Consider the following 54,157-nt stretch of genomic DNA (forward strand, 5'->3'; position numbering starts at 1 on the left):
GAGGCTTTGTCTACTTCGAGGCTTCGAGCCTGGCCGCCAACGGCATCCGGCGGACGTGGAGCCTGCGCTCTGGCTTGCGCTACGAGTGGTACTGATGGCAAACCCGCGACACCGGCTGGCCGTCTGGTCGCGTGGCCAGAGAGCCTTGGCTTCACTGCTGTTCGCAACCGGCCTGGTTTTCACGTCTGGCCTCTCGATGGCTGCAGAGGGCGACGGAAAAAACTTCGCGTGGGGCACGCAGGTGACGCGAGACAACGTCGCCTTCGAATTCCAGGAAGCCAAGTACGCCAATCTGGTCGTGGACAGCAGCAGCAACAACAACGATTCACCGAAGCAATACAAAGGCAACTTTGTCCTGCTCCAGGTGAACGTCACGAACACCGCAGACCAGCCACTGTTCGTGCGGTTTCAACCCGTGTTCAGGTTGATCGACGCTTCGGGTGCACTCTATGAGCCGCATGAAATGCTGACGAAGCTGGTCAATCCGGTGCAAGACGGCCAACCGGTCTTTGGCGCGCCGCTCGCAGCGGGCCAGACCATGCAGCGGCGTGTGCTCTTTTCCGTGCCGAAACAGCTCTATCGAGCCGTCGTCATCGTTCCACGCAGCGCCGACAAGGCCGACGACGGTGTCGTGACGTACTCAGGGCCGTACTTCTTCTACGACCTGGCGCCCCTTCGATCTTCACCAATGGCAAAGAACGCCAAGACGACGCCGAAGGTCCCCTGAAGGATGCGCTGGCGGATTCATTGGCCGGTGTCGCATGCCCATTTGGGCGCCTGCTCAGAAGCTAGGCGCATCCTTTTCCGGCGGCTTGGCGCCGAGTACCCTTTGCTGCTCCGCGAATATCTCGCCGATGTAGCTCAGGAGGCCGTCTCCCCCGATCTTCGGCGCCGGGGCGCGCGCATCCTTGGGTGCGGCCTTGGCTTGGTCGACCTGGGTCCCATCATCCGCAAGTTCAAGCTGCGGTCCGCTCTGCTGGCACGCAGCGGCAGCGAGGCCGAGGCCTGTGAGTGCCGCTGCGTGAAATATTCTGGTGAAGTCCATGTCGACTCCTCGGTGGATGGGTGGACGCGTCATCGGAATCGATGATGCGGCGCTGCTGTTGCTGTCGTTGTGGCGCCTTGGAAGCGCTGCCTTTGCGCGAGCCGGCCAGCACGGTCCGCGCCACGCCATCCCGGTTTCTACCGTGCGGTAGAAATCCAGATTCGACCTTCGTAAAGGTCTCGGGTCACAGGAAGAAGCCGCCCGTGCGCGGGAACTTATCGGTGCAACCGAAGCACAGCGTACTCCTGCCATTCGGCGCCCACAATGGAACTAAAGGCATAGAGAGACTGAAATTTCAGGCGGCCTGCGTTGTAAAACACAAGTTGAAATTCGTCGTTAACGGCGGTGACATCTCAATCAAACGGCAGATCGAAAATCTATCCCGTAATGATCGGCCGCAGCGTATCGATCTCTTCGATCATGAAGTCGAAGAACGCCGAAACGCGCGGCGTATGCCGCAAGTCGGCGCGGGTAAGAAGCCGCCAGATTCGCGCCAGTTCGGGCACGGGACCGAGCACACGCACCAGCTCGGGTTCCGCATCGGCAATGGCGGTAGGCAGCGGCGCAATGCCGACGCCGGCTTTCACCGAATAGAGCAAGCCGAGCACGCTGTTGTTGCGCGCGACCACCCTGCCGTGGGGAGCCACGTCGCGCAACCATAGAGCCGCACGATGGTTGGCCATCGTTTCGTCGAACCCGACCAGATCGTGCTGCCCGAGCGCCTCGATCCGATCGGGCTGGCCGCAGCGTTCGATGTACTTGCGGCTCGCATATACCGCCCACAGCGAATCACCGATCTTGCGCCCGACCAGGTCGTTGTCCTCGGTATCGCCAGAGCGCAGGGCGACGTCGGCTTCGCCCTTCATCAGGTCGAGGTACTTGTCGCTCATCACGAACTCGACGCGCAGCCCGGGGTACCGCGCGTGAAAACGGTCGAGCAGCGTGGTCTGCATGATGCGGTAGACCAGCGGCTCGGGGCAGGTCACGCGGATGACGCCGACTGCTTCGAGCCGGTCCGATTCGAGTTGCCGTTCGAGGGCGGCCACGGCCTGCGCGACGCTCTCGGCATGGGGCAGCAGCGCCTCGCCGAATTCCGTCAGCCGGTAGCCGGTGGGATGGCGCCGCACGAGCGGGCGGCCGAGACGGCGCTCGAGTTCGGCGAGCCGGCGCTGCACGGTGGACTGGTTCACCTGCAAAGCCCGGCCGGCCGCCATCGTGCTGTGGTGATGGGCCACCGCCAGAAAGTACTTGAGGTCGTTCCAGTCGAACATGGCGCGAGCTATGCGTTTGTGCGGCCCCATTCTGCATTCCTGCGGCTTACGGTGGGGCATGTCGGCGCCTATGCTGGATCTAGCCAGGGGAGTGCCAGCCAGCCGATGCCGCCCGACCAGGCGAATGAAAGGATCGATGATGACGAACCCGTTGATCGCACCCGAAGTGGACGTACAGGCGTTCAAGACAGCCATCCGTGCGGAGTGGGACCGCGCAGCCCCGGGGTGGAACGGCCATGCTGCGCAGATCCGGGAGTGGCTGCGCCGTGCCACCGGGGCCATGCTCGACATGGCCGGCGTGACGGCGGGGGCGCGCGTTCTCGACGTTGCCGCCGGCGCGGGCGACCAGACCCTCGACGTAGCGCAACGCGTCGGCCCCGATGGCTTCGTGCTCGCGACCGATCTGTCGCCCGTGATCCTGGCGCTGGCGCAGGAGAACGCCCGGCGCGCCGGCTACGCCAACGTGCAGACCGAAGTATCCGACGGTGAAAAGCTCCCGGTCGAGTCGGCCAGCTTCGACGCCGTGGTGTGCAGGCTCGGCTTGATGTTCTTTCCGAATCCGCTGGAAGGTCTGCGCGAGATGCTCCGTGCGCTCAGGCCCGGAGGCGGTGCCTGCACGCTGGTGTTCGGACGGCCCGAGCGCAATCCGTGCGTGACCATCCTGATGTCGACGGCCATGAAGCACGCAGGGCTTGCGCCGCGCGACCCGTTCCAGCCCGGCGCCCTGCTGAGCCTGGGCCGCCCGGGGCTGATCGACGGGCTGTTCAAGGAGGCCGGTTTTGCCGAGGTGGCCACCACGACGATCGATGCGCCGTTCAAGCTGCCCTCGGCGCGCCACTACCTTGATTTCGTCCGGGAGTCGGCAAGCCCGGTTCGGCAGATCCTGAGCCGTTTGGACGCCGCCGCAGCTGCCGCCGCGTGGGCCGAGATGGAGGAGCGCCTCGCCGCCTTCAACACCGCGTCCGGCTGGGAAGGCCCGAACGAACTCTTGCTGACGGCGGGTCGCCGATCGCCGCTTCAGCAGCCTTCGACCGCCACCAGGTAGTCGACTGCCGCCGGCTGCCGCAGGGCCAGCAGCGGTGCGTACTCGGGCGAGGCGAACCAGTCGCGGATGTGCTGCATCGAAGGAAACTCGATCATCACCAGGCGGCTGGGCTTCCAGTCGCCCTCGAGCACTTCGAGTGTGCCGCCGCGCACGATGAAGCGCCCGCCGAATTTCTGGATGACGGGCAAGACCTGCGCCTTGTATTTGTCATAGGTCTCGTGGTCGTGGATCTCGGTCTGCGCAATCAGGTAGGCGGTCATGGCGGGCTCCTTCTTTTGCCGGCCATCATGCGGATGGCCCGGCGCGCGAAGCAATACCCTGCCGGCGCTCTCAAGCCTCCAGTGCTTCCAGCGGCCCGAAGAACTCGTAGCGCAGCTGCTGCTTCGGTACGCCGAGCGCAAGGCCGTTGGCGTACACCGCCTTCATGAAAGGCTTGGGGCCGAGAAAGTAGAGATCGACGTCGCGGTCCTCGGGCAGTTGCTGCGCCAGCAACTCGCGAGTGACAAAACCCGTGGCGTGCGGCCGGTCGGCATCGCGCGGCGTGTCGTACACATAGACCGGCTTCACGTTGGCATGCTTGGCCGCCAGCGCATCGACGCGCGCGCGGAACGCATGAGCGCCTCCATGGCGTGCCGCGTGGATGAAATGCACCGGCCGGCCGGTGTGCGCCATCGACTCGAGCATGCTCATGGCCGGCGTGATGCCCACGCCGCCCGTCACCAGCACGAGCGGACGCGCGCTTTCGCCCGCAGGCTGCAGCACGAAGTCGCCGCAGGGCGCCTGCACCTTCAGCAGCGCGCCGACAGTGGCAGCCTGATGCAGCCAGTTCGATGCCCTGCCGCCCTCTTCCTTCTTGACGCTGATGCGATACCAGGGCTTGCCCGGCGCATCGGACAGCGAGTAGTTGCGCCGCAAGGGTTCACCGTCGATGTTCAGCACCAGCGTGAGGTACTGCCCCGGCGAGAACGCCAGCAGCGGGCCGCCGTCGGTCGGCTCCAGGTAGAACGAGGTGATGACTTCGCTCTCGTCCTCGCGCCGGGCGACGCGAAACTCGCGCTCGCCGCGCCAGCCACCGGTTTGCGCGGCGTTGGCACGGTAGACCTCTTCTTCGGCGGCAATCAGGAGTGCCGCGAGCGATTGGTAGGCCTCGCCCCATGCCGCGATGATCTCGTCGGTCGCGGCGTCGCCGAGCACGTCCTTGATGGCACGCAGCAGGCAGGCGCCGACGACCGGGTAGTGCTCGGGCAGCACGCCCAGCGCGGCGTGCTTCTGGATGATGCGCGGCAGCGCGCCGGCAATTTCATCGAGGCGGTCGATGTACGTGGCATAGGCCAGCACCGCGCCTGCGAGTGCACGCGCCTGGCTGCCGGCGGCCTGGTGCGCCTCGTTGAAGAACGCCTTCACCTCCGGATGGCTCTCGAACATGATCCGGTAGAAATGGCTGGTGATGGCCTCTCCGTGCGCCTGGAGCGCGGGCACGGTGGCTTTGACGATGGCGATGGTCTGCGGGTTCATGGTGGGACTCGATTCGGAAGTGAACGACGTTGATGCCTCTCACGATCCGTGCCACGGGGACGACACCCGCCAAGTGCCCGTGGATACTGGGGATTCTTCTTTCGTGGTCAAATTCGCAACAGGATTCATGTTGTATTTATGACCACCAACAGTGTCAGTCAGACCACCGATGCGGTTGCCGACCCAGTCGCCTCCGCGAGCGAAGGCAGCCGCTACCGCTCGCTTCTGGCTGCGGCGCGCGGCCTGGTGCAATGCGATGCCGCCGCGCTGCTGCGGCTGGACGGCGATGTCCTGCGGCCGGTGGCCGCGGACGGCCTGAGCGACGAGACCCTGGGCCGGCAGTTTCCGATCGCGTCGCACCCGCGCTTTGCGCGCCTGCTCGAAAGCGGCCGCGGCCTGCGCTTCGCCCACGACTGCGGGCTGCCCGATCCGTACGACGGCCTCGTGGCCGGCCAGCCGGGAATCCTGCCCGTGCACGACTGCATGGGCGCGCCGCTGCGCCTGCGCGGCGCCGTCTGGGGCCTGCTGACGCTGGACGCGCTCGAGCCCGGCGCATTCGAGACCGTGAGCCCGGAGCAGCTCGATGCGCTGGTCGCGCTGTTCGAGACCGGCATCGAGGCCGCCGACACCATCAAGGACATGGAAGCGCGCGCCATGCGCGAGCAGGCCGTCGTCCAGGCCCTGCGGTCGGGCCACGGATCCACGCGCGAGCTGCTGGGCAGCAGCGCCGCGATGAAGCAGCTGTGCAGCGAGATCGACACGGTCGCGGTGTCCGATCTCACAGTGTTGCTGCTCGGCGAGACCGGCGTGGGCAAGGACCTGGTGGCGCAGCGCCTGCATGCGCATTCGCGCCGCCGCGAGCAGCCGCTGGTGCAGGTGAACTGCGCGGCGCTGCCCGAGACGCTGGCCGACAGCGAGCTCTTCGGCCACAAGCGCGGCGCGTTCACCGGCGCGATGCAGGACCGCAGCGGCAAGTTCGAAATTGCCGACGGCGGCACGCTCTTTCTCGACGAGGTCGGCGAGCTGCCGCTGACGGTGCAGGCCAAGCTGCTGCGCGTGCTGCAAAGCGGCGAGGTGCAGCGGCCCGGCAGCGACCGGACGCTGAAGGTCGACGTGCGCGTGATCGCGGCCACCAACCGCGACCTGCCCGCGGCGATTGCGCAGGGCCGCTTTCGCGCCGACCTCTATCACCGGCTCTCGGTCTATCCGCTGGTGGTGCCGCCGCTGCGCGAACGCGGGCGCGACGTGGTGACGCTGGCCGGCGGCTTCCTCGAAGAAAACCAGCATCGCCTGGGCGCGCGCAATCTGCGCTTGTCACCGGCCTCGAAGGCGGCTCTTCTTGCGCACGGCTGGCCCGGCAACGTGCGCGAACTCGAGCACGTGATCAGCCGCGCATCGCTTCGGGCCTTCACGGAACAGCGCCGCGGCGCACGCTGGACGGCGATCGAGCCGCATCACCTGGCGCTCGACGCTGCGGCCGCCGGCAGTTCCCAGGGACTGCCCGCGCCGCCCCTGCCCTCCCCTGCGTCTGCGGCGGTGTCATCTGGCCCTCTCGCGGGCGTTGTTGCCGCGGGCGGCACGCTGCGCGAAGCCACGGAAGCCTTCCAGCGGGCGTGGCTTGCGGACGCATTGGCGCGGCACCATGGGCACGTGGCCAACGCCGCGCGCGAGGCCGGCATCGACCGCAGCAACTTTCACCGGATGCTGCGCAAGCTAGGCATGCGGCCGTCCGCGTCAGACGCCTGAACGCGCACCGCGCTTCGTCGCCGGCGTCGGCGCTGGCGCCGGTGCCGGTGCCGGGCGAAGCGACTCGAAGGCCTCTGCCAGCGACAGCACGCGGCCGCAGTTCACCGCCTGGTAGCCCGGCAGCCGGTTCACCGCCTCCTGATAGGCATCGCTGCGCAGGATGGCCAGCATCCGCTGCACGATGGGTGCAGTGAGCGAGCGCTCGTCGCACAGCAGGAAGTAGCGCTCCACCTGGTTGGAGATGAAGTCCAGCTTGAACTGGCGCGCCGGCGTCTCCACGCCATAGCCCGCATCGGCCATGCCGCTGGCCACGAAGGCCGCCACGGCCGCATGCGTGAACTCGCATTGCTCGTAGCCCTTGATCGACTCGGGCGCGATGCCCTGCTCGCGCAATTGCAGGTCGAACAGGTAGCGCGTGCCCGAGCCCGCCTGCCGGTTGATGAAGCGGACACCGGGACGCGCCAGGTCGGCCAGCGTGTAGATCTTCTTCGGGTTGCCCGGCGCCACCATCAAGCCCTGATGGCGCGTGGCCATGCCGATGACTTTCTGCGTGTCGGGGTTGAGCCAGGCGCCGTAGTGGGCGATGGCTTCGGCCTCGAACGCCCCCAGCGGCACGTGAAAGCCCGCCACGTCGCAACTGCCGTGGTGCAGCGAGGCCACGGCTTCTTCGCTGCCGCAGTAGCGCAGATCGCCCGGCACCTGCGCCGCGGCCAGGAAGCCGTGCAGCGCCTCGATGGCGAAGCCGTGGCTCGCGTAGATGCGCAGCAGCGTGGGCGCGGTGGGAATCAGCTTCTCGATCTCGGCGCCCAGCTCGGAAGCCAGCGAATCGAGCAGCGGCGACAGGCGCGCGGTGATGCGGCGGTCGGCCCACACCAGCTTTTCGCCCAATGGGGTCAGGCTGGAACCCTTGCCGCGCTGCATGGCCACCAGCGGCTGGCCGAACATGGTTTCGCCCTGGCGGATGAGCTCCCAGGCATGGCGGTAGGACACGCCGCTTGCGGTGCAGGCGCTCGACAGGCTGCCGTGCTCCAGCACCTTCACCAGCAGTTCGATCACCCGCGGCGCCAGCGCCGCGCCGTCGGGCTGGCGAATGGTCCATTGCGGCTTGATGTGCACTTCATGCATGAGTTTCGGCTTTTGAAAGCATATTTATTGGGTTGTGCGCTTCATATTGTGGCGTCTTCAGTCGCTCCATACACTCACGCAACCACGAATATCGCAACTCCGAGTTTAGGAGATTGAAGGCATATGCAAAACCTGGGCATCGCGACCACCATCGCCGCCGCGCACAAGGATGTTCCCGGCGGGCTGCTGCCCGCGCTGCACGTCATCCAGGATGCGCTGGGGCACATCCCGCCCGAGGCCGTGCCCCTCATTGCCGAGCAGTTCAACCTGTCGCGCGCCGAGGTGCATGGCGTGGTCAGCTATTACCACCACTTCCGTTCCGCGCCGGCCGGCCGCGTGCTGGTGCAGGTCTGCCGGGCCGAAGCTTGCAAGTCCATGGGAGCGGATGCGCTGCTGGCACATGCGGCGGATCGGTTGGGCTGCGGCGTGCACGGCACTTCGGCGGACGGGCAGTGTTCGCTGGAACCGGTGTTCTGCCTCGGGCTGTGCGCATCGTCGCCGGCCATCGCGGTGAACGACGAGGTGCATGCGCGCATCACGCCGGCGCTGTTCGACGCCATCGTCGAAGAAGCAAGGAGCGCCTCATGACCGTCACCCTCCATGTTCCGCGCGACTCCGCGGCGCTGGCCGTCGGCGCCGAGCGGGTCGCCCAACGGATCGCGGCGGAAGCCCGTGCGCGCCATGCGGACGTGCGCATCGTGCGCAACGGCTCGCGCGGCCTGTTCTGGCTGGAGACGCTGGTCGAAGTGGCAACGCCGGCGGGCCGCGTGGCCTACGGGCCGGTCTCGCCGGCCGATGTCGCCGGCCTGTTCGATGCCGGTTTTCTTTCCGGCGGCGCCCATGCGCTGAACCTGGGCCTGACCGAAGAGATTCCCTACTTGAAGAAGCAGGAGCGCCTGACCTTCGCCCGCATGGGCGTGACCGATCCGGTCTCGGTGGCCGACTACGAGGCGCATGAAGGCTTTGCGGGACTGCGCCGCGCGCTCACGCTTGCGCCCGCGCAAATCGTGCAGCAGGTGCTCGACTCCGGGCTGCGCGGCCGCGGCGGCGCCGCCTTCCCGGCCGGGATCAAGTGGAAGACCGTGCTGGCCGCAGAGGCGCCGCAAAAATACATCGTCTGCAATGCGGACGAAGGCGACTCGGGCACCTTCTCGGACCGCATGACGATGGAAGGCGATCCGCTGATGCTGGTCGAAGGCATGGTCATCGCCGGCCTTGCGACCGGCGCGACCGAAGGCTACATCTACGTGCGCTCGGAATACCCGCATTCCATCGCCACGCTGAACGAGGCCATCCGCAATACGGAACAAGCGGGCTTTCTCGGCGAAGACATCCTGGGGTCGGGCCACTGCTTTCGCCTCATCGTGCGCAAGGCGGCCGGCGCGTACGTGTGCGGCGAGGAGACCGCGCTGCTCGAAAGCCTGGAAGGCCGCCGCGGCATCGTGCGCGCCAAGCCGCCGCTGCCGGCGCTGCAGGGGCTGTTCGGCCAGCCGACCGTGATCAACAACGTGATCACGCTGGCTTCGGTGCCCCTCATCCTGGCGCGCGGCGCGGACTTCTACAAGCACTACGGCATGGGCCGCTCGCGCGGCACGCTGCCGTTTCAGCTGGCGGGCAACATCCGGCATGGCGGCCTGGTCGAAAAGGCATTCGGCCTGACCCTGCGCGAACTGCTCTACGACTTCGGCGGTGGCAGCGCGAGCGGCCGGCCGATCAAGGCGGTGCAGGTGGGCGGCCCGCTGGGCGCCTACGTGCCCGAATCGCAATGGGATCTGCCGCTCGACTACGAGGCCTATGCGGCCGTGGGCGCGGTGGTCGGGCACGGCGGCATCGTGGTGCACGACGACACGGCCGACATGTCGCAGTTGGCCCGGTACGCGATGGAGTTCTGCGCGATCGAGTCCTGCGGCAAGTGCACGCCCTGCCGCATCGGCTCCACGCGCGGCGTGGAAGTGATCGACAGGATCACCAGCAACCAGAACCGGCCGCAGCAGGTCATTCTCCTGCGCGACCTGTGCGACACCATGCTGCACGGCTCGCTCTGCGCCATGGGCGGCATGACGCCCTACCCCGTGCTCTCGGCCATCAATCACTACCCGGAGGACTTCGGCATCGAAGCCCCCGACCGCGCTGCGGCATGAATCGACGAGCATTCCAGGAGACACCCCCATGCTGAACCCATCGCAAGAGATCGACTACGGCACGCCCCGGCGCGAATCCATCGAGGAAGTCACGCTAGAGATCGACGGCACGCCGGTGACGGTGGCCAAGGGCACCTCGCTGATGCGCGCGGCCGTCGATGCCGGCGTGCAGGTGCCCAAGCTGTGCGCGACCGACAGCCTCGAACCCTTCGGCTCCTGCCGGCTCTGCCTGGTGGAGATCGACGGGCGCAAGGGCTACCCGGCGTCGTGCACCACGCCGGCCGAGGCCGGCATGAAGGTGCGCACGCAAAGCCCGAGGCTGCAGGAGCTGCGCAAGGGCGTGATGGAGCTCTACATCTCCGACCATCCGCTCGACTGCCTCACCTGCGCCGCCAACGGCGACTGCGAGCTGCAGGACATGGCCGGCGTCACGGGTCTGCGCAACGTGCGCTACGGCTATGACGGCGCCAATCACCTGAAGAGCGCCAAGGACGAGTCCAACCCCTACTTCACCTACGACCCGTCCAAGTGCATCGTCTGCAACCGCTGCGTGCGCGCCTGCGAAGAGACGCAAGGCACCTTCGCGCTCACCATCAGCGGACGCGGCTTCGAATCGCGCGTGTCGCCGGGCCAGGACCAGCCCTTCATGGAATCCGAGTGCGTGAGCTGCGGCGCCTGCGTGCAGGCCTGCCCCACCGCCACGCTGCAGGAGAAGTCGGTGATCTGGCTGGGCCAGCCCGAGCACAGCGCCATCACCACCTGCGCGTACTGCGGCGTGGGCTGCGGCTTCAAGGCCGAGATGAAGGGCAACGAAGTGGTGCGCATGGTGCCCTGGAAGGACGGCAAGGCCAATGAAGGCCATTCGTGCGTGAAGGGCCGCTTCGCCTGGGGCTACGCCACCCACAAGGACCGGGTGCTAAAGCCCATGATCCGCAGCAAGATCACCGACCCGTGGCAGGAGGTGAGCTGGGACGAAGCCGTCAATTACGCCGCCAGCGAGTTCCGCCGCATCCAGGCCAAGTACGGCACCGATTCCATCGGCGGGCTGGTGTCCTCGCGCTGCAGCAACGAAGAGGGCTACCTGGTGCAGAAGCTGGTGCGCGCGGCCTTCGGCAACAACAACGTCGACACCTGCGCGCGCGTGTGCCACTCGCCCACCGGCTACGGGCTGAAGCAGACCATGGGCGAGTCGGCCGGCACGCAGACCTTCAAGTCGGTCGAGAAGTCCGACGTGATCATGGTGATCGGCGCCAACCCGTCGGACGGCCACCCGGTGTTCGCCTCGCGCATGAAGCGGCGCCTGCGTGCCGGTGCGCGGCTGATCGTGATCGACCCGCGCACCATCGACCTGGTGAAGTCGCCGCACGTCAAGGCCGACCATCACCTCAAGCTCAAGCCCGGCACCAACGTGGCGGTGATCAGCGCGATGGCGCATGTGATCGTGACCGAAGGCCTGGTCGACGAAGCCTTCGTGGCCGAGCGCTGCGAGGCCAAGTCGTTCAACGAGTGGCGCGAATTCGTCGCGCGCCCGGCCAATTCGCCCGAGGCGATGGAAGCGGTGACCGGCGTGCCGGCCGCCGACCTGCGCGCCGCCGCGCGGCTGTTCGCACTGGGCCACGACGGCAAGCGGAACGCCGCCATCTACTACGGCCTGGGCGTCACGGAGCACAGCCAGGGCTCGACCATGGTGATGGGCATCGCCAACCTGGCCATGGCCACCGGCAACGTGGGCCGCGAAGGCGTGGGCGTGAATCCGCTGCGCGGCCAGAACAACGTGCAGGGTTCCTGCGACATGGGATCGTTCCCGCACGAGCTGCCGGGCTATCGCCATGTGTCGGACAGCACCGCGCGCGGCAGTTTCGAATCCGCCTGGGGCGTGGAGCTGCGGCCCGAACCGGGCCTGCGCATTCCCAACATGTTCGATGCCGCCATCACCGGCAGCTTCAAGGGCCTGTATTGCGAAGGCGAGGACGTGGTCCAGTCGGACCCGAACACGCAGCACGTGGCCGAGGCCATGATGGCGATGGAATGCATCGTGGTGCAGGACCTGTTCCTGAACGAAACCGCCAAGTACGCCCACGTGTTCCTGCCGGGCGCGTCGTTCCTGGAGAAGGACGGCACCTTCACCAACGCCGAGCGCCGCATCTCGCGCGTCACCAAGGTCATGCCGCCCAAGGCCGGCTATGCCGACTGGGAAGTGACGCAGCTGCTCTCCAACGCGCTGGGCTACCCCATGAACTACGCGAGCGCCGAAGAGATCATGAACGAGATCGCCGCACTCACGCCGACCTTCACGGGCGTGAGCTACGCCAAGCTGGCAAGGCTGGGCAGCGTGCAATGGCCGTGCAACGAGGCCGCGCCAGAGGGCACGCCGACCATGCACATCGGCGAGTTCGTGCGCGGCAAGGGCAAGTTCATCATCACGCAGTACGTGCCGACCGACGAGAAGGTCACGCGCATGTACCCGCTGATCCTGACCACCGGGCGCATCCTCTCGCAGTACAACGTGGGCGCGCAGACCCGCCGTACCGAGAACAACCAGTGGCACAGCGAGGACCGGCTGGAAATCCATCCGAACGACGCCGAGGACCGCGGCATCGCCGAGGGCGACTGGGTCGGCATCAAGAGCCGGGCCGGCGAAACCGTGCTGCGGGCCACCATCACCGAGCGCGTGCAGCCGGGCGTGGTGTACACCACCTTCCACTTCCCCGAATCGGGCGCCAACGTGATCACCACCGACAACTCCGACTGGGCCACCAACTGCCCCGAGTTCAAGGTGACCGCGGTGCAGGTGATGCCGGTGATGCAGCCTTCCGAATGGCAGCAGGAGTACAGCCGGTTCAATGCCCTGCAGGAAGAGCTGCTGAACAAGCGGCTCGAACAGGCGGCAGAAACGGCGGCAGCCAAATGAACCTGGCCGACATACCGCTGCGGCCAGGAGGTGCGGAGCTCTTGCCCGTGCGCGGCGTGCGCGCACGCCAGGCTTTCGACAACCGCGACTGGGTGGCCGTGGAGGTGCCGGTCGCGCTGGAGTTCAACGGCATCGCGCACGCCGTGATGCTTGCAACGCCGACCGACCTGGCGGACTTTGCGCTGGGCTTCGCGCTCAGCGAGGGCATCCTGCTCGGGCGCGGCGAGCTCTACGGCATCGAGGAGGAGTTTGCGCCCGAAGGCATCACGCTCAAGCTCGACGTGGCGGGCGCGGCTTTCGCGCGGCTGAAAGAGCGCCGCCGCTCGATGGCCGGACGCACCGGCTGCGGGTTGTGCGGCACCGAGAGCCTGGCGCATGTGGCGCGTGCGCTGCCTCCCCTGCCGCACGGCCCGGCGCTTTCGAAAAATGCCGTCGCCCGCGGCATGCGGGAGCTTGCATCGCTGCAGGTGCTGCAGAAGGTCACCGGCGCCGTGCACGCGGCGGCCTGGTGCACCGCAAATGGCGAAGCCCTGCTGGTGCGCGAGGACGTCGGGCGGCACAACGCGCTCGACAAGCTCGTGGGCGCGCTCGCAAAAAGCACGGTGGACGCCGCCGCGGGCTTCATCGCCGTAACCAGCCGCGCGAGTTTCGAGATGGTGCAGAAGACCGTCGCGGCCGGCGTGCCGCTGCTGGCGGCGGTGTCGGCCTCGACCTCGCTGGCCACGGCGGTCGCGCAAGACGCCGGCCTGACGCTGGCGGGCTTCGTGCGCGGCGACGACCTGGTCATCTACACCCACCCGTGGCGGCTGAACGGCCTGCCCGCCAACGCCTGAGGTTTTTCTGCAATGCACGTCGACCAGTTGATTCGCATGGTGAACCAGATGGGCAGCTTCTTCGAGGCCATGCCCGACCGCAGCGAAGCCCTGCACGACCTGGCGCAGCATCTCAAGCGCTTCTGGGAACCGCGCATGCGCAGGGAGCTGCTCGCGCACCTGGACGCCGACGGATCCGGGGAACTGAACCCGGTCTCGGCCGAGGCGATCCGGGTTCACCGGGCGCTGCTCGAATAACGCGAAGGCTGCGTGAAGCGCCGCGCCGGGTAACCTCGCGGCATGGATTCCCTGATTGCCGCTTCCGCGCGTGCGCTCGCCGCCGGCGACGCACTCGGCGCCCTCAAGCGGGTCGCCCTGCGCGAAGACCCGCCCGCACTGGCCCTGCGCGGCATCGCGATGGCCCAGCTGGGCGAGCATCCGCGCGCGCGCGAACTGCTGCGGCGTGCCAGCCGCGGCTTCGGGGCCCACGAAGAACTGGCGCGTGCACGCTGCGTCGTGGCCGAGGCCGAGGTGGCCATGGCCATGCGCGATTTCGGCGGCTCGCCGCGCGCGCTGGCGGCGGCAGCGGCCACGCTCGATGCGCACGCCGACCGCGCCAACGCGATGCAGGCGCGGCTCATCGCGGCGCGCCGGCTGCTGCTGCTCGGCCGACTGGAAGCGGCCGCGGCTGCACTGGCGCCGCTGGATGCACGCGACCTGCCTCCTTCGCTGGCCGCGGTGGCCGAGCTGACCGCGGCGGAGCTGGCGCTGCGCTCGCTGCACATCGGTCCGGCACGCGCCGCGCTCGCCCGTGCGCACGAGGCGGCCGGCCGCGCGCGCGTGCCGGCGCTGCTGGCCGAGGTGGCGGAGACGCAGGCCGCGCTCGACCGCCCCGCCGCCCGGCGCCTCTTTCCCGGTGGCGAGCAGCCGCTGCGCCTGGGCGAAGTCGCGGCGCTGCTGGCCTCCGACGCGCTGGTGGTCGACGCCTGCCGCCGCGGCGTGGGCAGCGGCCAAGCCTGGCGGCCGCTGGCGCGCCGGCCGGTGCTCTTCGCACTGGCACGCGCATTGGCCGAGGCGTGGCCCGGCGACGTCGACCGCGAAGCCTTGATCGCTTACGCGTTCAACACCCGCCGCCCCGACGAGACGCATCGCGCGCGCCTGCGGGTCGAGATCGGCCGGCTGCGCGCGCTGGTCGCGGCGCAGGCCGGCATCGAGGCCACCGCGCGCGGCTTTGCGCTCAAGCCGCGCGATGCACGCGACGTGGTCGTGCTGGCGCCGCCCATCGACGGCGAGCAGGCCTCACTGGTGGCGCTGCTGTCCGATGGCGCGGCCTGGTCGACCTCGGCGCTGGCGCTGGCACTGGGCGCCAGCCAGCGCACGGTCCAGCGCGCGCTCGCCGAACTGGAGGCCGAAGGCCGGGTGCGCTCGATCGGCCGGGCGCGGGCGCAGCGCTGGCTGGCGCCGCCGCTCGCGGGATTCACGACGATCTTGTTACTCCCCGCCGCGCTGCCGATTGAATAGAGTTGTCTCCACGGCACCGATCCCGGCGCCCGCCCACACAAGGAGCAACTGATGAACAGCACCACAGCCAGCAAGAAAGACAAGTCCCAGGTCGTGCCGCATGCGGCCGAGATCGTGCGCGAATACGGGCCCTTTGGCGGTGACGGCAGCGTGGCCGGCGTGACCCACGACGGCCAGCGCGTCTGGGCGGCTGCGGGGACGAAGCTGGTCGCCTTCGATCCCGCGAGCGGCGAGACCACGCGCACCCTCGATTGCGTCTGCGATGCAGGCACCGCCTTCGACGGCACCTACCTCTACCAGATTGCCGAGGCGCGCATCGACAAGATCGATCCGGCCAGCGGCAAGGTGCTGTCATCGATCCCTGCGCCCGGCCACGGCGGCGACTCGGGGCTGACCTGGGCCGAGGGCAGCCTGTGGGTCGGGCAACACCGCGATCGCAAGATCCACCAGATCGATCCGGTCAGCGGCGCTGTGTTGCGCACCATCGAATCGAACCGCTTCGTCACCGGCGTGACCTGGGTCGACGGCGAGCTGTGGCACGGCACCTGGGAGAACGACGAGAGCGAACTGCGCCGCATCGACCCCGCCGACGGCGCCGTGCTCGAGCGCCTGGAGATGCCGCGCGGCGCGGGCGTGAGCGGGCTCGAGTCCGATGGCGCCGACCTCTTCTATTGCGGTGGTGGCGGCAGCGGCAAGGTCCGCGCCGTGCGTCGCCCGAGAACCGCCAAGGCCTGAAAGGCGAAGGAGAAACGCATGAACACCGCCATCGCCGAAACCAGCACCGCCAACCATCCCGTCGTGTCGAAGGACCGATGGCTCGCCCAGCGCAAGGCGCTGCTGGCCCGCGAAAAGGAACTGACCCACTTGCGCGACCAGATCGCCCGCGAGCGCCGCGCGCTGCCGTGGAGCCGCGTCGACAAGAACTACGTCTTCGACACACCCGAGGGCCCGCGTGCGCTGGCCGACCTGTTCGAAGGCCGCCGGCAGTTGCTGGTGCAGCACTTCATGCTCGGCCCCGATTGGGAGCAGGGCTGCCCGAGCTGCTCCTACATGTCCGATCACCTCGACGGGATGAAGGTGCACCTGGAGAACCGCGACGTCACGCTGCTGGTGGTTTCGCGCGCGCCGCTGGCCGAGATCGAGCGCTTTCGCCGCCGCATGGGCTGGCAGTTCAAGTGGGTGTCGTCGCACGGCAGCGACTTCAACTACGACTTCAACGTCAGCTTCAAGCCGCAGGAGTGGGCCGAAGGCAAGGGCGAGGTCTACTACAACTACAGCGTGCGGCCGTTTCCGGCGCAAGAGGCTCCCGGCATCAGCGTGTTCTACAGGAACGATGCGGGCGAGGTCTTCCACACCTACTCGACCTACGAGCGCGGCGTGGAAGCCATGATGGGCACCTACAACCTGCTCGATCTCACGCCCAAGGGAAGGGATGAGCCCAACCCGGTCCATGCGATGGACTGGGTGCGGCACCACGACCGCTACGAGCCGGCGCCCATGGCGAAGCCGGCGGCCGCGGCGGGTTCGTGCTGCCACGCGCCGGACTGAACGCCGAGCGCGCTGAACCTGCGAGAACGTCATGGCAAATCTCTGGCCGTGGCTGGCGGTGGCGGGCGTCGGTGCCCTTCACGGGCTGAACCCCGCCACCGGCTGGATGTGGGCCGCGGCCTGGGGCGTGCGCTCACGCGACCGCACGCAAGCCTTGCGGGCCCTGGTGCCGATCGTCATCGGGCACGCTGCCTCGGTGGCGCTCGTGGCCGCGGCGGTGGCCTTCGGCGTGTCGATGGACCGCGTGGTGCTGCAGATTTCGGCGGGCGTGCTGATCGTCGTCTTTGCGGTGCTTCACTTGTCGAGCCGCACACCGAGCGCGGCGCGCGCGCCGGCCGGGCATGCGGGTATGGCGCTCTGGTCCTTCATGGTGTCCACTGCGCACGGCGCCGGCCTGATGCTGGTGCCGGCGTTGATCCCGCTGTGCATGGGCGATGCCTCGGCCCGCGAGACCGGCGCATCGGGCTCGCTGATGCTGGCGTTTGCGGCGGTCGGCGTTCACACCGTGGCCATGCTGGCCGTGACCGGCGCCATCGCGCTCGGTGCCTGCCGCGGCTTCGATGCCGGCGCGCGCTGGCTATCGAGGCTCAGGCGGAAGCTGCCAGCTGCGGCAGCGCATCGCTTTTGAAACGCTGCAACGGCTGGCGACTCGCCATCGCGAGCGCCGCCGTCAGCTGCAGCTGAGACGGGCGAGCGCCTTGCCCGCGCCAGCCACCGCAGGCAGCTTCTGCTTCACGCAGGCCGGGTCGTGCGCCGTGTACGCGTAGGGGATGGCAACCGGAAAGGTGCCAGTCGTGATCCAGTCGGTCGCGTCGCGCGACGGAGAGGACGAACTGGCCACCCAGGTGATCCCGAAGGTGCTGAAGTCGGCCGGTGTCTTGATGTTGTTGTTGCGCAGTTCCCAGAAGCCGATCGCCGAGCTGTCGCGCGAGGTCACGGGATTCTTCGCGTTCTCGAAGTAGTTGCCTTCGATCAGCGAAAAGCCGCCCATGCGGATGTTGGCACCCGAGGTGATCACGCCGCTGTACAGGTTGTTGTACAGGTGCGTGTAGCCGCCGCGCTGCAGCGGCAGGCGTGAGCCGACGTTCTCGTAGACGTTGTGATGGAAGGTGATGAAGCGATCGCTGGAATCACTGTCGCTCGAGCCGATGAGGCCGACCTTGTGGTGATCGTGGATGTGGTTGTAGGAATAGGTGATGTGGTGCGCGCCGGCCTTGTTGTCGAGCAGTCCGTCGAACTCCAGGTCGCCAGCGCCCGAGCATTCCTTCAGGCTGCTGAACAGTGTGTTGTGGTCGATCCAGATGTGGCCCGGGAACTTGCCGCTCTGCCCCTCGATGCCGATCGCATCGATCGAACCCGGCAGCAGGCCGATCGTCATGTTGCGGATGATGATGTTGGTGGCATCGGCCTTGATGGCCAGCCCGAAGTTGGCCGACGAGTTGTCCGCGCCCTCGATGGTGATGTTGCTTTTGTCCTCGATATCGACGATGGCGCCGGCCGGCAACTTCCACTGCGTGCAGGCATCGGTGATGCTGGCGAAATCGAACGTTCCGTTGTAGCGGATCACGAGCCCACCGTCGCCGGTGTAGCCGTCAATGGCAGCCTGCATTTGCGCAGCGGTAGACACCGTGATGGCCGCGACCTTGCCGCCTCCGGTGACCTCGCCGGCAAATCCGCCGCTCAGGCTGTCCGAGGTGATTGCAGGTCCAGGCGCAGGTGCAGGACCAGGTCCAAGAGCAGGAGCAGGAGCAGGAGCAGGAGCAGGAGCAGGAGCAGGAGCAGGAGCAGGAGCAGGAGCAGGAGCAGGAGCAGGAGCAGGAGCAGGAGCAGGAGCAGGAGCGGGATCTGCAGCAGTAGATGTCGATGTCGTGGATGCGGATGCAGTTGCCACTGAGGGCAAGCCCGTCGCGCCGCCGCCACCGCCGCCACCCCCGCAGGCCACCAGCAAGAGCGAGGTCATCAGAGCACCCGCAGCGCGCGAACGGGGGCTTGTGTGCTTCATTTTCTTCATGAGATTTTTTGTGTGTTGATGCCCCGATGGAATGACGAATGTCAAAGCGGGAGACCACGTCGATACGCACACTGCGTGCCGCTGACGCATTTCGGTTTCTTGTCGTCGATGTGGACGCACTTTGTCGGAAACGGTCGAGATTTCGATGGAAGGGGCAGTCGGCGCAACCCGCAAACGACAATTTGTGTCTCTTTGTGACAAAACAAAGCAGCCGGGAGGCGCTGTTCAGCGCATCTCAAATATTCGTCGTTTATTCGTCAGGAAGATAATTGACAATTATGTGTTAGGGAGATAAAGTGCACTTATTCGCATCACGAATAATTTGCATGCAGTACCCCTTGTCGAATCCGGTGCAGCTGGCTCACCTCCTCATGTCCGCCCGCAAGGCCAAGGGACTCACGCAGGCCGCGGCGGCCGCGCGCGTCGGCATGAGCCAGAGCCGCCTGTCGGTGCTCGAAACAGACCCCTCGTCGCTGACGTTCGAACAGCTGCTCGCCTTGATGAGCTTGTACGAGCTGCGCGTGACGGCGCACGACAAGCACCCGGCCAGCGCGCCGGGGAGCTGGTGACATGGGCAGGAAATCCCACGCCCAGACGCTCTCGATCTGGGCCAACGGCTTGCGGGTCGGCATCTGGCGCATTCCGGCGCGCGGCGCGGTCGAGCTCCAGTACGACCGTGCCTGGAAGGATTCGCCGGCCGGCCGGCCGCTGTCGCTCTCGCTGCCCTTCGGCGTCGACGAGGCACCGCTCCGGGGCGAGCGAGTGCAGAACTATTTCGACAACCTGCTGCCCGACAGCGACGCCATCCGCAAGCGCATTGCCAGCCGGTTCGGCACAGGCTCGGTCGATCCCTTCGACCTGCTGAGGGCCATCGGACGCGACTGCGTCGGTGCCGTGCAGTTGCTCGAGGAAGACGAAACACCCGGCAACGTGCAAGGCATCGACGCCACGGTGCTCGGCGATGAAGCCATCGAACAGCTCCTCGAGCAAACGGTTTCCTCCGCGGCCTTCGGCGCGAACGCCGACGAAGACGACTTCCGCATCTCGCTGGCCGGTGCCCAAGAGAAAACCGCGCTGCTGCGGCACAAGGGAAAGTGGCTGCGCCCGCATGGCGCGACGCCCACCACGCACATCCTCAAGCTGCCCCTGGGCCTGGTGGGCAACAGGAAGATCGACCTCGGCACTTCAGTGGAGAACGAGTGGCTGTGCCTCAATATCCTGCGGGAGTTCGGGCTGCCGGTCGCGCAGACCGACATCCACACCTTCGGCCGGCAAAAGGTGCTGAGCGTGGCGCGATTCGACCGCCAGCTGCACCCCGACGGCAGCTGGTATCTGCGGCTTCCGCAGGAGGATTTCTGCCAGGCCCTGGGCGTGCCGCCGCACGCCAAGTACGAAGCCGACGGCGGCCCCGGCGTCGAAGACCTCGCGCGCATCCTGCGGCAGTCGGAGAACGCCGAGGCGGACCTGCGCACGCTGCTCACCACGCAGATCCTGTTCTGGATGCTGGCCGCACCCGATGGCCATGCCAAGAACTTCAGCCTGCACCTGCTCGCCGGCGGCCTGTTTAGGATGACTCCGCTCTACGACGTGATGTCGATCTGGCCCGCGGCGGGCACCGGCCCGAACCAGTTCAACTGGCACCGCGCCAAGCTGGCCATGGCGGTCTCGGGCAAGAACCGGCACTACCTGATGAAGGACATCCAGCGCCGGCACTTCAATGCCATGGCGGCCAGGTGCTTCTTTGCGTCTTCGGCGGAGCCGATCATCGAGCGCATCCTGGAACAGACGCCCGCCGTCATCGACAAGGTGGCGGCCGCCCTGCCCCGCGGCTTTCCGGGCCACGTCAGCGACGGCATCCTGAACGGACTGCGCGGGTCCGCGAAGCAACTCGCGGGCATGGCGCCGGAATAAAGAATCAAGCACTTGCGCAAAGACGCGGGGTCATGCGCGAACTGGGCAAAGTGACAGCCTCGTCGAGACGACGCGGGCCGAGGCCCGCCCCATCTGCCAAAGTCAGTTCGTCGCGAAGCAGTACATCAGCCCAGCGCTGCCGCTCATTTTGAGTTGGTCGACGCTGCAGCCGCGCGTACCGTGCGAAGAGTTCCACGAAGCATTGGCTACTGGGTCGGGATTGGTGCCCTTGCGGTCGTGGTGACCCACGATGGCGGAGCCGCCGTCGCTTTTGGTCCAATTGCCGCATGTGGTGTCCTTACCGGGCTCGGGCACGGCCACGGTGCCGTCAGGGCGCGAGCCGGTGAGGATGTCGTGGCGGTTGACCGGATCGCCGGCGCCGGAGACAACCTCGCCCTTCTCGGTCAGCGAGGTGTCCTTGCCGAGCTTGGCGTTGGCGCTGTGCAGGTCGGCCACGCTGGTGGCGACAACCACTCCCTTGGCATTGGTCCAAGGACCAGCGCCGATCCGGTCGCGCGCATTGACAGCCGGCTGCCCGTCCGCGGCAGCGGTGCTCAAATAAGCGCGCCACGTTTTGTTGCCCGCCCCCGCACTCGTGGCGAGCGACTGGCAGAAGCGGTCGGCTCCGGCCAAGCCTCCGAGGTCGCCGCCCTTGCCGGGGTTGACGCTGGTGATGAAGAAGCTCATGGGGTTGCCGCCCGATGAACGCATGGCACCGCAACCGATGATCAGCGCGGTGGCTGCGACGGCAGCGCCAGTGGAAAGAAATAAGCGACTGGGCATCGACAGACTCCTGGCTGTATTGGAGCCAGAAGGCTACCGCACCGTCGTGTCAGCGGCAATCCAAGCCAGCCCTCATGCGGCTACCGCAGCGCAACATCATAGGCTCCTCCCGCAGGACAGATACCGCCGTCTACAGGCTTCGTTCCCAAGCGCGTAAATTCCGATTCCATGTGCGAAGGCGGTCGTCCAATGCTTCTCCGCCGGCGCCCGAGCTGGTGGCCAAGAGCTGGTCGAGCAGGATCTGCTGATCGGTGCTGAGCTGTTGTGGAAATATCGGCACCAGCGTGACCAGTTGGTCGCCACGCGTGCCGCGGCGCTGTACCGGGAAGCCCTGGCCCTTCAAGCGGTAGGACAGCAGGTCGCGGCTCAACTGCAGCGCCTGGAAGCCGGTGACGGTCGGCACCTTGACCTGCCGATTGGCGATCCATGCGAATCCATCGACCGGCATTTCGCATCGAATGGTGCCGTCGTCGTCGAGCTTTAGGAACGCGTGCTCCGACACCTCGACGCGAATCTCGACGTCGGTGGAAGGGCCTTCGGCGCGCACGCGACGTCCGTCGACATGGAGCAGATCGCCGTCGCGCACTCCGTGCGGAATGCGCACGTTCATCTTGTAGCCGCGCGGTGCCATCTTGCCGACCCCGCTGCACGCCGCGCACGGCTGCCTCGCGATGCCGCCGCCCAAGCAAGCCTCGCACTCGGCCACACCAGCGGGCCAACCGAAAAAGGAGCGCTTCGGGATCGCGCCCGATCCCCCGCACCGAGCGCAATTTCCGCCCAGCACCTGGTGCCCGGCGCCCGCGCACGTGGCGCAGATGTCGGTGACCTTGCCCCGCAGCACCTTGATGCAACCGACGGCCGCTTCCTCCAGGGTCATCCTGACCTTGCGGTGCAGGGTCCGGCGCTGCCGTTGCGTTCCGTCCGCGTGGGATGCTGCCGTGGCTTGGTTGGCGTCGAATCCGTCGGGGGTGTTGTTCTCCGGTGCGCCGGGCGTGTCGACGTCGGCGTTCGCCGGGGCGCCGAATCCGGCGCGGCGGATCTCTTCGAATGCCTGGTTGATGCGCTGCATCTTGGCCACAGCACCGGCGCTGTCATTGCGGTCCGGATGCCATTGCGAGGCCAGCCGGCGCCATGCCGCCTTCACCTCGCGCTCGGTCGCGTCAGGTGCCAGTCCCAGTTCGGCGAAAGCGTTCTCGGTATCCAAATCAATAAACCTTGTCCAGGGAAGCCGTCCACGATGGCACATGGAGGCGGCGGCCGGTCAGCGTGAATGTTATCCGAGGGAGCAGCATGCAAGCCGTGTGCCACGCGCGGCGAGGCCGCTCACTCCCTGATCGCGGCACTCCAGAATGCATTCGTCGCCTTCCCCAAGAGATCGCTGTCTCGATAAAGCCTGATTTCCAGCGGAACGGCCCACTCGCTGCTCGCTGCGGCGACAAGGCGCCCTTGGCCGATGTCTTCCTCCACCAGGGTCTGCGGCAGCCATGCGATGCCCCTGCCGTCCAGCGCCATCGTCCTGAGGACCGAGGCGAGATGGGCCGTGAAAACAACCTGGACAGACAGCGGCTCCAGTCGCCGGCTGACCAGGGCACGCATGATGCGTCCCAGCCCGGATTCCTCGGTGTACAAGAGCACCGGTACGGCCGATGCCCCCTGGCGTGAAAGCTGATGCAGCGGCTTGCCAGAGTCATTGGGCGCGGACACTGCAATCAGCAAGTCCCCACCGATCCGGGCTGATTTGTACGGGTCTGCATCGAGCGCGCCATGCGCTTCAGGATGCGCGTGGCTCAGCACGAACTGAACCTTGCTTTGCAGCATCAGCGATTCGCAACGCTGAAGGACGTCGGACATGAGCTGCACGGGCCCCAGCGTGATGCTCGACTCGAGGCTGCGAATCCATCGCGGCAGGAAAGTCATGGAAAGCGCATGCGTGCACGCAATGCGCAGGGTGACCGAACTGGCCTCGGCAATCTTCCTGGCGTCGCCCGGCACGCGGGCCACCCTCGCGGTCAATTCCTGCGCCACGCCGGCAAACCATTCGCCAACTTCGGTGAGTGTGGCTGGCTGCGTGCTGCGGTCGAACAAGTCGGCGCCGATCCACTCCTCCAGTGCGCGAATGCGACGGCTGAATGCGGGTTGGGAGCTATGGCGCTCATCTGCCGCACGCGAGAAGTTCCCCGTTGCTGCCAACGCCAGGAAGTCGTCAAGCCAGATCAGGTTCATGTCCGGTTCGTCCAGCGCATAGAAGTTGAGAAATTGAACATTGGCCGAAAAAGACGGCGTGGCCGACCATTCAGTCTTCCACTCACCCCCTCTGGAGACAACCGTGAAGATCGTCGAAATCCGCGAGAAGACCATCCCCATCAGCTCGCCCATTCGCAACGCCTACATCGACTTTAGCAAGATGACGCTGAGCCTTGTCGCAGTCATCACCGACGTGATCCAGGGCGGCAAGCCGGTCGTAGGCTACGGCTTCAACTCGAACGGCCGCTACGGCCAAGGCAAGCTGATGCGCGAGCGGTTCATCCCGCGGATCATGGAAGCGAATCCGTCGTCCCTCGTCAGCGACAGCGGCAACAACCTCGATCCGCACAAGATCTGGAACACGATGTTCACCAATGAGAAGCCGGGCGGCCATGGCGAGCGCTCGGTGGCCATCGGCACCATCGACATGGCGGTGTGGGACGCGGTGGCCAAGATCGAAGGCAAGCCGCTGTTTCAATTGCTGGCCGACCGCTATGGCGACGGCAAGCCCAATCGCAAGATCTTCGTCTACGCGGCGGGTGGCTATTACTACCCGGGGCAAGACCATGGGAAGCTGAAGGACGAGATGCGCAGCTACATCGACCGCGGCTATACGGTCGTGAAAAAGAAGATCGGCGGAGCCTCTCTGGACGAAGACCTGCGCCGCATCGACTCGATCATGGAAGTGCTGCAGGACGGCCAGAAGCTCTGCGTCGACGCCAACGGCCGCTTCGACCTGGAAACCGCGATTGCCTATGCCAAGGCCCTGTCGCAGTACGACCTGTTTTGGTACGAGGAGCCGGGCGATCCGCTGGACTTCGAATTGCAAGCCGCGCTGCGCAATTTCTACAAGAACCCGATGGCCACGGGTGAAGACCTTTTCTCGATGCAGGATGCGCGCAACCTGATCCGCTACGGCGGCATGCGTCCGGACCGCGACTGGCTGCAGTTCGACTGCGCGCTCAGCTATGGCCTGGTGGAGTACCTGCGCACGCTGGAGATGTTGAAGGAACATGGCTGGTCGGCCAGCCGCTGCATCCCGCACGGCGGTCACCAGATGTCGCTGAACATCGCGGCCGGCCTTGGCCTTGGCGGCAACGAGTCGTACCCCGACCTGTTTCAGCCGTTCGGCGGGTTCCCCGATGGCGTGAAGGTCGAGAACAGCTTCGTGACCCTGCCTGACTTGCCGGGGATCGGCTTCGAGGGCAAGGCCGATCTGTACCGCGAGATGCAGGCGCTTTCGGCCTGAAGCAGATGGCCCCCAAGGAGACAACACCATGAAAAGCATTTGGCGCTACGGCGCTGGCATCGGCCTGCTCGCTTTGGCCACGTTGGCCTCCGCAGACTTTCCGGACAAGCCCGTCACGCTGGTTGTGCCGTTCGCGGCCGGCGGCCCGAGCGACAAGATCGCCCGCGACTTGGCCGAGGCACTGCGCAAGCCACTCGGCCAGACCGTGATCGTCGACAACGCTGCCGGTGCCGGCGGCACCATCGGCTCTGCCAAAGTGGCGCGCGCCACGCCGGACGGCTACACGCTGCTGGTGCATCACATCGGCATGGCAACCGCGCCGGCCTTGTATCGCAAGCTCCCTTACAAGGTGCCTGATGACTTCGAAATGCTGGGTGTGATCAACGAAGCCCCTTCGGTGGTGATCGGCAAGCCGAGCCTGGAAGCCAACAGCTTCGCGGATCTGCGCAAGTGGATTGCTGCAAACGGCGGAAAGGTCAACCTGGCCCATGCCGGGCTGGGCTCCGCGTCGCACCTGTGCGGCTTGATGTTCCAGAACGCCTTGAAGACCAACATGACCCCGGTGCCCTACAAGGGAACCGCGCCAGCCATGACGGACCTCATTGGTGGGCAAGTCGATCTCATGTGCGAGCAGGCCACCAACGCTGTCCCGCAGATCGAAGGCAAGAAGGTCAAGGTCTACGGCATCACAAGCCTGAAGCGCCTGCCGCTGCCATCGCTCAAGGACACTGCCACGCTGTCGGAGTCCGGGCTCAAGGACTTCGACGTGCAGGTCTGGCACGGCTTGTATGCACCCAAGGGGACGCCGCCGGCGGTGTTGGACAAGCTCAACGCGGCGCTTCGCACCGCTTTGAAGGACCCGGACCTCATCAAGCGCGAAGAGGCGCTGGGCCTCACCGTGGTGAATGACGACCGCTTGAGCCCGGCCGGCCACAAGAAGTTTGTGGAAGCTGAGAAGGTCCGATGGTCGAAGGTCATCAAGGACGCCGGCGAATACGCCGATTGACTGGCGAAGCGCCTAACGCACAGATTACGCGCCAAACCCTGTGTTCAACGCGTGAGCCGGCAGCCCTACTGCGCTTCGATCCCGAACTCCCGCATGCGCCGGGTGATGACGTCGAAATCGCGCTTGTAGTTGACTGCGAACTGCTCGGGCGTGGTGTTGAGCATTTCGAGCCCGCGCTCCGCCATGCGCACCTGAACCTCGGGCATGGAGGCGGCGGTGCGCAGCGCAAGTGTCAAGCGCTCGATGGCCGCGGGCGGCGTCTTGGCCGGCGCGACGAAAGCGATCCACACGGCGGCCTCGAACAACGGGTCGTCGAAACCCAGCTCGCGCATTGTCGGCACCTGCGGCAGCACGGAGGAGCGCTCGCGTCCCATGATGGCCAACGGAACGATCTTCCCCGCCTGCACGTGCTGGCGCGCGAGGCCGGCGGACGTGAGCCCGACACTCACCGTGTTGCTCAGCAGGTCGGCCATCACGGGGGCCTCCCCGCGCTGCGGCACATGGACCATGCGTGCTTCGAGCTTGCGGTTGAGCGCCTCGCCCGCCAGATGGCCGAGGCCGCCGGGTCCCCAGGTGCCGTAACTGAGCTTCTGGTCCGGCCTGGCGGCCAGTTTGCGGAAGTCGTCCATGCCCTTGACGCCGAGCTCGAGGTTGGCCGAGAGGATGGCCGGGCTGCGCACCACCTGCGTGAGAAAAACGAAGTCGCGCTGCGGGTCGTAGGGCAACGTCTTGTACAGCGCGACGTTGTTGATGAGCGAGTCGCCGAGCGTGACCGCGATCGTGTAGCCGTCGGGCGCGGCCCGCGCCACCTCGCCCAGGCCTACGGCGCCGTTCGCGCCAGCGCGGTTGTCGATGACGAAAGGCTGGCCCAGCAGCTTGGCGGCATGCTCGCCGATCAGGCGCGCCACGAAGTCGTTGGCCCCGCCGGCTTGGGCCGTCACGACGACGCGGATCGGCTTGCCTGGGAATGTCCCCTGCGCAATGCTCGCGAGCGGCAGCCCGGCGAGCAAGGCGAAACCCATGGTGAGAAAGTGGCGGCGCATCGAGGACTCCTTTGTCTCTGTGTGTCTTGGGATTCTTCGTGTGGCTCAGCCGGCGGCCGGCATGCCCCGCTCGCGCTCGATCTCTTGCTGCAGCAGCCGGCGGTACTGGACCAGCGCCGCGTCCATGCCCAGCGGCAGCATCTGCGCTTCGGAATCGATGTTCCGGTATTGCGCGGTGATCATTTCGCGGTCTTCCTCGAATGCGGTAACGAGGCCTCGGTAGATGGTCTCGGTGACCGCGGGGTCGGCGATGCTGCTTCGGTGCGATTGCTGGAAGAAGTAGTGCGTGGTTGTTTCGGTCTCGGGCGTGAGCGTCTGGCAGCTGTGCAGCTGCACGCCGCCGCGCAGGTCGCCCTCGGCCTGCCCCACCGGCGCGCCGCCCGATTTCATCAACAAGGTGCCGGGTAGCACGAAGTCATAGATGAAATAGCGGTCGACGTTCCGGTCGAAGCTCTGGAACGATTTCCAGAAGGGCGACGGAGGAACGTCGGGCACATGCCGCGTCACGCGGATGCCGCGCGGCACCTTCTCGATCTTCGGAACGGCCTGGGCGATGGCCGTCGATCCGCCGAGCGTGCCTTCGTGCACGTAGCTCAGGTGCGAGAAGTCCAGCAGGTTGTCGGAGACCAGGAGATAGGGTGTGTCGTAGTGGACATAGCCGGGCTTGTGGCGCCAGTCGGGATGGTCGCACGAGAAGTTGTCGGGCAAGAGAGCCGGATCCGCCAGCGTCGGTTCGCCCATCCAGACGAACACCCATTTGTTGTGCGAGACCACCGGATAGGTTCGCACGCGCGCCTTCACGGGAATGTTCGCCAGCCCGGGTGCCTCCACGCAGGCCCCGTCGGGCGCGAACTTGAGACCGTGATAGCCGCAGCGCACGCAGTCGCCTTCGCGGCGACCGCGAGACAGCGGTGCATGCCGGTGGCAGCAGCGGTCCTGCATGGCGACGAGTTCGCCGGTCTCGGTTCGATAGACCAGGATCGGCTCCTTGAGCACCGTGCGCGTGAACAGCGCGTTGGCGGAAATCTCGTGATCCCACGCAATGACGTACCAGCAATTTCGAACCCACATGCCTGTCTCCAAGAGTCCAGGCAATGTAGAAATTCGCGCGGCTTCCGTCTGTCCCCGTCGAAGGGGACAAAACCCTCAGGGCGATCCCTAGTGAGTAAAACGCAGCAGCTGCTGCCGACCGTGGATCGACAGCTTCAGATAGGCGCGCTTGCGCAGCGTCGTCACCGTCGACGAGGCAACGCCCAGGTCGGCGGCGACGCCATCGGCACCCATGCCGCAGGCAATGCGCGCGCACACCTCGCGCTCGCGCGCCGAGAGCTGCGGTGCCGTGCGCTGCAGCGTGCGTTCGATGCCCGCCACGCGCAATGGCGTATCGGGCGATGCAAGCTGCGCGAAGAGCGAATTGCGGTGCGCCCGCTTCAAAAGGGGCGCCAGCCCCAGCAGCCGCGCCACATCCCCCTCCTCGAACTTTCCGTTCTGCCGGTTGCGGTAGAGGTTGATTGCAAATAGCGTCCGGGGTACCGGCGAGTAGAGAAAGCTCAGCCGCCCTGTCAACTGCCGCCCAATGAAGATCTGCTCACGCCATGCGGGGTCGGGGATGTCCGCCGCGTCGTACAGCATGGCGGTCACGGGTGCGTGCGCCGGCGCCTCCGCACTCATGCGCGCGGCCAGGCGGGTGATGTCGTCCGCATGCCGGAAGCGCTTCTTGTAAAGCGAAAAGCACTCGGCCGTGATGTTGTCGTGCCGGCCGGCCGCATGCCCTTCCACCTGCGACGGAACGCCGTCGATGTACTGCACGAGCGAGATGTATTCGACCGGCACGACATGGTTGATGAAGTCGAGCATGTTGAGCGCAGGCGCCTGCTCGCTGCCTGCATCGAGCAGGTGCGCGACGGCGCCGGCGTCCAGCATCTGGCCCGCAGGCGGCGTGTCGAGAAACCAGGTGGAAGGCATCGCGGCTCAATATAGGCGAGCGGCGCCCGATTCAACAGAGTGGAAGCCCGCGTGGGCCAGGAGGTCAGCGAACACCCATCGCGTGGTCGAGCGACAGACGTCCGCCGCCGCGACCCACCAGGTACAGCAGCAGCGCAGCCCACGAGAGGTGCGTCGGCCATGCGTCCGGATAGACGAACACCTGGATCACCAGCGTCATGCCCAGCAAGGCCAGCGCCGACAGGCGCGTGAAGAGGCCCAGCACCAGCAGCAGTGGGAACAGATGCTCAGAGTAGGCCGCGAGGTGCGCCGCAATCTCGGGCGGCACGAACGGCAACTTGTATTCGGTGCGAAACAGCTCGTAGGCGCTGTCGGTCAGGGTGAGAAAGCCCTCGACCTTGGTGCGGCCGGAGTAGAAGAAGATCGCCGCCACGGCCACGCGTGTGGCCAGTGCCAGCGCATCGTGGCTCACGATGCGCGTGAGCCGTTCGGCCACCGAGTTCCAATGCGCGCGAAGACCACGGTGGTTGCTGCTGTCGACCGGCGCGGAAGCCTGAAGGTGGGTGCTCATGGTGCTCTTTCGTTGGATGCGGGCGATGCACAGGTGCCGGTGAATGCGCCGGCGCGCAGCAGGGTTGCAAAGATGGCCGAGATGTCTGCCTCCGGGTCGGCAGCCAGCGCGCGCTCTGCCGCATCGGCAAGGGTGGCGCCACCCGCGCAGGCGTCGAGAAAGACGCAGCCTGCCTTGGTGATCTCGTGCCAGTTCACCGCGTCCTGCGGCCGCGTGAGCAATGCACCCTCGCTTCTCCAGGCCAGCTCAACGCCTGTGGCACTCTGCTGGCGATTGCGCTCCCAGATGCTGTAGACCGGCTGCGCGTCGAACCAGGCCCAGCGTGCGGCCGGATGCGGTGCGAGCACGAGGCCCGCGATCCGCTCCGGCGTGTGGCGTGCGATCCATGCGGCGTCGGCGGCAGGTGCGTCGGGTGCGGCATGGGCTTCGCGCCAGAGGATGTCGAGTTGCGCGACGCCGGGCAGGTAGACGAGTTCCGCGGCCGGCTCGAAGCCGCGCAGGAAATCGGGAAAGCCGCCGCCGTAGTGCAGCAGGCGTCCGTCGCGCGGCACGTCGGAGACCACGTAGAGTGCGGCGGCGGCGCGAAACCACTGCTCGCCCACCAGCTGCGCAACGGTGGGAAAGTTGGCCTGCAGCGCATCGATGCAGGCCTTCATCACCGTGTTGCGGTACACCGAGAAAGCAGGCTGCATGGCGAGTGCCCGCACCGCCGGATGCACCGCCTGCAATGGATCGAACAGGGCCTCTGCAAAGGCCTGCTGAAACTGGCCGTGCGGCGTGTTCATGCCGTCGCCTCCTGCGCCGCGCGGTGCAGTTCAATGGCAGCTTGTTCCTGCTCGGCCATGAGTTCTTCGAAGGCCGGCACATTGCCGTCGCGCTCGATCAGCGTGGGCCGTGCGCCCGCGCTTTCGACGAAGCGCCGATACAGCTGCCAGACTTCTGGCGCGATGGGCGCATCGTGCGAATCGATCAGCAGGGCGTCACCCAGCGTGGGATCGGCGGTGTGGCCCGCAAGGTGAATCTCGCCGACCAGTGCCTGAGGGAACCGGTCGATCCAGGCCGCGGCAGAAAAACCGAGGTTGCGTGCGGACACATACACGTTGTTGATGTCGAGCAGCAGTTTGCAGCCGGTGCGCCGCGCCAGCTCGGCAAGAAAATCGATCTCGTCCCATTCGTGGCCGTCGATGTGCAGGTAGTGCGACGGGTTCTCGATGGCGATCGCGGTGCCCAGCGCGTCCTGCGTGCGCGCGATGTTGGAAGCGATGCGATGCAGCGCGGCGGTGGTGCGCTGAAAAGGCAGGAGATCGGGAAAGTATTGACCGTTCCACGTCGACCACGCCAGGTGCTCGGAGATCAAGGCGGGCTGGATGCGCCGGACAAGCTCCGCCAGCCGCTCGAGATGCGCGGCGTCGGGTTCCGCTTCGCCCGCGAGCGAGAGTGAGACGCCATGCAGCGACACCGGATGGCGCGAGCGGATCGCTTCGAGCCATCCGATGCGCGGCCCGCCCGCCACCATGTAGTTCTCGGGGTGCACCTCGAACCAGAGGCCCTCGGCACGCGCGCCGAGCGCGGCCTCGTAGTGCTCCGGCTTGAGGCCGAGACCGGCCGCAAGAGTGGCAGACATGGCGGCGTGCGCAGTGCGTCGTCGATCAGGATTTGATCGGTGCCAGTGAGCCCATGCCCTTGGGCGTCTTGATCGTGGTGCAGGTGCCGGCCGGAACGTTCTTCCAGGCGTTGCCCTGGTAGTCGACCTTGGAGGTGCCCGCGCAGGTGGTGCCGGGGCCGGCGGCGCAATCGTTCTTGCCGGCCATCGAGACGCCGTAGCACTTTTCCATCGTGGCCATCTTGTCGGCCATCGGTTTGTCTTGCGCCATGGCGGAGCCGGCGGCAAGGGCACCCAGCGCAAGGGCGGTGATCGCGAAGGAACGGTTGATCATGGATGAACTCCGAAGATTGATTGAAGATTTGCAACCACGCCCCAATGCGCGGTCACTTGCTAGTTCGCAAGTTGCGCGGCCGGGGTTACACCGCAGTGGACGATGGGCCAGATTTTTTTGCACCATCGATCGTTGCAACGAGCAGCGATACACTGAGGCCGATATGAGCGGACATCGCTACTTCCGACGTTGCACGACCGCGTTCCTCGTGGTCCTGTCGCTGCTGTTTTCGCAGCTGGCGCTGGCGAGCTACGTCTGCCCCGGCGAAGCAGAGGCGGCATCGATGGCCGGAATGACAATGGCGGCGGGCGAGCCGTGCGAAGGCATGGATGCCGCCCAGCCCGTGCTGTGCCACCAGCATGCCGCCGACATGTCGCTGTCCTTCGAGCCGGTGAAGCTCGCGACGCCTTCGCTGCCCGCCATCGCGCAGGTTCTGCTCGTGCCGCTGATGCTGGAGCCGCAAGACCAGGCGCTGCCGCAGCAGGCGCGTCCCGAACGGCAGCATCCGCCGCCCGATCCCGTCTTTCTCGCGACCCTCCGACTTCGCGTCTGAAATCTCCGTCGACCGACTGGTGCCGGCGCGGCTCGTCCGCTTGCCGGCGATTGTCTCGTTCGTCCGCGGAGTTGCCATGTCCATTCTTTTTTCCCGCGCAACCGCAATGGTTGTTGCGCTGCTGCCGTGCCTTGCGACGGCGGCCCCCCTTTCCCTCGAGGCCGCGCTCCAGCTCGCGGCCCAGCGCTCCGAAACCGCCAGGGCCGCCCGCGCCGGAGTCCTGAGTGCGAGGGAGGCGTCGCATGCGGCGGCACAGCTTCCCGACCCGACGCTGCGTGTCGGCATCGACAACCTGCCGGCGACAGGGCCCGACCGTTTTCACACTGCGCGCGAATCGATGACGATGAAGCGCATTGGCATCAGCCAGGAATGGCTCTCCGCCGGCAAGCGTGCGGCGCGCCAGGCGGCCGCCGATGCGGCGGTCGGCCGGGAAACGGTGCAGGCGCAGGCTGCCGCCGCCGAGACGCGCCTGCAGACCGCGCTCGCCTACCTGGATGCCTTCTACGCTGGCGAGAGCCTGAAGCTCGCAACGCGCATGGAGCACCATGCGCACGAAGAGCTGGAGGCCTCGCGTGCGCGCCTGTCCTCGGCTGCGGGGAGCAGCCAGGACGTGCTGGCGCTGACGGGCGCACGCGGCGTCTCGGAAGACGGCACGGCAGAAATCCGGCAACAGCAGAACACTGCCCGCGTCGCATTGCAGCGCTGGATCGGCGTGCAGCCGGACGAGTTGCAGCCCCCAGGCGCCGTTGCGCTTCCTAGCGAAGAGGCGTATGTCGCCGCGCACCCCACGGTTGCGGCGATGCAGCGCGATGCCGATGTGGCCAGACAGGCCGCGGCGGTCGCTGCGTCCAACCGCAAGCCCAACTGGACCTGGGAGCTTGCCTACGGCCAGCGTACCGGCTATTCGGACATGGTGTCGGTGGGCGTGAGCATTCCGCTGCCCGTGGCACCCGGCGAACGCCAGGACCGCGACACCGCCGCCAAGCTGGCGCTGGCCGAGAAGGCAGAAGCCGAACTGGCCGAGGCCACCCGCGCCGCCACGGCCGAGTACCGCACCCTGCTTGGCGATGCGCAGCGCCTGCAGCAGCGCGTCGACCGCTACCGCACTGGTGTGGTCGTGCCCGCCGGCCAGCGCACGGCCGCCGCGATGGCTTCCTACCGCTCCAATCAGGGCAGTCTGCTCGCCCTGTTCGAGGCGCGGCACGCCGAAGTCGAAGCGCAGCGCAAGCTGCTGGCGCTGCAGCGCGATCTTGCCAAGACACACATCCAACTGGCCTTTCGGCCGCTGACTGCCGAGGTGGCGCAATGAACCGGACACTGACCATCGGCGTATCGCTGCTGGGCGCCCTGCTGCTCGCAGCCGGCACTTTCTACCTGGGCCGCAAGACAGGCCAGATCGCAACCATGGCGGCCGCGCCGGCAGCCAGCGCCACGGCGGACGGTCGCAAGGTTCTCTACTGGCACGACCCCATGGTGCCGGGACCGCGCTTCGACAAACCCGGCAAGTCGCCGTTCATGGACATGCAGCTGGTGCCCATGTACGCCGACAACGCCGCGAACGAAGCCGGCGTCAGAATCAGCCCCGCCGTGCAACAGAACCTCGGCATTCGATATGCCAGCGTTCGGCGGACCGAAACCTCCTCGTCGTTCGATGCGATCGGGACGGTGCAGTTCGACGAGCGCCTGAACGTGGCGGTGCAGACGCGCGTGGCCGGCTATGTCGAGCAGTTGTCGGTGCGGGCACCGATGGAGCGCGTGCGCAAGGGCCAGGCCCTGGCCACCGTCTTCGCACCCGACTGGCTCGGACCGCAGAACGAATGGCTCGCGCTCAAGCGCTCGGGGGTCTCGGCCGATCTGGTCGCGGCTGCCCGCGACCGCATGCGGGCCCTGTCCATTCCCGCCGAGCTCATCCGGCGCAGCGAGGAAACCGGCACCGCACAAGCGCGCTACGTGCTCACTGCGCCAATCGACGGCGTGGTGGCCGAGCTGGGCGTGCGCGAGGGTGTCGCTGTTGCGCCGGGCACCACGCTGTTCCGCATCGCGGGTCTGCAGAAAATATGGGCAGTGGCCGAGATCCCGGAAGCGCAGGCGGTGCGCCTCGCGCGCGGCCAGAAGGCCAAGGCCGTTCTGCAGGCCGATGCGTCGCAGTCGTTCGACGGAACGCTCGACGAAATCCTGCCCGAGATCAATGCAACCACTCGCACCTTGAAGGCCCGCTTCGAGGTCGACAACAGGAACGGAAAGCTCACACCCGGCATGCTGCTGCGCCTTCAGGTGGCGGGACCGGCCATCACGCGGCTGGTGGTGCCTTCGGAGGCCGTCATCCGCACCGGGCGACGTGCCGTCGTCATCGTGCGCAAGGCCGACGGCGCCTTCGAGCCGCGCGACGTGTCGCTGGGCGCGGATGCGGGGGACGATACCGAAGTCGTCTCGGGCTTGTCCGAAGGTGACCAGGTCGTGGCAAGCGGGCAATTCCTGATCGACTCGGAAGCCCGGCTGCGGTCCGTGCTCGGCAGCATGACGGCGACCGCACCGGCATCGGCACCGGCCGCAGTGCTGCACAAGGCCGAAGGCAGGGTCGAGGGCGTGGCGCCCGATGGCATCACCATTTCGCACGGACCCGTCGCAACGCTCCAGTGGCCCTCGATGACCATGGGCTTCGGCAAGGCGTCGCCCGGCGCGTTCCCCGAGATCAAGCCGGGTGACCAGGTACGTTTCGAGTTCAAGGAGGGCGGCTCCATGGGCTATGAGCTCGTCTCCGTGCAGCGCGCGCAACCGGGCGCCCAACGATGATCGCCGCCCTGATCCGCTGGTCGATCGGCAACCGCTTCCTGGTGCTGATCGCCACCGTGTTTCTGATGGCCGCGGGATGGTGGTCGGTGGCCCGCACACCGCTCGATGCCTTGCCCGATCTCTCGGACACGCAGGTCATCATCCGCACGCCCTACCCCGGCAAGGCGCCGCAGGTGGTCGAGGACCTGGTGACCTACCCGCTGACCACCACCATGCTCAGCGTGCCCGGTGCCAAGATCGTGCGCGGCTACTCGTTCTTCGGCGACTCGTTCGTCTACGTGCTGTTCGACGACAAGACCGATCCGTACTGGGCGCGCTCCCGCGTGGTGGAGTACCTCAACCAGGTGCAGGCCAGGCTTCCCGCGGGCGCCAGCGCTTCGCTGGGTCCCGACGCGACAGGCGTGGGCTGGGTCTACGAGTACGCGCTGATCGACCGCACCGGCACACGCGACATCGGGCAACTGCGCGCACTGAATGACTGGTTCCTCAAGTTCGAACTCAAGACCGTACCCGACGTGGCCGAGGTCGCGAGCATCGGCGGCATGGTGCGCCAATACCAGGTGGTGCTCGACCCCGACCGCATGCGCGCGCTGGGCATCACGCAGTCGACGGTCGTGGAGGCACTGCAAAAGGCCAACCAGGCATCGGGCGGCTCGGTCGTCGAATTCGCGGAGGCCGAATACATGGTGCGTTCGCGGGGCTACCTGCGTTCGCTCGACGATTTTCGAACGATACCGCTCTCGGTGACGGGCACGACGCCCGTGCTGCTGCGCGACGTGGCCGCGGTGCAGATCGGCCCCGAGATGCGCCGTGGCATCGCCGAGCTGGACGGCGAAGGCGAAGTGGCCGGCGGCGTCATCGTCATGCGCTCGGGCAAGAACGCCCGCAGGGTCATCGAGGCCGTCAAGGCAAAGCTCGAAACGCTCAAGCCCAGCCTGCCGCCGGGCGTGGAGATCGTGCCTGCCTATGACCGCTCGCTCCTGATTGACCGTGCCGTCGAGAACCTTCGCAGCAAGCTGATCGAGGAGTTCGTCGTCGTGGCGCTGGTCTGCGCGGTCTTCCTTTTTCACCTGCGCTCGGCGCTCGTGGCGGTCGTGACCTTGCCGATCGGCGTGTTGGCGGCGTTCGTCGTCATGCATTGGCAGGGCGTCAACGCCAACATCATGTCGCTGGGCGGCATCGCGATCGCCATCGGCGCGATGGTGGACGGTGCCATCGTGATGGTCGAGAACGTGCACAAGCACATCGAAGCCTTCGAGACGGCAAAGGGCCGCCAGCCCACGGTGGCGGAGCGATGGCAACTCGTCGCCGATGCGTCGGTGGAGGTCGGTCCTGCGCTGTTCTTTTCGCTGCTGGTGATCACGCTGTCCTTCGTGCCCGTGTTCTCGCTCGAGGCGCAGGAGGGTCGGCTGTTCTCGCCGCTGGCATTCACCAAGACCTATGCGATGGCCGCTGCGGCAGGCCTGTCGGTGACGCTGATACCGGTGCTCATGGGCTATCTGGTGCGCGGACGCATTCCGCGCGAAGGCGCCAACCCCGTGAATCGCTTCCTGATGGCGGTGTACCGGCCCGCGCTGGAACTGGTGCTGCGATTTCCCAAGGGAACGCTCGCCATCGCTGCAGTGTTGCTGGTACTGACCGCGATCCCGCTGACGCGGCTGGGTGGCGAGTTCATGCCACCCCTGGATGAAGGCGACCTGCTCTACATGCCCTCTGCGCTGCCCGGCCTTTCGGTGTCGAAGGCGTCCGAACTGCTGCAGCAGACCGACCGATTGATCAAGACCGTGCCCGAGGTCGAGCGCGTGTTCGGCAAGGCCGGCCGGGCAGACACGGCAACCGACCCGGCGCCGCTCGAGATGTTCGAGACCACCATTCAGTTCAAGCCCAGGGCGCAATGGCGGGCGGGCATGACGGCCGACAGGCTGGTCGAAGAACTGGATCGTGCCGTGAAGGTGCCGGGCCTGAGCAACGTGTGGGTGCCGCCGATCCGCAACCGCATCGACATGCTGGCCACGGGCATCAAGAGCCCCGTCGGCATCAAGGTGGCGGGGACCGACCTGGCCACCATCGACGCGCTGACCATGCAGATCGAGGCGGCGGTCAAGAACGTTCCCGGCGTCTCGTCGGCGCTGGCGGAGCGGCTCACCGGAGGGCGCTATATCGATGTCGACGTCGATCGGCTCGCCGCGGCGCGCCATGGCCTCTCGGTGGCGGACGTGCAGGCCGTGGTGTCGACGGCAATCGGCGGCGAGAACGTCGGCGAGGTCATCCAGGGGCGCGAGCGCTATCCCATCAACCTCCGGTATCCACGCGAGATCCGCGATTCGCTGGAGCGGCTTCGGCAGCTGCCTTTCGTGACGGCCCAGGGCGCGCAGTTGCTGCTGGGCGATGTCGCGAAGATCGCCATCGCCGACGGACCGCCGATGCTGCGCAGCGAGAACGCGCGGCTGTCGGGCTGGGTCTACGTGGACGTGCGCGGCCGGGACCTGCGCTCCGCCGTCAACGACATGCAGGCGGCCGTCGGCCAAGCCGTGAAGATGCCCGCCGGGTACGCGATGTCGTGGTCCGGCCAGTTCGAATACCTGGAGCGCGCGACGGAGCGCCTGAAGCTGGTCGTTCCGGCAACGCTGGCGGTCATCTTCGTGCTGCTATACCTGCTCTTCCGGTCCTTCGGCGAGGCGGCCCTGGTGATGGCCGCCGTGCCGTTCTCACTCATCGGCGGCTTCTGGCTCATCTGGGCGATGGGCCACTCGATCTCCGTGGCCACGGCGGTGGGCTTCATCGCGCTGGCCGGCGTGGCGGCCGAGTTCGGCGTGGTGATGCTCGTCTATCTGAAGAACGCCCTGGCGCGACGCCTCGAAGCCGGGGAGCCGATGAACGACCAGACCCTGCTGGCCGCGATCCGCGAAGGCGCCGTGCTGCGGGTGCGGCCCAAGGCGATGACCGTGGCCGTCGTGATAGCGGGCCTTCTGCCCATTCTCTGGGGCAGCGGCACCGGTTCCGAGGTGATGACGCGCATCGCCGCGCCCATGGTGGGCGGCATGGTCACCGCGCCGCTCCTGAGCCTGCTCGTGGTGCCCGCTGCGTGGTACCTGATGCGCCGGCGCGCCCAGCCCTGGGCTCACCCGCCGTCGGTGCAGCGAACCGGCAGCGCATTCAGCGGAATGCGCAGGTAGCACACGCCGTTGTCATCGGGCGGAGGCAGCCGGCCGGCGCGCACGTTGACCTGGATCGAAGGCAGGATGAGCGTCGGTACATCCAGTGTGGCGTCGCGCGCGCGGCGCATGGCGACGAACTCGTCCTCGGCGATGCCGTCGCGCACGTGGATGTTGCGCGCGCGCTGCTCCGCGACCGTGGTCTGCCACTGTGCCATCCGCGATGCGGGCGGGTAGTCGTGGCAGACATACATCGGCGTCTCGGGTGGCAGGTCGAGCAGGCGCCGCATCGATGCGTACAGCTGGTGCGCGTCGCCCCCGGGGAAGTCGGCCCGCGCGCTGCCGAGGTCCGGCATGAAGAGCGTGTCGCCGACGAAGGCCGCGCCGCCGATCAGATAAGCCATGTCGGCGGGCGTGTGCCCCGGCACGAGGATGGCGGTGGCCTCGATGCCGCCGATGCGGAAGGTCTCGCCATCCTTGAAGAGATGGTCGAACTGGCTGCCGTCGGGCAGGAAGCTGCGCTCCAGGTTGTAGAGCTTCTTGAAGGTGGCCTGCACCGTGCGGATGTTCTCGCCGATGGCAATGCGCCCGCCGATCCGCGCCTGAAGGTAGCCGGCCGCCGAAAGGTGATCGGCATGCGCATGGGTCTCCAGGATCCAGTCGACCTGCAGCCCGTGTTCGGCGACGCACGCCAGCACCCGGTCGGCGCAGGCGGTGGCGGTGTGGCCCGACTTGAAGTCGTAGTCGAGCACCGGATCGATGACGGCAGCCCGCAACGTGGCCGGGTCCCATGCGAGGTAGGAGACCGTTCCGGTCCTCGGGTCGAAGAAGGCCTGGACGTTGGCGGATGTGTTCATGGCTGCCTCGCGGGTCTATTAATTGATCTATCGATAAATATTCTATATATTGGTATATTGTTGTCAACGCCGATGAAATGGACGACCGACTCATGCCTGCTGTGCGAACCATGAAATCCCCGCCCCCCGTCTTCGATGCCGAGGTGCTGCGCGGCGCCGCCGCTCGCGCGGTCGGCGTGATGAAGGTGTTGGCCAACGAGGACCGCATGCTGCTGCTGTGCCAGCTTTCGCAGGGAGAGATGTGCGTGAGCGAGCTCGAAGCGCAGCTAGACATCCGCCAACCGACGCTGTCGCAACAGCTGGGCGTGCTGCGCAACGAGGGCGTGGTCACCACGCGACGGCAAGGCAAGAACATCTTCTACGCCGTGGCCGATCCGGCGCTGCTCGAGATCCTGGCCCTGCTCTACCGCATCTACTGCCCGAAGGAAGAATGATGACCATCGACTGGACTGTATTTACGCCATGGACGGCGCTGGCGGGCGGCGTGCTCGTCGGCGCGGCCACTGCGATGTTTCTGCTGCTCAACGGCCGCATCGCCGGCATCAGCGGCATCGTTGGCGGACTGCTTCGGCTCGTCAGCGGCGACGTGGCGTGGCGCGTGGCCTTCGTTGCCGGCCTTGTCGTTGCGCCAATGGTCTATGCGATCTTCACGGACTGGCCGAAGCCGCAGATCGAGGCCGGCTATGGCACGCTGGTGTTGGCCGGTCTGCTGGTCGGCGTGGGCACGCGCTACGCGGCGGGATGCACGAGCGGCCACGGCGTCTGCGGCCTGTCACGCCTGTCGCCGCGCTCCTTCGCGGCCACCGCGGTCTTCATGGGGGCCGGGTTCCTGACCGTGTTCCTCATGCGCCACCTTCTGGGTCTCTGAGGAACACTGCCATGGCCTTCTTCACTTCATTTCTCGCCGGTCTGGTGTTCGGCCTGGGCCTGATCGTCTCCGGCATGGCCAATCCCGCCAAGGTGCTCGGCTTCCTGGACCTGGGTGGACGATGGGATCCGTCGCTTGCTTTCGTGATGGCCGGTGCGATTGCCGTCGGAGCCGTTGCGTTTGCAGTGGCCAGGAGGCGCACGCAGTCGCTGCTCGGCGCGGCGATGCAGCTGCCCAGCCTGCGGTCGATCGATCGGCGCCTCCTCATTGGCAGCGCCGTGTTCGGCCTCGGCTGGGGCATCGCGGGTTTCTGTCCGGGCCCGGCGTTGGTGGCAGTGGGCATGGGACAAGCCAAGGCGCTGGTCTTCGTGATCGCGATGCTGGCCGGCATGGGCGTTTTTGAATGGCTCGAGGGGCGCAAGGAAGCGAAGCACCCGCGAGAGAAGCGTTCGAAGGCGCATGGACGCCGGCGATCCGTGTCGCGTTGATCGAGTTGCGCGTGCCGTCGAGAAAGAGTGTGAATAGCGTCGGTTCGCCCCGTCACTGCAGCAGCGCAGGCGCCGGCGCGAGGCAGCGCTGCACGAAGGCCGACAAGGCACCCACGTCGGGGATCTGCACGTCGCGGCGGCCCTTCTCGACAAACTCGATGACCTTGTCGCGTGCGAGCCGCGACAGCGCCCGGCTCACGCTCTCCAGCGTCATGCCCAGGTAGTTGCCGATCTCGGCACGCGTCATGCGCAGCGTGATCTGGTCGGTCCGCATGCCACGCTCGGCCAGCGACTCGGCCCAGTAGCGCAGAAAATCCGCCACCCGCGCATCGGCCGGCAGCGTGCACACCGACATCAGCGAATCGCGGTCATGGGCGATCTCGCGGCTCATGGCGGTGTGGAACACCTGCAGCAACGTGGGTTCGGCCAGGCAGGCGGCAAGCAGCGATTCGTACGAGACCACCCAGACCTCGCCCGTGTCCATGGCGACGGCGTCGCACGAATAGTGTCCGCCGGCGATGCCGTCGAAGCCGAGCCAGTCGCCGCGGAACTTGAGGCCCACCACCTGCTCGCGGCCGTCCGCGGACAGGTTCACGATCTTGAACAAACCCGAGTTCACGATGTACAGGTTGCCGAAGCGCTCGCCCGACTGGTAGATCACGTCGCCGGCGTGCACCACGCGGCGTTGCGGGGCCAGGCGCTCCTGCAGGAGCTTCTGCGTTTCCACCAGCTTCTGGCAGGCCCGCTCATGAATCGCCCTGCCTTCCGGCGGCAACGCGCGCGTTGCGAGAAAGCCGGTCATCGCCGGTGCGGCGGTTTCGGTGCGGGCGGGGTTGTACATGTGAAGAGCTCCTGGAGATGTGTATGTCGCGGGTCGATGGAGGAATGCTAGGAAGCGCGCGGCAACACAGTGACAACACTCGAAGTCGGTCGGTAACGCTGGGTGAATGGTTTGTGTCCGGTGGGTAACAGCGCCCACCCGCGCGCCGCTTTGATCTGCATCAAGAGCGGCCGGCCCGCTGCGGCTAGCCTTCCTGCGTCACACAAGGGAGTTCATGCGCTTTCCCTTCGAAATCCATAATTCGTCGGCCTTCCAGACCTTGCTGCCTGAGGACGAGACAGCCCTGCTCGGGCGCGCCCGTCTCCTCCAGGCGGCGTGGCTACGCGCCGCTTTTCCGCTGCAGCTCAAGGGGAAGAATCTCGGGATCTTTTGTGACGAAGGAAGCGAAGGCAGCGAGAGCCGGGCGCTGTTCCAATGCGCGGCGGAGGCGCTGGGCGCGCATGTCGCGACCATTCGCCCCGCCCTTTCCAGCCTGGGCAGCCCCGGTGAGGTCCGGCACACGGCACAGATCCTGAGCCGTTTCTACGACGCGGTGGAGTGCCAGGGGATGGCGCCGGAACTCGTGCGGCAGATCGGCCGGGAAGCTGCCATTCCCGTCTATGACGGCATTGCCTGCGGGGCCCATCCCACGGCGGCGCTCGCCGATCGGCTCGACGACCGGACATCGCCTGAGGACAACAGGCGATTCGTGCTGCAGGCGTTGCTGCTGGGCAGCATTGGCTGAGGAGTGAGCGGGGCGCCTTCGTGCGGCATGATGCCCTTGCCCCTCCAAGTAAATACACTAACGGCAAGCGGATTAGCAACAACCACGACTGTCCAAGGCTCTACCCCATCGCCTGTTCTCCAACATCAAGGCCCGCCGTTAGCGTATTTTTATGTCGTCACTTCCACTCTTCCCCGAGCCCTCCGGCGAATCGCATCAGGCCGCTTTCGACCGTTGGCTCGCGGCGCAGCAGGAAAACGGGGCCTTGCGGCAGCCCTCTTCGATCGCGGTCTACCGGGACATGTGGGGCAGTTTCACGGCCTGGTGCCTGGGCCAGTCGCCCGCCGTGACACTGGCGTCGCTGGACATGGGCGACCTGTCGGCGTTCCAGCAGGCGCGCTTCGGCATGAAGAGCGACGACCTGTCGCTGTCTCCGCGTTATGCGCTGCGCCTGCTCCGGCTCATCGACCGGGTGCTGCGCCACCATGCGGAGACCCACGGAACGCCCGCCAACGCCGCGGCCTCGGAATGGATCGCGACCCAGCCCGAGGTTCGCTATGCGGATTCGGCGCGGGCGGATCCCCTGCCGGAATTTCTCTCGGTCTCCGAGGCCCGGCATCTCATCACCTTTCTTTCCAGCGCCCGGCCCCGGCCCGGCGACCGGCACGGCCAGGCCGCGCTCAGCTGGCAGGCATTGCGCAATCGGGTGGCTGTCGCCCTGCAGCTGGGCGCGGGGCTCACGCCCGGCGACGTCCGCGTGCTGCGGCTCGACGCGCCGACATCGCAGATCGCCGGCCGGCGCGAACGTCCGTGGAAGGTTGCCGTGCCGGGCAACGGCAACTCGCCGGCGCGCGAGGCACCCATCGCTCCTTGGGCAGGCGAGCTGCTCCAGCATTGGCTGAAAGTGCGCGCCGAGACGACGATTGCGGGCGACTTCCTGTTTCCGGCCACGCGCACCGGCAAGCCCTGGAGCAAGGAAGCGCAGTATGTGGCCGCCAAACAGGTGCTCGAAGACGCGGGCATCGATGCCGCCGGCGGCGGGTCGTTCCTGCTGCGCCACACCTTCGCGCTGCGCCAGCTGCGCCGCGGCGCCAAGCTCGACCAGGTGGCGCGCTGGCTCGGCATCGAGCCCGAGGCGATGGGCAAATATCAGCGCGTGCTCACGGGTCCGGCCGAAGTCATCTGAGCGCCAGCCGGCGGCTCCGCGCCGGCATCAGTCGACAAGCGCGCGCTTGACGTCTTCCTGCAGACTGCGCAGATGCGCGCGCATCGCCGCGCGCGCCCGTTCGGGATCCCTCGCGCGCAAGGCCGAGATGATCTCGCCGTGCTCTTCATGGTTTTCACGCTGGCGGTGCAACGGGCTGTGCAGCCGGAACAGCCGTGCGTTCACGCGCAGTTCCTCGACCAGGCGCGGCAGCACCACATTGCCGCTGGCCGACGAAATGAGTTGATGGAATCGGTCGTCGAAGTGCCAGTGCTCGATCTCGTCGTGCTCCCCGGCGTCGAGCGTCTTCAGATCGGCGTCCAGTTCATCGAGCTGCGCTTCGGTGATCTTGTCGACCGCCAGCACGATGGCCTCGCACTCGATGATCTCGCGCGCCCGCATGCAGTCGAAGTACTCCTTGGTGCCCAGCGCGCGCACCGCGTATGAACGCGCGTCGCGGCGCACGAGCAAACCTTCGCCCGCAAGCCGGACGAGTGCTTCACGCATCGGCGTGCGCGAAATCCGCAGTTCGTCCGCGAGGCGGCCTTCCTGCAGCGGGCTGCCCGCCGAAATCTTGCGATCGAGGATCAGCGTGCGCAGTCTCGAGTAGGCCTGCTCGGCCAGGCTCGCGGAGCGGACTTCGAGCGGCGCGATGGTGATTGTGGCTGGCTGAGCCGGGCTGGGAAGGCTTGGCATGCGTGAGAAGTTGATTGCCACGAAAGGTGGGGAAACGCCTGGAAGGCCAGCCGCGGCGGGGCTGAAAGCTTCACAGCCATTTGGCGAGCGGATTCTCGGCGTTGGGCGCGCGCGGGCGCAGGCAGGGCTGGAACTCTCCCGCACCTGCTTCCGCCGAGAACACGCCATTTTCCCATACCACCCGCCCCCTCGAAAGCGTGATTCCCGGCCAGGCGCGCATCTTCATGCCCTCGTAGGGCGTGTAGTCGGCCGCATGGTGGAGCATGTCGTTGCGGATGACTTTTTCGTGGCCCTCGCCGAACGTGTCCCACACCACCAGGTCCGCATCGCTGCCGACCGCGATCGTGCCCTTTTTCGGATACAGCCCGTAGAGCCGCGCCGGATTGGTCGACGTGAGTTCGACGAAGCGGTGGACGTCGATGCGCCCCGTCAGCACGCCTTCGCTCATCAGCAGCGGAAGCCGGGTTTCGACACCTGGAATGCCGTTGGGAATGCGGTCGAAGGACGCATCCTCGCCGGCCACGCGCTTGCCGTCGCTGCCATGGATGTTGAAGGGCGCATGGTCGGAAGAGAAGATCGTGAAAAGGCCGCTCGAAAGCGCGTTCCAGATGAACTGCTGGTTGGCCTTGTCGCGCGGCGGCGGGCTGCAGATGCAGCGTGCGCCGTGCATCGGATCGTTGGGGTCCACCCCCAGGTCTTCCGCGCTCAGGAAAAGGTACTGCGGGCAGGTCTCGGCATGGATCGGCAACCCGCGCCCGCGCGCCCAGTGAATCTGCTCGACCGCCTCGCGGCCCGAGACGTGGACGATCAGGATCGGTGTATCGATCAGCTCGGCCAGCGCAATCGCGCGGTGCGTGGCTTCGCGCTCCACCGCCATCGGCCGCGAGCTCCCGTGATAGCGCGGCGCCGTCAGCCCGGCATCGAGCAACTGCTCGGTGAGCCAGGCGATGCAGTCGCTGTTCTCGGCATGGATCATGGTCATCGCGCCGTGCCGGCGCGCCACCGCGAGCACCTCGATGATCTGCCGGTCGGCGAGCTTCAGGTCGTCGTAGGTCATGTAGATCTTGAACGAGGTGTAGCCCTTCTCGATCAATGCCGGCAGCTCGCGCTGCGTCACGTCCTTGGTCGCGTCCGCGACGATCAGATGAAACGCATAGTCGATCACCGCCTTGCCTTCGGCGCGCCGGTGATAGTCGTCCACAGCTTCCTGCATGCTGCGCCCCTTCTGCTGCGCGGCGAACGGCAGCACCGTGGTGGTGCCGCCGCAGGCCGCCGAGCGCGTGCCGGTGAAGAAGTCGTCCGAGAAGCGCGAGCCGTCGCTGGTCGGCTGGTCGAAGTGGCAGTGGCCGTCGACGCCACCGGGCGTCACCAGCCGGCCGGCCGCGTCGATCTCTCGCGCGGCGCTGCCGTCCAGTCGATGGGCGATGGCGCTGATGCGCCCGTCGCGCACACCGATGTCGGCGCGGTAGCGGTCGCCCACGGTGGCGATGTCGGCATTGCGAAGAATCAGGTCGTAGGAGCTCATCGATGGGTCCCGGTCAACGTTGTTCGAGCACGGCATCGGCCACCACCGGCGCGTCGGTGCCGGTGGTGCCGTTGCGGTAGGCGCGGCCGTAGTGGCGCTCGATGCGGCGCTGGATGAAATCCCACGCCGTGGTCATCAGCAGGTAGTAGATGGCGGCGACGATGAACAGCTCCAGCACCATGAATTTCTCCTGGATCAGCACCTGGGTGCGGCGCAGCAGTTCTTCCATCGAGATCACCGAGGTGATCGAGGTGGTCTTGAGCAGGCCGTTGATGCTGTTGCCCAGCGTCGGGATGATCAGCCGCATCGCCTGCGGCATCACGATGTAGCGCATGCTCTGCGCACTGCTGAAGCCCATGGCGCGCGCCGCGTTGGTCTGGCCCACCGGCACCGACTGGATGCCGCCGCGCACCACCTCCGCGAGGTAGGCCGCCTCGTTGAGGATCAGCCCGAGCAGCGCCGATTCGATCACCGACAACTTGAGCCCGAGCTGCGGCAGCCCGGTATAGATGATGATCAGCTGCACCAGGAGCGGCGTGCCGCGGAAGACCCAGATGTAGAAATGCGCCGGTGCCACCAGCCAGCGGTGGCGCGACAGGCGGGCCAGGGCCAGCGCACATCCGACGACCAGGCCGCCCGCGATCGACGCGAGGGTCAGCCAGAGCGTGGTGAGCGCACCGTTCAGGATGTACGGATTGAACAGGTAGTCGGCAAACCCCGACCAGCTCCAGCCTTGTCCCATGGACTTTCCCTCTCGAACTCAGTGGTGGTGCGGCGCGCTTAGCTGGCGGGGCCCTTGACGACGACGGCACCGTCGATCGCCTTGACGCCGTATTGATCGAACAGCTTCTGGAAGCTGCCGTCGGCCTTCATGTCGTTGAGCGCCTTGGCCATCGCAACCGACAGGTCCTTGTTTTTCGCGGCCAGCGCCACCGGGGTGGGGAACAGGCCGCTCAGCACGCGGTCGAAATCGCCGCGCTTCTGGTACTCGGCACCGGTGGAGTCGATCGACAGCGCCACCTCCACCTGCCCGGCGCGCAGCGCCTGGAAGGCCATCGCGAAGTTCTCGAAGGTCCGGATGGTCATGCCCTTCATGCCCCTGTCGGTCAGCTGCTTGTCGAGTTCGCGCGCCTTGCGCTCCTCGAATCCGCCGATCTCGACGCCGATGCTCTTGCCCGACAGGTCATCGGGCTTGCTGATCTTGAGCGGGTTGCCGCGCGCGGTGCTGATGCTGATCGCCTGGTCCTCGTAGGGCAGCATCTGCATCAACTTGGCACGCTCGTCGGTGTAGAAGATGCCGGTGTTGATCACATCCCAGCGGCCAGCCTGCAGGCCGGGAATCATGGCCGAGAACTCGATGCGCACGTATTCGGGCGTCAGGCACAGGCGCTTGGCAATCGCTTCGCCGAGTTCCACCCGCATGCCCTTGAGGGCGCCGGTCTGGTCGACGAACTGCATCGGCGGCAAGGTCGGGTTGACCGACATGATCAGCGTGCCCTTCTTGATCAGCGCCGAGTCGGGCACCGGCGACTTGCAGGCCTGGGCGTTCGCGATGCCCATGCCGAGGATGAAAAGAACCGTGGCCGACGTGAGAGCGGGAAGCAGTTTCATGGTGATTTCCTGGTGGAGATGGAGCGAGGCAAGAGATGGGGGATTGAAGGGTCGGGCGCTGCTCAGGCCTTGATCGAGCCGAGCAGGCCGAGGCGGTCGAGCTCGCGCCGCAGGTCGATGGCGTCGGCTTCGGGCAGCGGCAGGCGCGGCGCGCGCGGCTGGCCGACCGGCAGGCCCATCATTCCGAGTCCGTGCTTGGAGGCCGCGACATAGCGGTGGCCGCCGACCCAGCGCACGATCGGCAGCATTTCCTTGTAGAGGGCGAGGGCCGCGGGCATGTCCTGCTCGTCGGCGACCAGTTCGAACAGCCGCGCCGACATCTTCGGGATCAGGTTCGAGCAGACCGCGACCCAGCCCTGCGCGCCCAGCCAGAACGACTCGTAGCCCAGGATGCCCGCGAACACCGTCATGCGGTCGCCGCAGAGCTCGATGATGTCGCGCACTCGCGTCACTTCGAGCGTCGATTCCTTGATGTACCTGCAGTTGTCGATGCGCGAAAGCCGCGCCACCAGTTCCGGCTTGAGATCGACGTTCGCCGTGGCCGGGTTGTTGTAAACCATGATCGGCACGCCGATCGCCTCGCCCACCTTGCGGTAGTGCGCGAACAGTTCGTCGTCGGTGGGGGTGCTGTAGAACGGCGGAATGATCATGACGCCGTCGGCGCCCATGGTCTCCGCCTCGCGGCTCAGCCGCACGCACTCGTCGGTCCACTCGGCGCCGGTGCCGATCAGTACGGGCACGCGTTTTGCTGCCGTCTGCACACAGGTCTCGATCACCAACTGCCGCTCCTCGGCCGTCAACGACAGGAATTCGCCGGTGCTGCCCAGGGGAATCAGCCCGTGGATGCCCTCTTCGATCTGCCAGTCGACGAGCCTCTTCAGGGCCGGCACGTCCACCTGCTTTCCGTCGGCGGTCATGGGGGTGATGAGCACCGTATAGGTGCCTCGGAACGCTGTCATTCCAGTCCTTATTGAAAAAATTGGGGCGACGAAGTATTTGTATACGTTCAGTATACGTATACATTAGACCATGTCCAAGTGGTTTTTTGCTTCGCACCTGTTTCAATGAGCACCCGACTGACCCATTCCTCCATCGCTGCCGGCGGACGCCCGATCCGCTTCTGGTACGACGGACAGCCCGTGGACGGTCTCGAGGGCGAAACCGTGGCTGCCGCGCTCGCGGCCAGCCATCTCCGGCAGATGCGGCACACGCAGGGCGGCGGACGCCGCGGCCTGTATTGCGGGATGGGCGCCTGCTTCGACTGCCTCGTGACCATCGACGGCCGGGCCAGCCAGCGCGCCTGCCTGACCAAGGCCGCGGACGGCCAGCAGATCCGCTCAACCATGCCGGCCGGGACGCCTGCCGATCCATTGCATCCGCTGGCACCCGACGCGGGGGCCCGGCCGTTGGCGCGCGAGGTCGACGTGCTGGTGATCGGCGCCGGCCCGGCCGGCCTCTCGGCGGCGCTCGCGGCCCGGCGCGCGGGCGCCGGCGTGTTGGTGCTCGACGAGCGGCTGCAGTCCGGCGGCCAGTTCTTCAAGCCGCTGGCACCGTCGCACCAGGCCGCGACACCGCCGGACCGACAGTTTGCGGACGGCCTGGCGCTGGAGCGCGAAGTGCTCGCCGCCGGCGTCACGATTCAGCAAAACGCGCAGGTCTGGGCCGCGTTTTCGCCGCACGACGTCAGCGCGCTGATCGACGGGCAGGCCACCCACATCCGATGCCGGCAGCTGGTGATCGCGCCGGGTGCCTACGAGCGGCCGGTGCCCTTCCCGGGCTGGACGCTGCCGGGCGTGATGACCACCGGCGCCGCCCAGACGCTGGCGCGGGCCTACCGCGTCGCGCCGGGACAGCGCGTGGTGATCGCCGGCAACGGGCCGCTCAACCTGCAGCTGGCCGCGGAACTGCTTGCCGGCGGCGCCCAGGTCGTCGCGGTGCTCGAATCGGCGGCCCGCCCGTCCGCGCGCGACTGGCGCCAGCTGCTCGCCGCCGCCCGCACCGCGCCCGACCTGCTGCGCCAGGGCTGGGGCTACTTGCGGCAGCTGCGCGCCCACAAGGTTCCGCTGCTGTGGGGCCATGCAGTGGTCGGCGCCGAAGGCGAGGCCGAACTGCAGGCGGTGCAGGCCGCGCGGCTCGACGCCCACGGCCGTGCCGCGCCTTCCCCGGCGCTGCGCTTCGAGGCCGACACGCTGTGCCTGGGCTACGGCTTCATCCCCTCGACCGAGCTGGCGCGCATGCTCGGCTGCGAACACCGCCTGGCCGACCGGCACCTGGGCTACCTCGCGACCGTGACGGGCACCGACGGCGCCACCAGCCTGCCCGGCGTGTTCGTGGTCGGCGACGGTGCCGACATGGGCGGCTCGCGCGTCGCATTGGCGCGCGGCGCGCTGGCCGGCACTGCGGCGGCACGCAACATCGGCCTGACCGCCTCCGAACCGTCCGGCGCCGGGGACCGGTTGCGCCGCGCCGAGCGCTTCCAGCAGGCGCTGTGGTCGCTTTACCGCGCGCCGCCCGTGGCGCTGGCCACGGTCAGCGACGACACGCTGCTGTGCCGCTGCGAGGAGATCAGCTTCGGTTCGGTGCGCGAGCAGATCCGGGCCGGCCGCGACACGCTGGCCGCGCTGAAGCGCAACACGCGGCTCGGCATGGGGCGCTGCCAGGGCCGCTATTGCGCGGTCACCGCGGCCAGGTTGATCGGCGAGATGACCCGGCGCCCGACCGAGGTCGAGCAGTATTTCGCGCCGCGGCCGCCGGCCAGGCCGGTGCCCGCGGGCGCACTCGGCTTCGAGAAGCCCGAATGGGGCGGCCACAAGCCGGCGATCACGCCGAACCTCGCGCGGCCTGTCGAACGGGCGGCCTTTCACATCCTCCGCACCGACGTGCTGGTGATCGGCGCCGGCGTGCTCGGTTCCTGCCTGGGGTACTACCTGGCGAAGGCCGGCCAGGAAGTGACGGTGGTCGACCGCGACGACATCAATCTGCAGGCCTCCGGCGCCAACGCGGGAAGCCTGCATGTCCAGCTGCTGTCCTTCGACTTCGGCGCCAAGGCGCAGCAAGGTGGCGGCCCGGCCGCAGCCACCCTGCCCCTCGGCCCGATGTCGGTGCGGCTCTGGCAGGAGATCCAGGCCGATTGCGGCGAAGAAGACCTCGAGATCAAGATCACGGGCGGGCTGATGGTGGCCGACAGCGAGGCCGGCATGCGCTTCCTCGAGGCCAAGGCCGCGCTCGAGCGCAGCCATGGCATCGACGCGCAAGTCATCGACGGCGCCGAACTGCGCCGGCTCGCACCCGCGCTATCCGGAAAACTGCTGGGCGCCGACCTGTGCCCGATGGAAGGCAAGATCAACCCCCTGCGCGCGACCTATGCGGTGGCCTCGCGCGCGCAGCAGCAGGGCGCGCGCTTTCTTCGCGGCTGCGACGTGATGCGCATCGAACGCCGGCCGGGCAGCGGCGCCGGCTTCGTCGTTCACACCTCGCGCGGCACCATCCACGCAGGCCGCGTGGTGAACGCCAGCGGCGCCTGGTCGAGCACGGTCGGCGACATGCTCGGCATCAGGATACCCGTCAAGGGCGCACCGCTGCAGATGATCGTGACCGAACCGGCGCCGCCGCTGGTCAACCACCTGGTGGCACATGCCGACCGCCATCTGAGCCTCAAGCAGGCGGCCACCGGCGGCCTGCTCATCGGCGGCGGCTGGACGGCCGCCTTTCACGAAGGCATGCGCCTGAACCGCGCCGAGCGCGACAGCATCGAAGGAAGCCTCTGGGTCGCGCGCCAGGTGCTGCCGGCCGTGAGCGGGCTGCACATGGTGCGCTGCTGGGCCGGCATGAACGTCAACATCGACGGCGCGCCGATCATCGGCAGCGTCCCCGGCCTGCCCGGCTTCTACAACGCCGTGACCTCCAACGGCTACACGCTGGCACCCATCACCGCTCACCTGTTGGCCGACCTGATCGTGCGCGGCCGCACCGACATCGACATCACTCCTTTCCACATCGACCGCTTTCTTTGACGCCATGACAGACCTTTCAACCTCGCGCGACACGCTGCGCCAATTCATCGACACCCATTTCGACCATCAGGTCGAAACCCTCGCGCGGCTGGTGCAATGCCCCTCCGACAACCCGCCCGGCGACTGCGCCCCGCACGCCGAACTCACGGCCCGGCTGCTCGAGGCCATGGACCTGAAGGTCGAACGCCATCCGGTGCCGGCCGCATTCGCAGAGCAGCACGGCATGCGCAGCGTGACCAACCTGATCGTGCGCGAGCGCTTCGGCGATGGGCCGGTGATTGCACTCAATGCACACGGCGACGTGGTGCCGCCCGGCTCGGGCTGGAGCGGTTCGCCCTATGGCGGCGAGGTGCGCGACGGCTGGCTGTACGGCCGCGGCGCCGCGGTCTCGAAGTCGGATTTCACGACCTACGCTTTCGCGATGCGTGCGCTCAGGCAGTTGCAGTCATCGGGCGCGGCGCTGGCCGGCACGGTCGAGCTGCACTTGACCTACGACGAGGAAACCGGCGGCATGACCGGCCCCGCATGGATTCTTTCGCAGGGCCTGAGCTGGCCGGACTACGTGATATCGGCCGCCTTCTCGCATCACGTGGTGGTGGCGCACAACGGCTGCCTGCATCTGGAAGTGACGCTGCGCGGCAAGTCCGCCCATGCGGCGAGGCCCGACACCGGCGTCGACGCGATCGAGGCTTCGGCGACCTTGCTGCCGGCGCTCTACCGCTATCGCGACCAGCTGGCGGAGCGGCCCTCGCAAACGCCGGGCATCACGCATCCGACGATGATCGTCGGCCTGATCGAAGGCGGCATCAACACCAACGTGGTGGCCGACGCGCTGAGCCTGCGGATCGACCGCCGCATCGTGCCCGAAGAAGTGCCCGAGGACGTCGAGGCCGAACTGCGCCAGGTCATCGAGCAAGCCTGCAGCGGCCTGCCGGGGATCTCCGTCGAGATCCGGCAGATCCTGCTGGCCCGGCCGTTCGCGCCCGCCCCCGGCGCAGAGGCCTTCGCCGAGCTGATGTGCCGCGAAGCCAGCGCCGTGATGGGCAAGCCGGTCACGCCGATCGGCGTGCCGCTCTACACCGATGCGCGGCTCTACAGCGAAGCCGGCATTCCGACCGTGATGTACGGCGCGGGCCCCGCGTCGCTGCTCGAAGCCAACGGCCATCGCGCCGACGAGCGCGTGCCGCTCGATGAACTGCACAAGGCGACCGTCGTGGTCGCCAACACGCTGCTGCAACTCCTGACCCAGCCGGAGAAATCACTGCTCGGGCCGACGCCATAGCCAGATGGCGACGGCCGCCATGAAGAGCGGCGCGCCGATCTTCACGGCGACGGGTGCGCCGGTGGCAAGCAGCACAAGCGCGCTGAAGGTCATCATCACGGTCGCGGCCCATTTCGCTCGGCGCGGCACCGCGCCTCTTTCCTGCCATCGCCGGATGTACTCGCCGTAGCGGGGATGTTCGAGAAGCCAGCGCTCCAATGCAGGCCAGCCGTGGCCCGCCGCCCAGGCGGCCGCGAGCAGAAAGGGCACCGTCGGCAGAACGGGGAGAAAGGCGCCGATCAGGCCGAGGGCGACAAACACCAGCGCCAGCACGCGCCAGAGCAGCCTCGCGACGGGACCTTTGGGCCGCATCAGGACGCGTGCACTCCGAAAAAGCGATCTGCGGGGAAGTGCGAAGCGGGCATCGGCGGATGGTAAGCCAACGGTCCGCCCGGAGGATGCGCTTCAAGCCGCATCGGGCCCGCCATCCTGGTTCCAGTAGCCGCCGTTCATCAGGCTGGCGCGCACCATGGCCCGGGCGCGATGCAGCCGGCTCTTCACCGCCTCCACGCTCAGGCCCAGGCTTTGCGCCACCTCGGGGGCGGTCAGTTCCTCGACGTCGCGCAGGATCAGCGCGACGCGATAGGCCTCCGGGAGCGCGGCAATGGCTTTCGTCAGGTCCAGGCGCAGGTCGGTCGGAATCCGCGGCGCCGCCAGCTCGTCGGACAGCGGCTCCGACAGCCGGCCCTTGGCCGCGCTGCGCCTGAAGATCCGGTAGCACTCACGCTCGATGATCCGGAACAGCCAGGTGGCAAAGGCGGCCACGGTCCCGAGCGTGCCGATCTTCCGGTGCAGCTGCCACAGCGCCACCTGCACCGCGTCTTCGGCGTCCTCGCTGTTGGCGCAGGTGCGGCGCGCGAAACGCTTGAGATCGGGCTGGCAGGTGCGCAGCAGCTGCGACAGCGCCCCTTCGTCCCCCGCACAGGCGGCCTCGATCAGCGGCGCGGACGCGCGGATCATTTCAGCGGCCCGATGGCCCTGCGGCCGAGCATCGCGCAGGCTGGGCAGAACCCGACGACGGCGGTGGCGCCGAGCATGCCCGCCGCGGCGAAGCCCAGCACCCGGAGCGCGCCGGGCGGCAGAAAGTAGAGCGCGCCGAGCGCGGCGATGACGCCCAGGCACAGGCGGATCACGCGTTCCCAGGCCGGAATGTTGCGTTTGAGATGAAACACGTTGTAGCTCTCCAAATGATATTGACCCCTGCATGGAGGGCCGCGCGTGGCGCAAAGGATTCAGGGAAAGAAAGAGAAATTCAGAGGCGTGCCGAGGGGAGATCCGGCGCCGCTTGGTGGGGGCCCTGTTGCTGCCGCGCGACGGCCGGAAGCCCTCAATCTCTGTGACTTATTACCGAAGTTCACCTTTAGAAACATTACATTTGAAAATGAGAACTTAATAACTCACACAAATGTGATTCTTTAGTTACACTCCGGGTTTCCTCCCGTCCCAACTTTAGCCAAAAGCATTCATTTTCATGAAAAAACTTCTTCTGATCGCCGCAGTGGCCGCCACCCTGGCTCCCTTCGCCAGCCAGGCCGAATCGAATTTCGTGACGGCCTCTGGCTCGAGCACGCCGAGCGCCAGCGCCAAGCTCGACTTCAAGATCGTCGTTCCGAAGGTGCTTTTCCTGCAGGTTGGCACGGGCAGCAGCATGGCGGACAACACGACGGTGGATAAGCTCACGTTCACCGTGCCCGCAAGCGATATCGGTAACAGCGTTGCGGTGGCAGGCACGGGCGGCGACCTCTCTGCCGGCGCCGTCACGGTTCGCGTGCTCGGCAACAGCGGCAACGTCACCCTGTCCAACATTACCGCAGGCCAGCTCAGCAACGGCGTGAGCGGCGATCCGACCGTGCCGTGGACCGACATTACCGTGACGGCCGGCGCATTGGCGACGACCACGTCCGGCTATACCAACGCGGCCATCGCCCACCCGCCGTTCAACAACGGCGCTACCGGCGGTGCGTCGGCAACGGCCACCACGCTGACCGCTTCGGCCGGCCTCGTGCGCCGCGAAGGCAGCTGGACCTTCGCCTATGCCAATACGTCCGTGATGCCGGCCGGCACCTACGGCGACACGATTGCGAACAAGGGCCAGGTGACCTACACCGCGACCGCTCCCTGAGCGCCAGCACAACCTTTAGATACGCGCG

Annotated in this window: 56 protein-coding genes (1 of these 56 cut by a window edge); 30 read left to right on the forward strand and 26 right to left on the reverse strand. The window is 67.0% G+C overall.

Annotated elements, in window-relative coordinates:
* A protein-coding gene (locus ACJ7Z0_RS03155) for an autotransporter outer membrane beta-barrel domain-containing protein (protein ID WP_434788636.1) crosses the window boundary here: on the forward strand, nt 1-95 show its 3' portion. Its footprint begins 2,998 nt before the window's first position; only the last 95 of its 3,093 coding nucleotides appear in the window; its start codon lies off the left edge, out of view; its stop codon occupies nt 93-95.
* Complete coding sequence (locus ACJ7Z0_RS03160; RefSeq protein ID WP_434788637.1) at nt 95-727, forward strand: DUF4352 domain-containing protein; 633 nt, start codon at nt 95-97, stop codon at nt 725-727. Before ACJ7Z0_RS03155 ends, ACJ7Z0_RS03160 begins: the two co-directional genes overlap by 1 nt.
* A gap of 54 nt (nt 728-781) precedes the next feature.
* Here the strand turns inward: ACJ7Z0_RS03160 and ACJ7Z0_RS03165 are convergent, their stop codons facing one another.
* Both ACJ7Z0_RS03165 and ACJ7Z0_RS03170 read right to left on the reverse strand, forming a co-directional pair.
* Complete coding sequence (locus tag ACJ7Z0_RS03165) at nt 782-1,045, reverse strand: hypothetical protein (RefSeq protein ID WP_434788638.1); 264 nt, start codon at nt 1,043-1,045, stop codon at nt 782-784.
* A gap of 377 nt (nt 1,046-1,422) precedes the next feature.
* Nucleotides 1,423-2,316, reverse strand: a complete 894-nt coding sequence (locus ACJ7Z0_RS03170) for a LysR family transcriptional regulator (RefSeq protein ID WP_434788639.1) — start codon at nt 2,314-2,316, stop codon at nt 1,423-1,425.
* A gap of 139 nt (nt 2,317-2,455) precedes the next feature.
* On the opposite strand from ACJ7Z0_RS03170, the gene ACJ7Z0_RS03175 reads away from it, so the two are divergent.
* The gene (locus ACJ7Z0_RS03175) at nt 2,456-3,361 is read left to right on the forward strand and encodes a class I SAM-dependent methyltransferase (protein WP_434788640.1); all 906 of its coding nucleotides are present in this window, start codon (nt 2,456-2,458) and stop codon (nt 3,359-3,361) included.
* Here the strand turns inward: ACJ7Z0_RS03175 and ACJ7Z0_RS03180 are convergent.
* Complete coding sequence (locus tag ACJ7Z0_RS03180; RefSeq protein WP_431120683.1) at nt 3,334-3,621, reverse strand: DUF1330 domain-containing protein; 288 nt, start codon at nt 3,619-3,621, stop codon at nt 3,334-3,336. The two genes, ACJ7Z0_RS03175 and ACJ7Z0_RS03180, sit on opposite strands and share 28 nt — an antisense overlap.
* 70 nt (nt 3,622-3,691) lie before the next feature.
* Complete coding sequence (gene hmpA / locus ACJ7Z0_RS03185) at nt 3,692-4,876, reverse strand: NO-inducible flavohemoprotein (protein WP_434788641.1); 1,185 nt, start codon at nt 4,874-4,876, stop codon at nt 3,692-3,694.
* Nucleotides 4,877-5,014: 138 nt separating this feature from the next.
* Between hmpA and norR the strand changes: the two genes are divergently transcribed.
* Nucleotides 5,015-6,622: a nitric oxide reductase transcriptional regulator NorR gene (gene norR / locus ACJ7Z0_RS03190; protein ID WP_434788642.1), complete on the forward strand. Its 1,608-nt coding sequence runs from the start codon at nt 5,015-5,017 to the stop codon at nt 6,620-6,622.
* Here norR and ACJ7Z0_RS03195 read toward each other — a convergent pair.
* Entirely contained in the window at nt 6,611-7,747 is a 1,137-nt protein-coding gene (locus ACJ7Z0_RS03195) for a substrate-binding domain-containing protein (RefSeq protein WP_434788643.1), read from the reverse strand. The two genes, norR and ACJ7Z0_RS03195, sit on opposite strands and share 12 nt — an antisense overlap.
* A 123-nt stretch (nt 7,748-7,870) precedes the next feature.
* Here ACJ7Z0_RS03195 and ACJ7Z0_RS03200 point away from each other — a divergent pair, with 123 nt between their 5' ends.
* The 9 genes from ACJ7Z0_RS03200 to ACJ7Z0_RS03240 are packed head-to-tail and all read left to right on the forward strand — an operon-like array spanning nt 7,871 to nt 17,308.
* On the forward strand, nt 7,871-8,335 hold the full coding sequence (locus ACJ7Z0_RS03200) for a formate dehydrogenase subunit gamma (protein ID WP_434788644.1): 465 nt from the start codon (nt 7,871-7,873) through the stop codon (nt 8,333-8,335).
* A complete protein-coding gene (locus tag ACJ7Z0_RS03205) occupies nt 8,332-9,888 on the forward strand; it encodes a formate dehydrogenase beta subunit (RefSeq protein ID WP_434788645.1) in 1,557 nt (518 codons plus the stop codon). The genes ACJ7Z0_RS03200 and ACJ7Z0_RS03205 overlap by 4 nt, the downstream gene beginning before the upstream one ends.
* A gap of 28 nt (nt 9,889-9,916) precedes the next feature.
* Nucleotides 9,917-12,799, forward strand: a complete 2,883-nt coding sequence (gene fdhF / locus ACJ7Z0_RS03210) for a formate dehydrogenase subunit alpha (RefSeq protein WP_434788646.1) — start codon at nt 9,917-9,919, stop codon at nt 12,797-12,799.
* Nucleotides 12,796-13,632 carry a formate dehydrogenase accessory sulfurtransferase FdhD gene (fdhD, locus tag ACJ7Z0_RS03215; RefSeq protein ID WP_431120676.1) on the forward strand — a complete coding sequence of 279 codons (837 nt, stop codon included), beginning with the start codon at nt 12,796-12,798 and terminating at the stop codon, nt 13,630-13,632. Before fdhF ends, fdhD begins: the two co-directional genes overlap by 4 nt.
* A gap of 12 nt (nt 13,633-13,644) precedes the next feature.
* Nucleotides 13,645-13,869 carry a formate dehydrogenase subunit delta gene (locus ACJ7Z0_RS03220; RefSeq protein WP_093014171.1) on the forward strand — a complete coding sequence of 75 codons (225 nt, stop codon included), beginning with the start codon at nt 13,645-13,647 and terminating at the stop codon, nt 13,867-13,869.
* A gap of 42 nt (nt 13,870-13,911) precedes the next feature.
* Entirely contained in the window at nt 13,912-15,132 is a 1,221-nt protein-coding gene (locus ACJ7Z0_RS03225) for a helix-turn-helix domain-containing protein (RefSeq protein WP_434788647.1), read from the forward strand.
* A gap of 51 nt (nt 15,133-15,183) precedes the next feature.
* A complete protein-coding gene (locus ACJ7Z0_RS03230; protein ID WP_434788648.1) occupies nt 15,184-15,867 on the forward strand; it encodes a Vgb family protein in 684 nt (227 codons plus the stop codon).
* Between the two features lie 18 nt (nt 15,868-15,885).
* The gene (locus tag ACJ7Z0_RS03235; RefSeq protein WP_434788649.1) at nt 15,886-16,680 is read left to right on the forward strand and encodes a DUF899 domain-containing protein; all 795 of its coding nucleotides are present in this window, start codon (nt 15,886-15,888) and stop codon (nt 16,678-16,680) included.
* A gap of 31 nt (nt 16,681-16,711) precedes the next feature.
* Nucleotides 16,712-17,308 carry a hypothetical protein gene (locus ACJ7Z0_RS03240; RefSeq protein WP_434788650.1) on the forward strand — a complete coding sequence of 199 codons (597 nt, stop codon included), beginning with the start codon at nt 16,712-16,714 and terminating at the stop codon, nt 17,306-17,308.
* Between the two features lie 42 nt (nt 17,309-17,350).
* Here the strand turns inward: ACJ7Z0_RS03240 and ACJ7Z0_RS03245 are convergent, their stop codons facing one another.
* Nucleotides 17,351-18,379, reverse strand: a complete 1,029-nt coding sequence (locus ACJ7Z0_RS03245; protein ID WP_491851336.1) for a pectate lyase family protein — start codon at nt 18,377-18,379, stop codon at nt 17,351-17,353.
* Between ACJ7Z0_RS03245 and ACJ7Z0_RS03250 the strand changes: the two genes are divergently transcribed.
* The 3 genes from ACJ7Z0_RS03250 (at nt 18,379) to ACJ7Z0_RS03260 (ending at nt 20,602) form a co-directional block, all read left to right on the forward strand.
* Nucleotides 18,379-18,537, forward strand: a complete 159-nt coding sequence (locus tag ACJ7Z0_RS03250) for a hypothetical protein (RefSeq protein ID WP_434788652.1) — start codon at nt 18,379-18,381, stop codon at nt 18,535-18,537. The two genes, ACJ7Z0_RS03245 and ACJ7Z0_RS03250, sit on opposite strands and share 1 nt — an antisense overlap.
* Before the next feature lie 480 nt (nt 18,538-19,017).
* A complete protein-coding gene (locus tag ACJ7Z0_RS03255) occupies nt 19,018-19,260 on the forward strand; it encodes a helix-turn-helix domain-containing protein (protein ID WP_434788653.1) in 243 nt (80 codons plus the stop codon).
* Between the two features lies 1 nt (nt 19,261).
* On the forward strand, nt 19,262-20,602 hold the full coding sequence (locus ACJ7Z0_RS03260) for a type II toxin-antitoxin system HipA family toxin (RefSeq protein ID WP_434788654.1): 1,341 nt from the start codon (nt 19,262-19,264) through the stop codon (nt 20,600-20,602).
* Nucleotides 20,603-20,704: 102 nt separating this feature from the next.
* Here ACJ7Z0_RS03260 and ACJ7Z0_RS03265 read toward each other — a convergent pair whose 3' ends face one another.
* The 3 genes from ACJ7Z0_RS03265 to ACJ7Z0_RS03275 form a co-directional block, all read right to left on the reverse strand.
* Complete coding sequence (locus ACJ7Z0_RS03265; RefSeq protein ID WP_434788655.1) at nt 20,705-21,385, reverse strand: hypothetical protein; 681 nt, start codon at nt 21,383-21,385, stop codon at nt 20,705-20,707.
* Nucleotides 21,386-21,515: 130 nt separating this feature from the next.
* Entirely contained in the window at nt 21,516-22,589 is a 1,074-nt protein-coding gene (locus ACJ7Z0_RS03270) for a DnaJ C-terminal domain-containing protein (protein ID WP_434788656.1), read from the reverse strand.
* Nucleotides 22,590-22,708: 119 nt separating this feature from the next.
* A complete protein-coding gene (locus ACJ7Z0_RS03275) occupies nt 22,709-23,608 on the reverse strand; it encodes a LysR substrate-binding domain-containing protein (RefSeq protein ID WP_434788763.1) in 900 nt (299 codons plus the stop codon).
* 103 nt (nt 23,609-23,711) lie between these two features.
* Between ACJ7Z0_RS03275 and ACJ7Z0_RS03280 the strand changes: the two genes are divergently transcribed.
* Together ACJ7Z0_RS03280 and ACJ7Z0_RS03285 are read left to right on the forward strand one after the other, a co-directional pair.
* Nucleotides 23,712-24,878 (forward strand): mandelate racemase/muconate lactonizing enzyme family protein, encoded by a 1,167-nt coding sequence (locus ACJ7Z0_RS03280; protein WP_434788657.1) that lies wholly within the window; start codon nt 23,712-23,714, stop codon nt 24,876-24,878.
* A gap of 28 nt (nt 24,879-24,906) precedes the next feature.
* Nucleotides 24,907-25,884: a tripartite tricarboxylate transporter substrate-binding protein gene (locus ACJ7Z0_RS03285; RefSeq protein ID WP_434788658.1), complete on the forward strand. Its 978-nt coding sequence runs from the start codon at nt 24,907-24,909 to the stop codon at nt 25,882-25,884.
* Nucleotides 25,885-25,949: 65 nt separating this feature from the next.
* Here the strand turns inward: ACJ7Z0_RS03285 and ACJ7Z0_RS03290 are convergent, their stop codons facing one another.
* From ACJ7Z0_RS03290 to ACJ7Z0_RS03320, 7 genes are all read right to left on the reverse strand, one after another.
* Nucleotides 25,950-26,927: a Bug family tripartite tricarboxylate transporter substrate binding protein gene (locus ACJ7Z0_RS03290; RefSeq protein ID WP_434788659.1), complete on the reverse strand. Its 978-nt coding sequence runs from the start codon at nt 26,925-26,927 to the stop codon at nt 25,950-25,952.
* Between the two features lie 45 nt (nt 26,928-26,972).
* Nucleotides 26,973-27,998 (reverse strand): Rieske 2Fe-2S domain-containing protein, encoded by a 1,026-nt coding sequence (locus tag ACJ7Z0_RS03295; protein ID WP_434788660.1) that lies wholly within the window; start codon nt 27,996-27,998, stop codon nt 26,973-26,975.
* Nucleotides 27,999-28,085: 87 nt separating this feature from the next.
* On the reverse strand, nt 28,086-28,892 hold the full coding sequence (locus tag ACJ7Z0_RS03300) for a helix-turn-helix transcriptional regulator (RefSeq protein WP_434788661.1): 807 nt from the start codon (nt 28,890-28,892) through the stop codon (nt 28,086-28,088).
* Between the two features lie 64 nt (nt 28,893-28,956).
* Complete coding sequence (locus tag ACJ7Z0_RS03305; RefSeq protein ID WP_434788662.1) at nt 28,957-29,442, reverse strand: DoxX family protein; 486 nt, start codon at nt 29,440-29,442, stop codon at nt 28,957-28,959.
* The gene (locus ACJ7Z0_RS03310; RefSeq protein ID WP_434788663.1) at nt 29,439-30,227 is read right to left on the reverse strand and encodes an HvfC/BufC family peptide modification chaperone; all 789 of its coding nucleotides are present in this window, start codon (nt 30,225-30,227) and stop codon (nt 29,439-29,441) included. Before ACJ7Z0_RS03310 ends, ACJ7Z0_RS03305 begins: the two co-directional genes overlap by 4 nt.
* Nucleotides 30,224-31,066: an MNIO family bufferin maturase gene (bufB, locus tag ACJ7Z0_RS03315; RefSeq protein ID WP_434788664.1), complete on the reverse strand. Its 843-nt coding sequence runs from the start codon at nt 31,064-31,066 to the stop codon at nt 30,224-30,226. Before bufB ends, ACJ7Z0_RS03310 begins: the two co-directional genes overlap by 4 nt.
* A 25-nt stretch (nt 31,067-31,091) precedes the next feature.
* Nucleotides 31,092-31,379 carry a BufA1 family periplasmic bufferin-type metallophore gene (locus ACJ7Z0_RS03320; RefSeq protein WP_307578381.1) on the reverse strand — a complete coding sequence of 96 codons (288 nt, stop codon included), beginning with the start codon at nt 31,377-31,379 and terminating at the stop codon, nt 31,092-31,094.
* Nucleotides 31,380-31,542: 163 nt separating this feature from the next.
* On the opposite strand from ACJ7Z0_RS03320, the gene ACJ7Z0_RS03325 reads away from it, so the two are divergent.
* The 4 genes from ACJ7Z0_RS03325 to ACJ7Z0_RS03340 all read left to right on the forward strand — a co-directional run bounded on the left by ACJ7Z0_RS03325 (nt 31,543) and on the right by ACJ7Z0_RS03340 (nt 37,901).
* Nucleotides 31,543-31,932, forward strand: coding sequence for a hypothetical protein (locus ACJ7Z0_RS03325; RefSeq protein ID WP_434788665.1), 390 nt, complete (start codon nt 31,543-31,545; stop codon nt 31,930-31,932).
* Nucleotides 31,933-32,008: 76 nt separating this feature from the next.
* On the forward strand, nt 32,009-33,241 hold the full coding sequence (locus ACJ7Z0_RS03330; protein ID WP_434788666.1) for a TolC family protein: 1,233 nt from the start codon (nt 32,009-32,011) through the stop codon (nt 33,239-33,241).
* On the forward strand, nt 33,238-34,725 hold the full coding sequence (locus ACJ7Z0_RS03335) for an efflux RND transporter periplasmic adaptor subunit (RefSeq protein ID WP_434788667.1): 1,488 nt from the start codon (nt 33,238-33,240) through the stop codon (nt 34,723-34,725). Before ACJ7Z0_RS03330 ends, ACJ7Z0_RS03335 begins: the two co-directional genes overlap by 4 nt.
* Nucleotides 34,722-37,901, forward strand: coding sequence for an efflux RND transporter permease subunit (locus ACJ7Z0_RS03340; protein WP_434788668.1), 3,180 nt, complete (start codon nt 34,722-34,724; stop codon nt 37,899-37,901). Before ACJ7Z0_RS03335 ends, ACJ7Z0_RS03340 begins: the two co-directional genes overlap by 4 nt.
* On the opposite strand, the gene ACJ7Z0_RS03345 is transcribed toward ACJ7Z0_RS03340, so the two are convergent.
* Nucleotides 37,847-38,737, reverse strand: coding sequence for an MBL fold metallo-hydrolase (locus tag ACJ7Z0_RS03345; RefSeq protein ID WP_434788669.1), 891 nt, complete (start codon nt 38,735-38,737; stop codon nt 37,847-37,849). The genes ACJ7Z0_RS03340 and ACJ7Z0_RS03345 overlap by 55 nt on opposite strands.
* Before the next feature lie 110 nt (nt 38,738-38,847).
* Here ACJ7Z0_RS03345 and ACJ7Z0_RS03350 point away from each other — a divergent pair, with 110 nt between their 5' ends.
* Genes ACJ7Z0_RS03350 through ACJ7Z0_RS03360 form a run of 3 tightly spaced genes read left to right on the forward strand, consistent with a single transcriptional unit; the run spans nt 38,848 to nt 40,093 of the window.
* Nucleotides 38,848-39,171 (forward strand): ArsR/SmtB family transcription factor, encoded by a 324-nt coding sequence (locus ACJ7Z0_RS03350; RefSeq protein WP_434788670.1) that lies wholly within the window; start codon nt 38,848-38,850, stop codon nt 39,169-39,171.
* Nucleotides 39,171-39,605: a YeeE/YedE family protein gene (locus ACJ7Z0_RS03355; RefSeq protein ID WP_434788671.1), complete on the forward strand. Its 435-nt coding sequence runs from the start codon at nt 39,171-39,173 to the stop codon at nt 39,603-39,605. Before ACJ7Z0_RS03350 ends, ACJ7Z0_RS03355 begins: the two co-directional genes overlap by 1 nt.
* A gap of 11 nt (nt 39,606-39,616) precedes the next feature.
* The gene (locus tag ACJ7Z0_RS03360; RefSeq protein ID WP_434788672.1) at nt 39,617-40,093 is read left to right on the forward strand and encodes a DUF6691 family protein; all 477 of its coding nucleotides are present in this window, start codon (nt 39,617-39,619) and stop codon (nt 40,091-40,093) included.
* 52 nt (nt 40,094-40,145) lie between these two features.
* Here the strand turns inward: ACJ7Z0_RS03360 and ACJ7Z0_RS03365 are convergent, their stop codons facing one another.
* Nucleotides 40,146-40,934, reverse strand: coding sequence for a Crp/Fnr family transcriptional regulator (locus ACJ7Z0_RS03365; protein ID WP_434788673.1), 789 nt, complete (start codon nt 40,932-40,934; stop codon nt 40,146-40,148).
* A gap of 214 nt (nt 40,935-41,148) precedes the next feature.
* Here ACJ7Z0_RS03365 and ACJ7Z0_RS03370 point away from each other — a divergent pair, with 214 nt between their 5' ends.
* The gene (locus ACJ7Z0_RS03370) at nt 41,149-41,658 is read left to right on the forward strand and encodes a Rossmann-fold NAD(P)-binding domain-containing protein (RefSeq protein ID WP_434788674.1); all 510 of its coding nucleotides are present in this window, start codon (nt 41,149-41,151) and stop codon (nt 41,656-41,658) included.
* 151 nt (nt 41,659-41,809) lie between these two features.
* Entirely contained in the window at nt 41,810-42,823 is a 1,014-nt protein-coding gene (locus ACJ7Z0_RS03375) for a tyrosine-type recombinase/integrase (protein ID WP_434788675.1), read from the forward strand.
* A 27-nt stretch (nt 42,824-42,850) separates the two neighbouring features.
* Here ACJ7Z0_RS03375 and ACJ7Z0_RS03380 read toward each other — a convergent pair whose 3' ends face one another.
* From ACJ7Z0_RS03380 to ACJ7Z0_RS03400, 5 genes are all read right to left on the reverse strand, one after another.
* Nucleotides 42,851-43,537 (reverse strand): GntR family transcriptional regulator, encoded by a 687-nt coding sequence (locus ACJ7Z0_RS03380; protein ID WP_434788676.1) that lies wholly within the window; start codon nt 43,535-43,537, stop codon nt 42,851-42,853.
* A gap of 70 nt (nt 43,538-43,607) precedes the next feature.
* Nucleotides 43,608-45,062, reverse strand: coding sequence for a dihydropyrimidinase (gene hydA / locus ACJ7Z0_RS03385; RefSeq protein ID WP_434788677.1), 1,455 nt, complete (start codon nt 45,060-45,062; stop codon nt 43,608-43,610).
* A gap of 13 nt (nt 45,063-45,075) precedes the next feature.
* On the reverse strand, nt 45,076-45,804 hold the full coding sequence (locus ACJ7Z0_RS03390) for an amino acid ABC transporter permease (protein ID WP_434788678.1): 729 nt from the start codon (nt 45,802-45,804) through the stop codon (nt 45,076-45,078).
* A gap of 38 nt (nt 45,805-45,842) precedes the next feature.
* Nucleotides 45,843-46,673 carry an ABC transporter substrate-binding protein gene (locus tag ACJ7Z0_RS03395; protein WP_434788679.1) on the reverse strand — a complete coding sequence of 277 codons (831 nt, stop codon included), beginning with the start codon at nt 46,671-46,673 and terminating at the stop codon, nt 45,843-45,845.
* Between the two features lie 62 nt (nt 46,674-46,735).
* Nucleotides 46,736-47,632 carry a dihydrodipicolinate synthase family protein gene (locus ACJ7Z0_RS03400; protein WP_434788680.1) on the reverse strand — a complete coding sequence of 299 codons (897 nt, stop codon included), beginning with the start codon at nt 47,630-47,632 and terminating at the stop codon, nt 46,736-46,738.
* A gap of 105 nt (nt 47,633-47,737) precedes the next feature.
* Here ACJ7Z0_RS03400 and ACJ7Z0_RS03405 point away from each other — a divergent pair, with 105 nt between their 5' ends.
* Together ACJ7Z0_RS03405 and ACJ7Z0_RS03410 are read left to right on the forward strand one after the other, a co-directional pair.
* Nucleotides 47,738-50,686 (forward strand): FAD-dependent oxidoreductase, encoded by a 2,949-nt coding sequence (locus tag ACJ7Z0_RS03405; RefSeq protein ID WP_434788681.1) that lies wholly within the window; start codon nt 47,738-47,740, stop codon nt 50,684-50,686.
* 4 nt (nt 50,687-50,690) lie between these two features.
* On the forward strand, nt 50,691-51,968 hold the full coding sequence (locus ACJ7Z0_RS03410) for a M20/M25/M40 family metallo-hydrolase (RefSeq protein WP_434788682.1): 1,278 nt from the start codon (nt 50,691-50,693) through the stop codon (nt 51,966-51,968).
* Here the strand turns inward: ACJ7Z0_RS03410 and ACJ7Z0_RS03415 are convergent.
* The 3 genes from ACJ7Z0_RS03415 to ACJ7Z0_RS03425 form a co-directional block, all read right to left on the reverse strand.
* Entirely contained in the window at nt 51,945-52,280 is a 336-nt protein-coding gene (locus ACJ7Z0_RS03415; RefSeq protein WP_434788683.1) for a YbaN family protein, read from the reverse strand. The genes ACJ7Z0_RS03410 and ACJ7Z0_RS03415 overlap by 24 nt on opposite strands.
* Nucleotides 52,281-52,412: 132 nt before the next feature.
* Nucleotides 52,413-52,967 (reverse strand): RNA polymerase sigma factor, encoded by a 555-nt coding sequence (locus tag ACJ7Z0_RS03420; RefSeq protein WP_434788684.1) that lies wholly within the window; start codon nt 52,965-52,967, stop codon nt 52,413-52,415.
* Nucleotides 52,964-53,179 carry a YgaP family membrane protein gene (locus ACJ7Z0_RS03425; RefSeq protein ID WP_434788685.1) on the reverse strand — a complete coding sequence of 72 codons (216 nt, stop codon included), beginning with the start codon at nt 53,177-53,179 and terminating at the stop codon, nt 52,964-52,966. The genes ACJ7Z0_RS03420 and ACJ7Z0_RS03425 overlap by 4 nt, the downstream gene beginning before the upstream one ends.
* Nucleotides 53,180-53,478: 299 nt before the next feature.
* Between ACJ7Z0_RS03425 and ACJ7Z0_RS03430 the strand changes: the two genes are divergently transcribed.
* Nucleotides 53,479-54,129: a DUF4097 family beta strand repeat-containing protein gene (locus ACJ7Z0_RS03430; RefSeq protein ID WP_434788686.1), complete on the forward strand. Its 651-nt coding sequence runs from the start codon at nt 53,479-53,481 to the stop codon at nt 54,127-54,129.
* The last annotated feature ends 28 nt before the right edge of the window (nt 54,130-54,157 follow it).

The organism is Variovorax palleresanus (assembly GCF_051144945.1).
GTDB lineage: Bacteria > Pseudomonadota > Gammaproteobacteria > Burkholderiales > Burkholderiaceae_C > Variovorax > Variovorax paradoxus_S.

Bases quoted from the DNA above. Each gene is read 5' to 3' on its own strand.
- ACJ7Z0_RS03160 (WP_434788637.1), top strand. From the start codon at position 95: ATGGCAAACCCGCGACACCGGCTGGCCGTCTGGTCGCGTGGCCAGAGA.
- ACJ7Z0_RS03165 (WP_434788638.1), bottom strand. From the start codon at position 1,045: ATGGACTTCACCAGAATATTTCACGCAGCGGCACTCACAGGCCTCGGC.
- ACJ7Z0_RS03170 (WP_434788639.1), bottom strand. From the start codon at position 2,316: ATGTTCGACTGGAACGACCTCAAGTACTTTCTGGCGGTGGCCCATCAC.
- ACJ7Z0_RS03175 (WP_434788640.1), top strand. From the start codon at position 2,456: ATGACGAACCCGTTGATCGCACCCGAAGTGGACGTACAGGCGTTCAAG.
- ACJ7Z0_RS03180 (WP_431120683.1), bottom strand. From the start codon at position 3,621: ATGACCGCCTACCTGATTGCGCAGACCGAGATCCACGACCACGAGACC.
- hmpA (WP_434788641.1), bottom strand. From the start codon at position 4,876: ATGAACCCGCAGACCATCGCCATCGTCAAAGCCACCGTGCCCGCGCTC.
- norR (WP_434788642.1), top strand. From the start codon at position 5,015: ATGACCACCAACAGTGTCAGTCAGACCACCGATGCGGTTGCCGACCCA.
- ACJ7Z0_RS03195 (WP_434788643.1), bottom strand. From the start codon at position 7,747: ATGCATGAAGTGCACATCAAGCCGCAATGGACCATTCGCCAGCCCGAC.
- ACJ7Z0_RS03200 (WP_434788644.1), top strand. From the start codon at position 7,871: ATGCAAAACCTGGGCATCGCGACCACCATCGCCGCCGCGCACAAGGAT.
- ACJ7Z0_RS03205 (WP_434788645.1), top strand. From the start codon at position 8,332: ATGACCGTCACCCTCCATGTTCCGCGCGACTCCGCGGCGCTGGCCGTC.
- fdhF (WP_434788646.1), top strand. From the start codon at position 9,917: ATGCTGAACCCATCGCAAGAGATCGACTACGGCACGCCCCGGCGCGAA.
- fdhD (WP_431120676.1), top strand. From the start codon at position 12,796: ATGAACCTGGCCGACATACCGCTGCGGCCAGGAGGTGCGGAGCTCTTG.
- ACJ7Z0_RS03220 (WP_093014171.1), top strand. From the start codon at position 13,645: ATGCACGTCGACCAGTTGATTCGCATGGTGAACCAGATGGGCAGCTTC.
- ACJ7Z0_RS03225 (WP_434788647.1), top strand. From the start codon at position 13,912: ATGGATTCCCTGATTGCCGCTTCCGCGCGTGCGCTCGCCGCCGGCGAC.
- ACJ7Z0_RS03230 (WP_434788648.1), top strand. From the start codon at position 15,184: ATGAACAGCACCACAGCCAGCAAGAAAGACAAGTCCCAGGTCGTGCCG.
- ACJ7Z0_RS03235 (WP_434788649.1), top strand. From the start codon at position 15,886: ATGAACACCGCCATCGCCGAAACCAGCACCGCCAACCATCCCGTCGTG.
- ACJ7Z0_RS03240 (WP_434788650.1), top strand. From the start codon at position 16,712: ATGGCAAATCTCTGGCCGTGGCTGGCGGTGGCGGGCGTCGGTGCCCTT.
- ACJ7Z0_RS03255 (WP_434788653.1), top strand. From the start codon at position 19,018: ATGCAGTACCCCTTGTCGAATCCGGTGCAGCTGGCTCACCTCCTCATG.
- ACJ7Z0_RS03260 (WP_434788654.1), top strand. From the start codon at position 19,262: ATGGGCAGGAAATCCCACGCCCAGACGCTCTCGATCTGGGCCAACGGC.
- ACJ7Z0_RS03265 (WP_434788655.1), bottom strand. From the start codon at position 21,385: ATGCCCAGTCGCTTATTTCTTTCCACTGGCGCTGCCGTCGCAGCCACC.
- ACJ7Z0_RS03275 (WP_434788763.1), bottom strand. From the start codon at position 23,608: ATGAACCTGATCTGGCTTGACGACTTCCTGGCGTTGGCAGCAACGGGG.
- ACJ7Z0_RS03285 (WP_434788658.1), top strand. From the start codon at position 24,907: ATGAAAAGCATTTGGCGCTACGGCGCTGGCATCGGCCTGCTCGCTTTG.
- ACJ7Z0_RS03290 (WP_434788659.1), bottom strand. From the start codon at position 26,927: ATGCGCCGCCACTTTCTCACCATGGGTTTCGCCTTGCTCGCCGGGCTG.
- ACJ7Z0_RS03295 (WP_434788660.1), bottom strand. From the start codon at position 27,998: ATGTGGGTTCGAAATTGCTGGTACGTCATTGCGTGGGATCACGAGATT.
- ACJ7Z0_RS03300 (WP_434788661.1), bottom strand. From the start codon at position 28,892: ATGCCTTCCACCTGGTTTCTCGACACGCCGCCTGCGGGCCAGATGCTG.
- ACJ7Z0_RS03305 (WP_434788662.1), bottom strand. From the start codon at position 29,442: ATGAGCACCCACCTTCAGGCTTCCGCGCCGGTCGACAGCAGCAACCAC.
- ACJ7Z0_RS03310 (WP_434788663.1), bottom strand. From the start codon at position 30,227: ATGAACACGCCGCACGGCCAGTTTCAGCAGGCCTTTGCAGAGGCCCTG.
- bufB (WP_434788664.1), bottom strand. From the start codon at position 31,066: ATGTCTGCCACTCTTGCGGCCGGTCTCGGCCTCAAGCCGGAGCACTAC.
- ACJ7Z0_RS03320 (WP_307578381.1), bottom strand. From the start codon at position 31,379: ATGATCAACCGTTCCTTCGCGATCACCGCCCTTGCGCTGGGTGCCCTT.
- ACJ7Z0_RS03325 (WP_434788665.1), top strand. From the start codon at position 31,543: ATGAGCGGACATCGCTACTTCCGACGTTGCACGACCGCGTTCCTCGTG.
- ACJ7Z0_RS03330 (WP_434788666.1), top strand. From the start codon at position 32,009: ATGTCCATTCTTTTTTCCCGCGCAACCGCAATGGTTGTTGCGCTGCTG.
- ACJ7Z0_RS03335 (WP_434788667.1), top strand. From the start codon at position 33,238: ATGAACCGGACACTGACCATCGGCGTATCGCTGCTGGGCGCCCTGCTG.
- ACJ7Z0_RS03340 (WP_434788668.1), top strand. From the start codon at position 34,722: ATGATCGCCGCCCTGATCCGCTGGTCGATCGGCAACCGCTTCCTGGTG.
- ACJ7Z0_RS03345 (WP_434788669.1), bottom strand. From the start codon at position 38,737: ATGAACACATCCGCCAACGTCCAGGCCTTCTTCGACCCGAGGACCGGA.
- ACJ7Z0_RS03350 (WP_434788670.1), top strand. From the start codon at position 38,848: ATGAAATCCCCGCCCCCCGTCTTCGATGCCGAGGTGCTGCGCGGCGCC.
- ACJ7Z0_RS03355 (WP_434788671.1), top strand. From the start codon at position 39,171: ATGACCATCGACTGGACTGTATTTACGCCATGGACGGCGCTGGCGGGC.
- ACJ7Z0_RS03360 (WP_434788672.1), top strand. From the start codon at position 39,617: ATGGCCTTCTTCACTTCATTTCTCGCCGGTCTGGTGTTCGGCCTGGGC.
- ACJ7Z0_RS03365 (WP_434788673.1), bottom strand. From the start codon at position 40,934: ATGTACAACCCCGCCCGCACCGAAACCGCCGCACCGGCGATGACCGGC.
- ACJ7Z0_RS03370 (WP_434788674.1), top strand. From the start codon at position 41,149: ATGCGCTTTCCCTTCGAAATCCATAATTCGTCGGCCTTCCAGACCTTG.
- ACJ7Z0_RS03375 (WP_434788675.1), top strand. From the start codon at position 41,810: ATGTCGTCACTTCCACTCTTCCCCGAGCCCTCCGGCGAATCGCATCAG.
- ACJ7Z0_RS03380 (WP_434788676.1), bottom strand. From the start codon at position 43,537: ATGCCAAGCCTTCCCAGCCCGGCTCAGCCAGCCACAATCACCATCGCG.
- hydA (WP_434788677.1), bottom strand. From the start codon at position 45,062: ATGAGCTCCTACGACCTGATTCTTCGCAATGCCGACATCGCCACCGTG.
- ACJ7Z0_RS03390 (WP_434788678.1), bottom strand. From the start codon at position 45,804: ATGGGACAAGGCTGGAGCTGGTCGGGGTTTGCCGACTACCTGTTCAAT.
- ACJ7Z0_RS03395 (WP_434788679.1), bottom strand. From the start codon at position 46,673: ATGAAACTGCTTCCCGCTCTCACGTCGGCCACGGTTCTTTTCATCCTC.
- ACJ7Z0_RS03400 (WP_434788680.1), bottom strand. From the start codon at position 47,632: ATGACAGCGTTCCGAGGCACCTATACGGTGCTCATCACCCCCATGACC.
- ACJ7Z0_RS03405 (WP_434788681.1), top strand. From the start codon at position 47,738: ATGAGCACCCGACTGACCCATTCCTCCATCGCTGCCGGCGGACGCCCG.
- ACJ7Z0_RS03410 (WP_434788682.1), top strand. From the start codon at position 50,691: ATGACAGACCTTTCAACCTCGCGCGACACGCTGCGCCAATTCATCGAC.
- ACJ7Z0_RS03420 (WP_434788684.1), bottom strand. From the start codon at position 52,967: ATGATCCGCGCGTCCGCGCCGCTGATCGAGGCCGCCTGTGCGGGGGAC.
- ACJ7Z0_RS03430 (WP_434788686.1), top strand. From the start codon at position 53,479: ATGAAAAAACTTCTTCTGATCGCCGCAGTGGCCGCCACCCTGGCTCCC.